Genomic DNA, 57,671 nt, shown 5'->3' on the forward strand with positions numbered 1-57,671 from the left:
GCGCCACCGGCTTCAAACAGATAATTATGCGCGGCCTGACCGACAATATACTCTTCGCCACGTTCGCAGTGACTGAGCAGAGCGACCAGGTTAGCCTGGGTGCCGGTCGGCAGAAAGATGGCGGCTTCTTTACCGGAAAGCTCTGCGGCGTAGTCCTGCAAAGCATTAACGGTAGGGTCGTCTCCGTAAACGTCGTCCCCTACCGGGGCGGCCATCATCGCTTCGAGCATGGCGCGGCTCGGTCGGGTTACGGTATCACTGCGTAAATCAATCATGGCATGTCCTTATTTATGACGGGAAATGCCACCCTTTTTACCTTAGCCAGTTCGTTTTCGCCAGTTCGATCACTTCATCACCGCGTCCGCTGATGATCGCCCGCAGCATATACAGGCTAAATCCTTTGGCCTGTTCAAGTTTGATTTGCGGCGGAATGGCTAATTCTTCTTTGGCAACCACCACATCCACCAGCACCGGGCCGTCGATGGAGAAGGCGCGTTGCAGTGCTTCATCGACTTCAGACGCTTTTTCTACGCGAATACCCGTAATGCCGCACGCTTCGGCAATGCGGGCAAAGTTGGTGTCGTGCAGTTCGGTGCCGTCTGTCAGGTAGCCTCCGGCTTTCATCTCCATCGCCACAAAGCCCAGCACGCTGTTGTTAAAGACGATAATTTTCACCGGCAGTTTCATCTGCACTACTGACAGGAAATCGCCCATCAACATGCTAAAACCGCCATCGCCGCACATGGCGACCACCTGACGTTCCGGCTCCGTCGCCTGAGCACCCAGCGCCTGTGGCATGGCATTAGCCATTGAACCGTGGTTAAACGAACCTAACAGGCGACGCTTGCCGTTCATTTTCAGATAACGCGCTGCCCATACTGTTGGCGTACCTACGTCACAGGTAAAGATGGCGTCATCGGCAGCAAAATGGCTAATTTGCTGCGCCAGATATTGTGGATGAATGGCTTTCTCGCTCGGTTTAGCTAAATCGTCCAGCCCTTTTCGGGCATCGCGGTAATCTTCCAGCGCCTTATCGAGGAACTTGCGATCGGTTTTTTCTTCCACCAGCGGCAGCAATGCACGCAGAGTCGATTTGATATCGCCGACCAGTGCCATATCCACCTTGCTGTGTGCGCCAATGCTCGCTGGGTTGATATCAATCTGAATAATTTTGGCATCGGTCGGGTAGAACGCGCGGTAGGGGAACTGGGTGCCGAGCAGCACTAACGTGTCGGCGTTCATCATGGTATGAAAACCTGACGAGAAGCCGATTAATCCCGTCATTCCGACATCATATGGATTGTCGTATTCGACATGTTCTTTACCGCGCAGGGCATGGACGATTGGCGCTTTAATTTTTCCGGCAAACTCGACTAACTCTTTATGCGCCCCCGCACAGCCGCTGCCGCACATCAGGGCGATATTGCTGGAGTAACGCAGTAGTTGCGCCAGTTTGCGTAACTCTTCTTCTTCCGGTGTAACTACCGGCTGTGGCGCATGATACCAGTGCGAGGTCGCCCCTTCTGGCGCAGGTTTTAACGCCACGTCGCCCGGTAAAACGACAACGGAAACGCCACGGTTAAGCACCGCTTTGCGCATGGCAATCGCCAGCACTTGTGGGATCTGCTCCGGGCTGGAAACCAGCTCGCAATAGTGACTACATTCGCGGAATAACTCTTGCGGGTGGGTCTCCTGGAAATAGCCGCTGCCAATTTCGCTGGAAGGGATGTGGGCGGCAATCGCCAGTACCGGAACGTGATTACGATGACAATCGAACAGGCCGTTGATTAAGTGAAGGTTGCCGGGGCCGCACGATCCGGCACAGACCGCCAGTTCTCCTGAAAGTTGCGCTTCAGCGCCAGCGGCAAACGCCGCCACTTCTTCATGGCGGGTGGACATCCACTCGATGGTGCCCATGCGATTAAGACTGTCACTAAGACCGTTCAGAGAGTCGCCTGTGACTCCCCAGATGCGTTTCACGCCTGCCGATTCGAGTGTTTTGGCGATATAAGCTGCAACCGTTTGTTTCATGGTTCTCCATCTCCTGAATGTGATAACGGTAACAAGTTTAGTAGATGCTGCCTGTTGCGCTGGCTGAATACTGATATTTCTGTTGCTTTTAATCCGGGAATCGCCAAGGCTGATGCGAATGGCATTTTTACGATAAAAGGAGTTAATTCAGATGGTTACACCAATGTTAAATGCAGTGAACCGGATGCTGACGCATGAGGATTTTGGCAAATTATTGTTACGCCTGGCGGTGGGAGGATTGATGCTTTTCCACGGGATACATAAGTTATTTGCCGGAATTGACGGTATTAGTGGAATGCTGGTTGCAAAAGGTTTTCCTGGCTTTATTGCCTACGGCGTACTGATTGGGGAAGTGGTTGCGCCGATATTGATTATATTCGGTATTTTGACGCGACCTGCCGCATTGGTTATCGCCCTGACAATGGTCGTGGCGTGGTTGATGGTGGGAATGGGAAAAACAGGGATGCTGGATAAAACCGGAGCCTGGGCGATTGAAAGCCTGGTTTATTTCTTTATTGCAGCTCTCGCCGTCGCTTTTCTTGGTGCCGGACGTTATGCCGTGGCGGGTAATTCTGCCTGGCGATAATTCCTTAAAAAATGCCCGGCTAAGTTTGCCGGGCATTAAACTTTAGGCGAGCACCATATCCCCCTGCGGATGACATGAACACGCCAGTACGTAACCTTCAGCGATTTCGGCGTCGGTCAGCGTCATGGTGCTGCTCACCGTATATTCACCGGAAACCACTTTTGTCTTACAGCAGCCGCAAACACCCGCACGGCAGGCGGCGACAACCGGAACTTTGTTGCTTTCCAGCGCCTCCAGCAGCGTGGTGCCAACCGGTGCGTAAAATTCTTGCGCCGGTTGCAGTTTGGTGAATTTCAGACCGCTGGTCGCCGCTTCCGCCACTGACGTAAAGAATTTCTCTTTAAAGAAACGTGTCACGCCAAGCGTCTTCACTTCCTGTTCCACCCAATCCATATACGGCGCCGGGCCACAGGTCATCACAGTACGCGAAGCCAGGTCAGGAACGCTTGCCAACAGTTCGCGAGTGAGACGCCCAGCGATAAAGCCCTCACTGACGTTATTTTCTGCCACCAGCGTCACCGGATAATTACGCCACTCATCGGCGAAAATGACGTCCTGCGGCGTACGCACGTTGTAGATCACCTGTACATCTGCCTGCGGACGATTTTTCGCCAGCCAGCGACGCATCGACATAATCGGCGTGACGCCGCAGCCGGCCGCCAGTAACAGGAATTTATCTTCAGATTTATCGTCGCAGGTAAATTCCCCCATCGCGTCCGAAAGCCAGAGATAGTCACCGCGTTTCACTTCGCGGGTCAGCCACTGGGAACCGACACCGTCATCAATCCGCCGCACGGTCAGGGTGATGTATTCACTCACACCAGGTGTGGAGGAGATGGTATAAGCACGCAGCGTTTCGGCTGAGTTTCGCACGCTGACCAGCGCATATTGCCCGGCGCGATACGGATAGTAATCGTGGCAAATCAGGGAAATCGTCCACACATCCGGCGTTTCTTGCTTAATGTGATGAACCTGCATCCGCCACGGGCATTGATTCGTTGGCATCGTCATCGACAAACTCCTTACGCGCTCAACAGTTGCTTCATGTCTTCTTCAACAGTGGTGATAGAACGCAGGCCGAATTTCTCATTCAGCACCGCCAGCAGGTCTGGCGTCAGGAAACCAGGTGCAGTCGGGCCGGTGACGATATTTTTCACGCCCAGAGAAAGCAGTGTCAGCAGAATGACAATCGCTTTCTGTTCAAACCAGGAGAGCACCAGCGACAACGGCAGATCGTTGACACCGCATCCCAGTTTTTCTGCCAGCGTTACCGCCAGAATAATCGCCGAGTATGCATCGTTACACTGACCGGCATCCACCAGACGCGGCAGACCTTCGATATCGCCAAACTCAAGTTTGTTAAAGCGATATTTACCACAGGCGAGGGTCAGGATCAGGCAGTCATCCGGCACGCTGGTGGCGAAATCGGTGAAGTAGTGACGTTCGCCGCGTGCGCCGTCACAGCCGCCAAGCAGGAAGATATGACGCAGTTTTTCGCGGCTGACCAGATCAATCAGCGTATCCGCCGCGCCAAGCAGCGTCTGGCGACCAAAGCCCACAGTGATCAGGTGCGGAATTTCGCTGTACGGGAAGCCCGCCATTTGTTGCGCCTGGGCGATAACCGCAGAGAAATCTTCGCCATCCAGATGACGCACACCCGGCCAGCCAACAATACTGCGGGTCCAGATACGATCGTCATAAGCGCCCACGGTTGGGTCGATGATGCAGTTAGAGGTCATCACGATGGGACCAGGGAAGCGAGCGAACTCAACTTGTTGATTCTGCCAGCCGCTGCCGTAGTTACCGACCAGATGTTTGAATTTACGCAGTTCCGGATAGCCATGCGCTGGCAGCATTTCGCCGTGGGTGTAGACGTTAACGCCCGTGCCTTCGGTCTGTTCCAGCAGGTTGTAGAGATCTTTGAGATCGTGACCGGAAATCAGGATGCATTTACCCGCCGTCGCTTTCACGTTGACCTGAGTTGGCGTCGGGTGACCATATTTACCGGTTTCGCCTGCATCCAGAATGCTCATCACTTTGAAGTTCATCTGACCGATTTCCATTGAACATTCGAGAAGTGCGTTCATATCGGAAGGCCAGGTTCCCAGCCATGCCATGATTTTATGGTACTGGGCGTAAATATCGTTGTCGTATTGACCGAGAACGTGTGCGTGTTCCATATAGGCCGCCGCACCTTTCAGGCCATACAGGCAGAGCAGACGCAGGCCGAGAATGTTTTCGCCAATCGCCGCTTTATCTTTGTTCGGAGTAAATTCTGCTGCCTGACGTTGCAGTTCGCCGAGATCGTCGCTCGCCAGTTGTAAGTCCGCCATCGGATTATCGACGTGGGCGTTGGCATCTACAGCCAGGCATTGTGCTTTCAGCGCCTCGCGCAGGGCAATCGCTTCACGAGCGTAGCCGACAATACGCGGAGAATCGAAGTTAACGTTGGTCAGGGTTGAGAAAAATGCGCGTGGCGCAAAGCTGTCTACATCGTGGTTGATGATGCCGTATTCACGCGCTTTTACCGCCCAGGCCGAAAGCCCTTGCAGCGCCGCGATGAGTAAATCCTGAAGGTCAGAGGTTTCCGCCGTTTTACCACACATCCCCTGCGCGTATGAGCAGCCGTTTCCTGCCGGAGTACGGATAGTTTGTTCACATTGCACACAAAACATGATCACACCTTTTAAAGTTATATTTAATATACATGTTTAAGGTTAAGACTCTTCAAGACGGGATAAAAGGGGTTTTTCATGCAACTTTAAGGGAGATTGATTTAGCGCAATTTTGGCGGCAGGGATCTACCGCCAGAGAGGTATTACGCAGAGAAAAGGGCGATCAGAATTGGCACTAACAGACTAAGAATAAAACCGTGAACAATCGCCGCTGGAACCATCTCCAGCCCGCCTGTCCGCTGAAGCACGGGCAGGGTGAAATCCATTGATGTGGCACCGCACAAACCCAGTGCCGTTGAGCGACTGCGACGGATAAGACCGGGGATTAACATAATGGCGATTAGCTCACGAGTCAGATCATTAAAAAACGCCGCGCTTCCGATTACCGGCCCAAAAGATTCGGTCAACAAAATACCGGAAAGAGAATACCAGCCGAAACCGGAGGCCATTGCCAGCGCGGTATTGATGGGGAGATCAAGAATAAAGGCGTTAATTAAGCCACCAATTAAAGAACTGGCAACCACCACCACAGCGACAATCATTCCCCGGCGATTAAGGACAATCTGCTTTAAGGTCATGCCATTATTGCGTAGCTGAATACCGACGAGAAAAAGTAACAGAATTAAGGTGTATTCGCTGGCTTCAGTGGCGTGTTGTAAGAAACCTAATCCGCTAAGGCCAATGGCAAAACCAATTACGACTACGCCGCACAGTTTTAGCGACTCCAGCGCCATCGCAATACGTGACGGGAGTTTTTCTTGCTGATGGTGATTACGCCACGGCAAACCGCGCTCCAGCCACATAAGGGCGGCAATATTACACAGTAAAATAACGGTAATACTGACGGCAGAATAATGCAGAATCGCCAACAGGTTACTGGCGAGGTTATCGAGAAACGCCAGACTGATACCCATAAAAAAGAGAATAAGGTAAACCATCCAGCTTAATAGCTGATTAATAACTTTTAATGCAGCTTTTTGGCGAAGCGGAATGAGGTAACCCACAATCAGGGGAACCAGAATGATTAACAGCCCAGAAAACATGAAAACCCAGTCCTTGCAAAGAAAGAAGTCGAAATGCGCGATGACACACTACTGAAAGCGGAAGGACGAGTAAAGTTGCAATTAAAAGGAAATGTTATGCACAAGAAGGGGACTGCGTTGAGCTTAAAGATCTCGTCATTCTATTTGAGAGCTTAACATTGTTGCACTCCTTTCATGTGCAATGCCATATAAAGCCACTGGTGCAAGGAGCGCGCAGGGGGCGGCCAGTCGCCGCCGCCCCCTGCACCCCCGGGCTCTGGCGAACAAAATCGCCGCTGCGCGGTGCCTTCAGCTTATCCCCTTCGGCTACCGGGTCGGGCGCGAGGTAACGTCCCTGTAAGACGCGCCCTCAGCCCACATCCATGTGGGCTGCCCCGGCCTTCGGGGAACGCTTCAGCGATTTTGACGCCACCAACACCCGTGCGGTTTGTAACGTCGAAGATAAAACAATCAGGGCAGATAAAATGCCAATGCTAATTAATCACGTTTTTCCAGCAGAGTACGGTAAATCAGACCACCGATAATACCGCCGACAATTGGCACCACCCAGAAGAACCACAGTTGTTCTAATGCCCAACCGCCCTGGAAGATAGCAACCGCAGTACTGCGCGCCGGGTTAACGGAAGTGTTAGTCACCGGAATACTGATTAAGTGAATCAGTGTTAATGCCAGACCAATGGCAATGGGTGCAAAACCCGCCGGAGCGTATTTGTCGGTTGCACCGTGGATCACCAGCAGGAAACCCGCACTCAGTACCAGTTCAACCACCAGTGCAGAAAGCATGGAATAACCGCCCGGTGAATGCTCGCCATAACCGTTAGAAGCAAAACCGCTGGCTGCCGCGTCAAATCCAGCTTTGCCGCTGGCAATTAAATACAGCAATGCCGCCGCCACAATACCGCCGACAACCTGGGCAATCACATAGCCAACGACTTCTTTTGCCGGGAAACGACCGCCAGCCCATAAACCAATAGTGACTGCCGGGTTAAAATGACCACCAGAAATATGACCGACAGCGAAGGCCATGGTCAGTACGGTCAGACCAAAAGCCAGCGCGACACCAGCAAAACCAATGCCTAATTCCGGGAACGCTGCTGCCAGCACTGCGCTACCGCAGCCACCAAATACAAGCCAGAAAGTACCAAAACATTCAGCTGCTAATTTTCTGAACATATCCACCTCAATTAAAAATTGACCCTGTGAAAAATATGGTCGTTTTATAGGGTCGTCGTAAAAAAGTGACGACAGAAATAATGCGTGGGTATTTTAAAAACGAAGGCGAGTCATTCGCCAGATAAATAAATCCAGTAATTTTGATTTAGGGCAATAGTCAGTTCCCTCATATAGTCATTTGCCTGATTGACATTGTAGTGCAAACAACTGAATTAAGCCTTTGGTGGTAACAAAAATAATTCATAAGCTAATTATTTGATTTCGTTGTTTTTTCAGGGGGATCGTTAAGAGGGTATATAACACAATTATTCGCTCATTTTTCAGTCATTTGCCATGCTTAATTGTGCTGTCATCACGTATTGTCACCGTCTTTCTCGTTATACTGCCGGAGTAGAAGATAAATAACATATTTCTGGAGGGGATATGATTCTTGAGCGCGTTGAAATTGTGGGTTTTCGCGGTATCAACCGTTTATCGTTGATGCTGGAACAAAACAATGTCCTGATTGGGGAGAACGCGTGGGGTAAATCCAGCTTGCTGGACGCTTTAACCCTGCTGTTATCGCCAGAGTCAGATCTCTACCATTTTGAGCGCGACGATTTCTGGTTTCCGACGGGAGATATCAATGGGCGGGAACATCATCTGCATATCATTTTGACCTTCCGCGAATCGCTGCCAGGCCGACATCGGGTGCGCCGCTATCGTCCGCTGGAAGCGTGCTGGACGCCGTGCGCCGATGGCTATCACCGTATTTTTTATCGCCTGGAAGGGGAGAGTGCGGAAGACGGCAGTGTGATGACACTCCGCAGTTTTCTCGATAAAGACGGACATCCGATTGATGTCGAGGATATTAACGATCAGGCACGCCATCTGGTGCGTTTAATGCCGGTGCTGCGCTTGCGTGATGCCCGTTTTATGCGCCGTATTCGTAGTGGCACGGTGCCAAATGTCCCCAATGTGGAAGTCACCGCACGCCAGCTCGATTTCCTCGCCCGTGAGTTATCCTCGCATCCACAAAATCTCTCTGATGGGCAGATTCGTCAGGGACTTTCGGCAATGGTGCAACTGCTTGAGCATTATTTCTCTGAGCAGGGAGCCGGACAGGCGAGATATCGTTTAATGCGGCGGCGAGCCAGCAATGAGCAACGAAGCTGGCGATATCTGGATATCATCAACCGGATGATTGACCGGCCTGGAGGTCGCTCGTATAGGGTTATTTTGCTCGGCCTGTTTGCCACTTTATTGCAGGCAAAAGGTACATTACGGCTGGATAAAGACGCCCGTCCATTATTGCTGATAGAAGATCCAGAAACCCGTTTACACCCCATTATGCTTTCCGTTGCCTGGCATCTGCTGAATCTTCTGCCATTGCAACGTATTGCTACAACCAACTCTGGCGAGCTGCTTTCGTTAACACCGGTAGAGCATGTTTGCCGTCTGGTGCGTGAATCTTCTCGCGTTGCCGCCTGGCGTCTGGGGCCGAGTGGCTTGAGTACTGAAGATAGCCGACGCATATCCTTTCATATTCGTTTTAATCGTCCGTCATCGCTGTTTGCTCGCTGCTGGTTGCTGGTGGAAGGGGAAACAGAAACCTGGGTTATCAATGAACTGGCGCGCCAGTGTGGACACCATTTCGATGCCGAAGGGATCAAGGTCATTGAATTTGCCCAGTCCGGGCTAAAGCCACTGGTTAAATTTGCCCGGCGAATGGGGATTGAATGGCATGTACTGGTCGATGGTGATGAAGCAGGGAAGAAATATGCCGCTACGGTACGCAGCCTGTTGAATAACGATCGGGAAGCTGAACGAGAACATTTAACGGCGTTACCGGCGCTGGATATGGAACATTTTATGTATCGCCAGGGATTTTCCGATGTGTTCCACCGCGTGGCGCAGATCCCGGAAAATGTGCCGATGAATCTGCGCAAAATTATCTCGAAGGCGATCCATCGCTCTTCCAAACCCGATCTTGCCATTGAAGTGGCAATGGAGGCCGGCCGTCGTGGTGTGGAATCCGTACCGACGCTGCTGAAAAAAATGTTCTCACGCGTGCTGTGGCTGGCGCGCGGTCGGGCAGATTAACCGCGAAACATCGTTGCCATCTGTGGCTGAATGGCGTCGAGCATCTCATAGCGCCGACGGTATTCAGCTCGTTTTTTACTGGCGATTTCGGCAACTTCTTTTCGTGCTATCAGTGCCGGAAGGCGGTAATGGCGTTCAGCATCACATACGCCGCCAACCGATTCCCAGAAAGCGTTGTAATCTGCATGGATCTTGCCTTCTTTATCGCGATAACGCAGGCTGCGGTAAATATGCGTTTCATTACTGACGGCAATGATTTGCTCTACCTGTAAACGTTGGGCAAACAGGCAGGCAGCTTCCATCACGAGGCGTTTTGGAAATAGCCCGTGGCAGGCTTTCGTCGCATTCTGAATTTCCTGATGCGGAATTTCCCATTTCGCACCTTGCAGTCCACCAATAAACATCGTTCTTTTCCCCTGATATTCACACAGGGTAAAAGTGATCTCTGCCAGAGGAATACCTTCACTGTTGCGGAACAGGATTGTGCTGTCACCTTCTTTATCCATTGAGATCATCATGGTCAGCTCAAGCGTGAACGGCTCACCATTTTTACCTTCCAGCTTCGCCAGTTGCAGGCCGGGGGTATTCAAATATAAGCTGAATTCTTCTGCCGACATACACGCACGCAGCAATGCATAATGGTAACGTAGCGCCTCGAGTAATTGCTTACGGCTAAGATTGGCGGCAAGGTAAGGGCGATGCAGACGAACAGGCAGTCGCGGCTGGCGTGTTAACAGCGTATTGAGATTAGGCCAGTGGGATAGTTCGTTCATCCATTCAACGCTTAAGCGCGGCATAATCAACGAGCGCAGCAAAAATTTCTGACGAAAGCTACGTCGGTGCCAGAATTTACCTGGTCGACACTGTCCGCGTGCCAGACTAAGAAAAAGAGACAGGCTGCTGAGAGATTCAGATGGCGTAAAGGACCGTTCAGTTAGCTGCGACATATTCATGAAATCAATGGTTGTACATGACGCCGATTTCACCATTGCGTATCTTAACCAAACATCAATAGTGTGATTACTAACGTAAATTTTAGGGTTTTGTTGATATTTCGTTGAAGTTGATGACCCGGATTGGCATATGGAGTATTCAGAATATTTATGAAAAATCGGAGAACCGTGAAGAAACGTTACGTTATTGCGCTGGTGATAGTCATCGCCGGGCTGATTGCGTTATGGAGAATTCTCAACGCGCCCGTGCCGACTTATCAGACACTGATTGTTCGCCCCGGTGATTTGCAGCAAAGCGTACTGGCGACCGGAAAGCTGGACGCGCTGCGTAAGGTTGACGTGGGCGCGCAGGTTAGCGGTCAGTTGAAAACGCTGTCGGTGGCGATTGGCGATAAAGTTAAAAAAGATCAGCTTTTAGGGGTTATTGATCCTGAGCAGGCTGAAAACCAGATCAAGGAAGTGGAAGCAACACTGATGGAGCTGCGCGCGCAGCGGCAACAGGCGGAAGCGGAGTTGAAACTGGCGCGGGTGACGTATTCACGTCAACAACGTCTGGCGCAAACGCAGGCGGTTTCACAACAGGATCTCGACACCGCCGCGACGGAGATGGCTGTGAAACAGGCGCAAATCGGCACTATTGACGCGCAAATCAAGCGCAATCAGGCCTCTCTCGACACCGCTAAAACCAATCTTGATTACACCCGCATCGTTGCCCCGATGGCTGGGGAAGTCACGCAAATCACCACTCTGCAAGGTCAGACGGTGATTGCCGCACAACAAGCACCGAACATTCTGACGCTGGCGGATATGAGCACCATGCTGGTAAAAGCGCAGGTTTCTGAAGCGGACGTCATTCACCTGAAGCCGGGGCAAAAAGCCTGGTTTACGGTGCTTGGCGATCCGCTGACGCGCTACGAAGGGCAGATTAAAGACGTGCTACCGACGCCGGAAAAGGTTAACGACGCCATTTTCTACTATGCCCGTTTTGAAGTCCCAAACCCCAATGGTTTGCTGCGACTGGATATGACCGCACAGGTTCATATTCAGCTCACCGATGTGAAAAACGTGCTGACGATCCCTCTGTCAGCGTTAGGCGATCCGGTTGGTGATAATCGTTATAAGGTTAAATTGTTGCGTAATGGTGAAACACGCGAGCGTGAAGTGACGATTGGCGCACGTAACGATACCGATGTTGAGATTGTCAAAGGGCTGGAAGCGGGCGATGAAGTGGTGATTGGTGAGGCCAAGCCAGGAGCTGCGCAATGACGCCTTTGCTCGAATTGAAGGATATTCGCCGCAGCTATCCCGCTGGGGATGAGCAGGTCGAGGTGCTGAAGGGCATCAGCCTTGATATTTATGCCGGTGAGATGGTGGCGATTGTCGGCGCTTCGGGTTCTGGTAAATCGACCCTGATGAATATTCTCGGCTGCCTGGATAAAGCCACCAGCGGCACCTATCGCGTTGCCGGCCAGGATGTTGCCACACTGGACGCCGATGCGCTGGCGCAACTGCGCCGCGAGCATTTTGGCTTTATTTTCCAGCGTTACCATTTGCTTTCGCATTTAACCGCCGAGCAGAACGTTGAAGTACCCGCCGTCTATGCCGGTCTTGAGAGGAAACAGCGACTGCTGCGCGCCCAGGAGTTACTGCAACGACTGGGGCTGGAAGACCGCACAGAATATTACCCTGCGCAGCTTTCCGGCGGTCAGCAACAGCGCGTCAGTATCGCGCGGGCATTGATGAACGGCGGGCAGGTGATCCTTGCCGATGAACCGACCGGCGCACTGGACAGCCATTCTGGCGAAGAGGTCATGGCGATCCTGCATCAGTTACGCGATCGCGGGCACACGGTGATTATTGTCACCCACGATCCGCAGGTCGCTGCTCAGGCCGAGCGGGTGATCGAAATTCGCGACGGCGAAATCGTGCGCAATCCGCCCGCTATTGAAAAGGAGAATGTTGCTGGCGGGACGGAGCCTGTAGTCAAAACGGCGTCTGGCTGGCGGCAGTTTGTCAGCGGTTTTAACGAGGCGCTGACGATGGCGTGGCGGGCGCTGGCAGCGAATAAAATGCGTACTTTACTGACCATGCTGGGGATTATTATCGGTATTGCGTCGGTGGTTTCTATTGTCGTGGTGGGCGACGCCGCCAAACAAATGGTGCTGGCGGATATTCGTTCTATTGGTACGAATACTATTGATGTCTATCCCGGGAAAGATTTTGGCGATGACGATCCGCAATATCAACAGGCGCTGAAATACGACGACTTAATCGCTATTCAAAAACAGCCGTGGGTCGCCTCTGCCACCCCCGCTGTCTCGCAAAACCTGCGCCTGCGTTATAACAATGTTGATGTAGCTGCCAGTGCCAACGGCGTGAGCGGCGATTATTTCAATGTCTATGGCATGACCTTCAGCGAAGGCAACACCTTTAATCAGGAGCAACTCAACGGTCGCGCGCAGGTCGTCGTTCTCGACAGTAATACCCGCCGTCAGCTTTTCCCGCATAAAGCGGATGTGGTTGGCGAGGTGATTCTGGTTGGTAATATGCCAGCGAGGGTCATCGGCGTAGCGGAAGAAAAACAGTCGATGTTTGGTAGCAGTAAAGTGCTGCGCGTGTGGTTGCCTTACAGCACGATGTCCGGGCGAGTTATGGGACAGTCGTGGCTTAACTCAATTACCGTAAGAGTGAAAGAAGGCTTTGACAGCGCCGAGGCGGAACAGCAACTGACGCGTTTGTTGTCGCTGCGTCACGGCAAAAAGGATTTCTTCACCTGGAACATGGACGGCGTCTTGAAAACCGTCGAAAAGACCACACGTACTTTACAACTGTTTCTGACGCTGGTGGCGGTGATTTCGCTGGTGGTCGGAGGCATTGGTGTAATGAACATTATGCTGGTGTCAGTGACCGAGCGAACGCGGGAAATTGGCATTCGCATGGCTGTGGGGGCGCGAGCCAGCGATGTACTGCAACAGTTTCTGATCGAAGCCGTGCTGGTTTGTCTGGTGGGTGGCGCGTTGGGGATCTCTCTTTCGCTGTTAATCGCTTTCACCTTGCAGCTTTTTTTACCCGGCTGGGAAATTGGCTTTTCTCCGTTGGCGCTGCTGCTGGCGTTTCTTTGCTCGACCATTACCGGGATTTTATTCGGCTGGCTGCCTGCGAGAAATGCGGCACGGCTGGATCCAGTGGATGCTCTGGCGCGAGAGTAGTATTTGAGATAAAAATGCCAGCCGATCGGGCTGGCATTTTGCCTGTAGGATGTACACAATGAGACAGAAGAGCTATGCGACTGCCGCTTCTACTTCGACGGGCACAATAACACTGGCATGATTGCCTTTTGGCCCCTGGTGGACATCAAACTGAACGGATTGCCCAGCTTTTAGCGTTCTGTAACCATCCATCTGGATGGTGGAATAATGAGCGAAAATATCTTCGCCGCCGCCTTCAGGGCAGATGAAACCAAACCCTTTGGCATTGTTGAACCACTTAACAGTACCCTTTTCCATGCTTCGACATCCTTCGCAAATCTTATACAAGTAAGATGGAATAAACCGGGGTCAGAGAGGGGGCAGTTCAAAACCTCGCCAACTCTAGAAATACAATTTAGAGAAATAGGGCGAGTCGTCAAGCGTTTGACAGGGGCCAGGGGGTAGGTATGCATCAAAAATTTGAAGCAGTTAACGCTATTGACAGTAATGTGACTGATGTCGCTGATGCCAACGATAGATGATACTTATCTATTATGTGGAGTAGATTGGTCAGGCAAATAAGCTCTTGTCAGCGGCAGAGCGTTCTGCCGATAACCGTAACCGAAGATGATAACTGACAATGGGTAAAACGAACGACTGGCTGGACTTTGATCAACTGGCGGAAGAAAAAGTGCGTGACGCGCTAAAACCGCCATCTATGTATAAAGTGATATTAGTCAATGATGATTACACTCCGATGGAGTTTGTTATTGACGTGTTACAAAAATTCTTTTCTTATGATGTAGAACGTGCAACGCAATTGATGCTCGCTGTTCACTACCAGGGGAAGGCCATTTGCGGAGTCTTTACCGCCGAGGTTGCAGAAACCAAAGTGGCGATGGTGAACAAGTACGCGAGGGAGAACGAGCATCCATTGCTGTGTACGCTGGAAAAAGCCTGAATGCAGGCATAAAAATTGGGGGAGGTGCCTATGCTCAATCAAGAACTGGAACTCAGTTTAAACATGGCTTTCGCCAGAGCGCGCGAGCACCGTCATGAGTTTATGACCGTCGAGCACTTGTTACTGGCATTGCTCAGTAATCCGTCTGCTCGGGAGGCGCTGGAAGCATGTTCCGTGGATCTGGTGGCGCTCCGTCAGGAACTGGAAGCCTTTATTGAACAAACCACACCCGTTCTGCCTGCCAGTGAAGAGGAGCGCGACACACAGCCGACGCTGAGTTTTCAGCGTGTACTGCAACGTGCGGTCTTCCATGTTCAGTCCTCCGGTCGCAGTGAGGTTACCGGTGCGAATGTTCTGGTTGCTATCTTTAGCGAACAGGAGTCACAGGCGGCGTATCTGTTGCGCAAACATGAAGTCAGCCGTCTCGATGTGGTGAACTTTATTTCTCATGGCACGCGTAAAGACGAGCCATCTCAGTCTTCTGAACCAGGAAACCAGCCGAGCAGTGAAGAACAAGCTGGTGGGGAGGACCGTATGGAGAATTTCACGACTAACCTGAACCAGCTTGCACGCGTGGGAGGAATCGACCCGCTGATTGGTCGTGAGAAGGAACTGGAGCGCGCCATTCAGGTTCTCTGTCGCCGCCGTAAAAACAACCCGCTGCTGGTCGGGGAGTCTGGCGTCGGTAAAACCGCCATTGCGGAAGGTCTTGCCTGGCGTATTGTTCAGGGCGATGTACCGGAAGTGATGGCTGACTGTACGATTTACTCCCTCGATATCGGTTCTCTGTTAGCGGGCACCAAATATCGCGGCGACTTTGAAAAACGTTTCAAAGCATTGCTTAAACAACTTGAGCAGGATACAAACAGCATCCTGTTTATTGATGAGATCCACACCATCATCGGCGCAGGTGCAGCCTCTGGCGGTCAGGTGGATGCAGCTAACCTGATCAAACCGTTGCTCTCCAGCGGTAAAATTCGCGTAATTGGTTCGACAACCTATCAGGAGTTCAGCAACATTTTCGAGAAAGACCGTGCTTTGGCGCGTCGCTTCCAGAAAATTGATATTACTGAACCGTCGATCGAAGAAACTGTTCAAATCATCAACGGCCTGAAACCGAAGTACGAAGCGCACCACGACGTGCGTTATACCGCGAAAGCGGTGCGTGCGGCGGTAGAGCTGGCGGTGAAATACATAAACGATCGTCATCTGCCGGATAAAGCGATTGACGTTATCGACGAAGCGGGCGCTCGCGCACGCCTGATGCCGGTAAGCAAGCGCAAGAAAACGGTCAATGTGGCGGATATTGAGTCCGTGGTAGCCCGTATTGCGCGTATTCCAGAGAAGAGCGTTTCTCAGAGTGACCGCGATACGCTGAGAAACCTCGGTGATCGCCTGAAAATGCTGGTCTTCGGTCAGGATAAAGCCATTGAGGCGCTGACTGAGGCTATCAAGATGGCGCGTGCGGGTTTAGGCCACGAACATAAACCGGTCGGTTCGTTCCTGTTTGCTGGTCCAACTGGGGTCGGGAAAACCGAGGTGACGGTACAGCTTTCCAAAGCCCTGGGCATTGAGCTTTTACGCTTTGATATGTCCGAGTATATGGAGCGTCATACCGTCAGCCGCCTGATTGGTGCACCTCCGGGATACGTTGGTTTTGATCAGGGTGGTCTGCTGACCGATGCGGTGATCAAACATCCGCACGCGGTGCTGCTGCTGGACGAAATCGAGAAAGCGCATCCGGACGTATTCAACATTCTGTTGCAGGTGATGGACAATGGCACGCTGACCGATAACAACGGACGCAAGGCAGATTTCCGTAACGTGGTGCTGGTGATGACCACCAACGCCGGGGTACGTGAAACCGAGCGCAAATCTATTGGCCTTATCCACCAGGATAACAGCACCGATGCGATGGAAGAGATCAAGAAGATCTTTACGCCAGAGTTCCGTAACCGTCTCGACAACATTATCTGGTTCGATCATCTGTCAACCGACGTAATCCATCAGGTGGTGGATAAATTCATCGTCGAGTTGCAGGTTCAGCTGGATCAAAAAGGTGTTTCTCTGGAAGTGAGTCAGGAAGCACGTAACTGGCTGGCCGAGAAAGGTTACGACCGGGCAATGGGTGCACGTCCGATGGCTCGCGTCATTCAGGACAACCTGAAAAAACCGCTCGCTAACGAACTGCTGTTTGGCTCGCTGGTGGACGGCGGCCAGGTCACCGTTGCACTGGATAAAGAGAAAAATGAGCTGACCTACGGGTTCCAGAGTGCGCAAAAGCACAAGGCGGAAGCAGCGCATTAATCTGATGGTGTAAAGCCTTTTAAGTAGGTTGATAAAGTCCGTAATCCTGTATGGGGTTACGGACTTTTTTGTTTGTGAGGTGAGGGCGGTTGTAACCCTAATTTTTATGGTTTCTGTAACTTATTGATAATTAACGCTGCTGGAAGGCAAGGATAAAAAAGGGTGGCAGCAGGGAAATTGGATAGTTTTACTTTATTAACAACGGGCTAAACGTGTAGTATTTGAGTTCACTGCCGTACAGGCAGCTTAGAAAATTTGTCTGCGCGGGTCATGCGGGGTTTACCCGTTCACTGCCGTACAGGCAGCTTAGAAAGCAAATCTGGCAATCGAGGCCGCGTTTATTCGGTTCACTGCCGTACAGGCAGCTTAGAAATTCAGTAACAGTAATATGCGATTCTTTATGCGGTTCACTGCCGTACAGGCAGCTTAGAAATCGAGGCGACAGAAACATTCTACACGTTAGAAGTTCACTGCCGTACAGGCAGCTTAGAAAGATTGCATCGCGGCGTATACGGCTTTCTCAATGTTCACTGCCGTACAGGCAGCTTAGAAAGCTTTGTCAGAAGCGGGTGTGTTATTTCCAAAGGTTCACTGCCGTACAGGCAGCTTAGAAAATTGAGCGTGCAACCGAGCGCCAGATTAACGTGTTCACTGCCGTACAGGCAGCTTAGAAAAGAACGGGAAGGCGTGCAACTTAGGAGAGTTCGTTCACTGCCGTACAGGCAGCTTAGAAATTGTCTGACGGTCACTGATCGGCACGGTGTTGGTTCACTGCCGTACAGGCAGCTTAGAAAGTAACAATCAACGTGGAGTATAAATAATGTTAGTTCACTGCCGTACAGGCAGCTTAGAAATTGAGGCTACAGAAACGTTCTACACGTTAGAAGTTCACTGCCGTACAGGCAGCTTTGAAAGCAACGTGGACAAATACGGCAATCCTCATATAGTTCACTGCCGTACAGGCAGCTTAGAAAACGCCGAAGTGTTGGGCATCAAGGATTCTCCAGTTCACTGCCGTACAGGCAGCTTAGAAAAGCGGCATCGACTGCGCAACGGGGTTCCTGTCCGTTCACTGCCGTACAGGCAGCTTAGAAAGCTAAGGTAGAAGAGAAAGAACCTGAAGTTGAGTTCACTGCCGTACAGGCAGCTTAGAAAGTTTTGATGTATCGAAACTTACCGCTTCTACTGTTCACTGCCGTACAGGCAGCTTAGAAACAACATCAGCTCCCCGGCGTCGAGCATCTTTTGTTCACTGCCGTACAGGCAGCTTAGAAAGCTGAGCAAAACGCATTAACACAAGACTGGTCGTTCACTGCCGTACAGGCAGCTTAGAAAAAATCTGATGGGCGGCAGAAGTAGTTTTACCTGTTCACTGCCGTACAGGCAGCTTAGAAAGTACAGCCGGTCGCAGTATCACGACGGGCAGGGTTCACTGCCGTACAGGCAGCTTAGAAATCCCAGTTCTGCAGATATGCATCCGATACCGCGTTCACTGCCGTACAGGCAGCTTAGAAAGGAGAACGGCGGGAACGCGGTAGCACCAATGATGTTCACTGCCGTACAGGCAGCTTAGAAACAGCACGGTGCGTCCATCAAATTGACCGGTGGGTTCACTGCCGTACAGGCAGCTTAGAAATCTTATTGCCTCTTATCGCCTGGACTGGTTCCGTTCACTGCCGTACAGGCAGCTTAGAAATGGAAAGGGGCGAGCTTACTGTCAACGACGATGTTCACTGCCGTACAGGCAGCTTAGAAATGCGCACGTTCATCACATGCGGTGCAAATAATGTTCACTGCCGTACAGGCAGCTTAGAAAAGACACTCTCTGGTGGTGAGAAGCGGAAGGTTGTTCACTGCCGTACAGGCAGCTTAGAAAAGACACTCTCTGGTGGTGAGAAGCGGAAGGTTGTTCACTGCCGTACAGGCAGCTTAGAAAAGACACTCTCTGGTGGAGAGAAGCGGAAGATTGTTCACTGCCGTACAGGCAGTTTCACAATACGTAATGGTAGACGTTTGGTCATATCATGATGCTCTCAACGTCAAAACATTAGCCTTAGCACACAATAACAAATGTAATAATTGCGACAGAAATCAATTTCCTGCACAGAAATCAATGTTGTACTAATCCTAACGCCTTAAAACAAAAATAATCACAGGATGTGTTTATGTCTTCAAATTACCTTACTCCTTCTGACCTCAAAACTATTCTCCACTCCAAACGCGCCAATATTTATTATCTGGAAAAATGCCGGGTGCAGGTGAATGGTGGGCGGGTGGAGTATGTTACCAGTGAAGGCAAGGAGTCGTATTACTGGAATATCCCCATTGCGAATACCACGGCGTTGATGTTGGGGATGGGAACTTCCGTTACCCAGGCGGCGATGCGTGAATTTGCCCATGCGGGGGTGATGGTAGGATTTTGTGGTACGGATGGCACACCGCTTTACTCCGCCAATGAAGTAGATGTTGATGTCTCCTGGCTCAGCCCACAAAGCGAATATCGTCCTACCGAGTACCTTCAGCAATGGGTTTCTTTCTGGTTTATTGAAGACAAACGACTTGCCGCCGCGAAACGTTTTCAGTTAATCCGCCTGACACATATTGATAAGCACTGGACCAGCGCGAAAATGCAGCGTGAACACGCATTTCAACCTGATACCAGCGCGCTCCAGACCTTGATAAATCGTACTCGCGAAGAAATAGACGCGGCAGAAAACCATACGCAGCTTATGCTCGTAGAAGCCAAAATGACCAGGGCGTTATACAAAATGGTCAGTCAAACAGTGGGCTATGGCGATTTCACCCGCGCAAAACGGGGCGGTGGGATTGATATGGCCAACCGTTTCCTCGATCAAGGGAATTATCTGGCCTATGGCCTGGCGGCAGTGGCGGCGTGGGTAACAGGTATTCCCCACGGTTTAGCGGTAATGCACGGTAAAACACGTCGCGGTGGGCTTGTTTTTGACCTTGCCGATCTGATTAAAGATGCCCTTGTTATGCCACAAGCATTTATCGCCGCAATGGCGGGAGAGAATGCTCAGGAGTTTCGTCAACGCTGCATCAATATCTTTCAACAAGCGGATGCGCTGGATGTCATGATCACCTCTCTGCAGGAAACGGCTCAGGCACTGGCTAAGGGTGACCAATGAACGTCCTGATTATTTCGCGATGCACAAAAAATGCTCGTGTTGATAGTTGCCGTATTATTGATCAGTTTGCCGAACGCACAGGTGATGCCGCATGGCAAACGGTGATTACTCAGGAAGGTGTTAACACTTTACGCCGTTTACTGCGCAAAACGGCAAGACGAAACACAGCGGTTGCTTGTCACTGGCTGAAGAAGAATGGGCAAACGGAGCTGATGTGGATTGTCGGCAATATTCGTCGCTTTAATGCTCAAGGCCGCGTTCCCACAAATCGAACAACGCAAACCAGCCTGGTGAACAAAGAAGAACATCGCTGGCAGTGCGCGGAAAGCATTGCGCTGCTGGCGGCTATTGCTGGGTTATTTCATGATTTTGGTAAAGCAGGACGCAGCTTTCAGCAAAGCCTGACCAAAAAGAGTGCACGAAGTTATCAACCTTACCGGCATGAGTGGATTTCGCTGCGGCTTTTTCAGGCTTTTGTCGGTAAGCAGTCAGATGATGTGTGGCTGGAAAAACTTGGGGAATTAACGGCAGATGATGAAACCGCCATTCTTGAGCGCCTGCAAAAGGACACGCCTCATTTTTCCAATAGTCCATTCAGTTCGCTGCAACCACTCGCCAAAACGGTAGGCTGGTTGATCCTTTCCCATCATCGAATGCCGGAGAATCTTTCGCCACAACCGGAACAATCATGCAAAGGCTGTGAAAGTTGGCTGGAGAAGCAACTCAATGCTGACTGGAATGCCGTTAACCACCGTAAGAATGACTGGTCACCTCAGGATTTCGAGCAAGTCTGGCAGTTTCCGGCAGGCACTCCGCTTCAAAGCGCGAGCTGGCGAGAAAAAGCGCGTCAGATTGCCCGTCGGGCGCGTAACGCAGTCGCTTTAAAGGAATGGGGGCTGATGGAGCAACTGTTTCCATTACATATGGCGCGTTTTTGCCTGATGCTTGCCGATCACTACTATTCATCTAACGACGCGCAGCAAAAATGGCAAGATCCGAATTATATCGTCTGGGCAAATAGCGATCGGCAGAGCGGCACGCTCAAACAACGGGTAGATGAGCATCTTGTGGGCGTCGCGCATCATGCGTATTTGCTTGGGCGGCAACTGATGCACACACGGGCATCGCTTCCGGCAATTGCCCGACATAAAGGTTTTAACCAGCGAGCTACAGATGCGAAATATCGCTGGCAGGACAAAGCCTGGGATGTGGCGCGTGCGTTACGTGAACGCAGTCGGGAAGATGGTTTTTTCGGTGTCAATATGGCCTCGACGGGGTGCGGTAAAACCTTTGCTAACGCCCGCATTATGTATGCGCTTGCTGATGAGCGTGAAGGGTGTCGTTTTACCATCGCATTGGGATTACGTACGCTGACTTTACAAACGGGTGATGCTCTGCGCAGCCGGCTTGGACTCGGTGAGGATGAGCTGGCTGTACTGATTGGTTCGGCGGCAGTCAAACAACTCTGGCAGCAGGAAAAAACAGACAATGATTGTGGAAGTGCTTCGCAAGAGTCGCTGGCAGAGGAGCAACAGTTTGTTAAATACGAAGGCAGTCTTCATACCGGGGCGCTGGAAAAATGGTTGAAGGATGACAGCAAACTTAAGGAGTTAGTAAGCGCACCGATTCTGGTAGCAACGATTGATCATCTTATTTCCGCGACCGAAGGTGTGCGTGGCGGGAAACAGCTTCCGGCGATGTTGCGTCTGTTAACCAGTGATTTAGTGCTCGACGAACCTGACGATTTTGATATTGCCGATCTCTATGCAGTATGTCGTCTGATGAACTGGGCCGGAATGTTGGGAACGCGGGTATTACTTTCTTCCGCGACGTTGCCGCCAGATTTGATTCAGGCTCTGTTCGCGGCTTATCTTGCCGGGCGCAAAATGTGGCAGGCGTCATGCGGTACGAACGGCAGACCCGTCAATATCTGCTGTGCCTGGTTTGATGAAAAAGATGCCGATGCCACACAAATTGGTGATGGCGCTACTTTTCGTGAGACGCACAAAAAGTTTGTTGCGCGACGAGCGTTAATGTTGGCTGAAAAAGAACGACTGCATTTCGGGCGTATAGCTTCGATTTCATCCCCATCAAGCGCGATTCAGGATGTTATCGAAAGCGTGGCTCAGACGGTACATGAGCAAATGCTGAAGTTGCATCAGGCGCATCGCCAGCAACACGAAAGCGGCAAAACTGTTTCGCTGGGTCTGGTGCGCTTCGCCAATATTAATTCTCTGGTCGCGGTGGCCAAAGCTCTGATTACCATTCCTTCACCAGAAGATGTCTGCATTCATTATTGCGTTTACCACTCCCGACATCCGCTGGCGGTACGTTCAAATATTGAGAAGCGGCTGGATCGCGCTTTTACTCGTCATAGAGAAGATGATTTCTGGAAAAACGAGGATATCGCTGAAGCCTTACATAAAAGTCCGGAATCGCACCATATTTTTGTAGTGTTGGGCACATCGGTTATAGAAGTGGGGCGTGACTGGGATGCGGACTGGGGAATTATTGAACCGAGTTCTATGCGTTCGATTATTCAATTTGCCGGACGTATTCAACGCCACCGCAGAAATGTGCCAACCAGTGAGAATCTGGTTATTTTGCGGAGCAATATCAAAGCATTGCAGAAAAAATGCCCCGCATTTTGTAAACCGGGTTTCGAAACAAAAGATCGCGTGCTGAATAGCCATGATATTTGCGAGCTGATACCACTCACGGACTACCGGACGATTAATGCCTTACCACGGATCTTACCTGCCAATAATGAAAATAAACTGGCGGAACTTGAGCATAGTCGTTTATTCACCGAGTTGATGAGTAGTAAAAGCAAACATGTGGTAGCTGCGCAATGGTGGCGCGCACCGCTAAGCTGGAACGGCTGGATGCAGCGCCAGACGCCTTTTCGTTATTCGTCGTTACCGGAAGCGGTGTTTTTTCTGCATATGGATGACGAAGAAAGTAAAGCGAGTTTCTATTCCCGCATGGGCGACAACGAGCGTAAAGAGCAGGGGAATTTCAAACGAGAAGACGTGATATGCGCCAGCGGCGTTGCTTGCTGGGGCATGATGGATTACCAACAAGTTTTGTTGGATCTGGCTGTTGAGCACAGTTGTGAGATTAATCGTGTCGGAGAAAGGTTTGCTGAAGTGAGAGTACCCGTCTGTGACGAAGATGCGCTCAACGGCTGGCATTATCACCCATGGTTAGGGGTGTTTCGCGCCCCGTGAAGGGGCAAGGAGGGAATCGTTTGAACAACAATTTAGTAGATTTTATAACTGACTACATCGCTTCGCGAAGGCAACCCAAAATCGATGCCTTTGAAAAAGAAGCAGCAAAGAGGCTAGAGCAGGGCGATGATGCCAGCGCCATCGCTCAGGAACGGCAGGAACTTGAAGCACGCTACCTGCCACGTAACTGGTTAACGGATGCGGCGAAGCGTGCCGGGCAAATTAAGTTAGTCACTCATGGTGCTAAATTTAGTCATGGTGATTCTAAAGCCAGCAGCTTTTATCTGGACACCTCCGCTAACGAAAGCTATTTAAACACAGCATCGTTGGCGAAAGTCGCCACTGACGCCATTGGTAACGCCGCCGCACTGGACGTTGCAAAACTGCTACAAACCGATGTCAATGGAGATTCATTGCTTGCCAGTCTTAAGCGTGGCGATTATCAGGCATTAAGCACGTTTGCAGAGGATGAAGCTCAACTGGCGCAGTGGATTGCAGGGTTTCGTCAGGCATGGACACTTGCTCAGCCTGTCAGCCATAAACTGGCAAAACAAATCTATTTCCCTGTCGATGATGGCTATCACCTTTTATGCCCTCTGTTTTCCAGTTCACTGGCGCAGGCGATGCATGAAAAACTAATTGCCGTGCGTTTTAGCGAGGAATCGAAAGCCATTCGCGATGCCCGCAAGGCGGGTAAATGGCACTCACAGCCAGATATTCGTTTCCCTAATCTTGCCGAAATGCATTTTGGCGGCACAAAACCGCAGAATATTTCTCTGCTCAACAGTGTTCGTGGTGGTCGTATCTGGTTGTTGCCATCAATGCCCCCCACCTGGACGACGCAGGAGCGCGCACCACAAAACATGCGCAGTATTTTTGCCTTACGCGGTGATTTCAATCGCTCAGCTTCGGGCACTATCGCCCGGATGACCTACTTACTGAAAGTTGACATAAACAATGTTCATATTCGTACTGCGCGCGCGAAATATATTGATGAGTTGATAGATTTGCTTTTCATGCAGGCATCCTCTTTTCAGCAAGAAAAATGGCAGGGGTGGTCAGCACAATCACCAGAATTACCTCGTCACCAGCAGCTTTGGCTGGACCCGTGGCGAAGCTTGTCAGATGAGGCTTTCAAACTGGAGCGTGAGAAAAACGACTGGCAGAGGATAGTCGCTGATGACTTCGCGCGCTGGCTGAACTATCGCCTGAAAAAAGCAAGTTTCGATGTGGGGGCTGTCGAGCAAAGAGAGTGGCGTAGTCAGTCCCTGTTCACTCAACGGATGCGTGAAATGGAAACTGTTTTGCAGGAGGCACTGAAATGAGTTATCTGCTCTTGTTACCCCATATACGCATAGAAAACGCTAACGCCGTCTCCGGGTTGACCTGGGGATTCCCGGCGATGACCCATTTTCTCGGCTATGTTCATGCGCTTTCTCGCAAAGTCGTGGATGAATTTGGCGTAAGTTTTGCCGGTTGCGGGGTAGTAAGCCATGAACAGCATATTCAGGCGTACAGTTCCGGGCGCGATTTTCAGTTCGCTCTCACCCGTAACCCATTAACCAAAGAAGGTAAAACTGCCTCGTTCAATGAAGAGGGGCGTATGCACCTGACGGTTTCTCTACTTGTTGAATGTAATGGCGAAATTACTAATGGTGAATACGGTAGAAAAGCCCTGTGTGACCATCTGAAAATGCTTTGCCAGAGCCATAAACTGGCGGGTGGCAGCATTGTCAGTATGCGCGATCCGCAGCTTTTTCATGCACCAGAAGATGAAAAGCAACTGCGTAAAATCATCTGGCGTTTAATGCCGGGTTACGCGCTTTACGATCGCAGCGAATGGCTGGCTGAACATCACCAACAACATCCTGACATATCGTTGCTTGATGCCTGGCTCGATTTCGCCGCCATTAAATATCAGGCCGAATCCCCGGCTGAAGACAATACCGCACAATGGACATACCAGCCGAAGCCAATGCCCGGTTTCCTCGTGCCATTAATGTGTGGTTACCAACGTATTTCTCCTGTGTACGCCTCTGGTGAAGTTGAAAATGCGCGCGACACCGTGACGCCATTTGCTTTTGCCGAAGCCGTTTATGGGATTGGTGAATGGCGCGGATTACATCGCATTACTGACCTGCAACCGCTGATGTGGCGCTACCGTACAACGGACACTGGATACTATTGCTCGGCAATACCACTCGTTGACGACCCTATAACTCATGAAGATGACGATTCAGAATAAGGACATAATTATGGCAAAGGCTCCTGTAGCAATAAAAACAGCATCGGTACTGGCATTTGAACGCAAACTGGCAACCTCTGATGCGGTGATGTATGCCGGTAACTGGCAAGGAAATGAATGGCAACCTATTGAGATTCAGGAGAAAGCCGTTCGCGGAACCATCTCTAATCGCCTGAAAAATACGATTGCCAGCGACCCCACCAAACTGGATGCTGAAATCCAAAAAGCCAACCTACAACGGGTGGATGTGGCTTCGCTTCCGGTAGATGCAGATACGCTAAAAGTGGTGTTTACGCTGCGAGTGCTGGGTAATTTATCTTCACCTTCAGTATGTAATGATATGGCCTATCAGGAGGCGCTTTCTGAGGTCATTGAAGGTTACATCAGCGAGCATGGCTTTAAAGAGCTGGCGTTACGCTATGCGCTGAATCTGGCAAATGGTCGTTTTTTGTGGCGCAACCGCATTGGTGCTGAGCAGATCCTGGTGAAAGTTACTGCGAATGATACTTCATGGACTTTTAACAGCCATGACTTCTCTTTACGTCAATTTGGTCAAGGCCAGAGTAGCGTCACAGAACTGGCGGCAACGATTGAACAAGGGTTAAGCGGAAAAGAGTGGGTCATGCTTACGGTTGAGACACAGGTTCGCCTCGGTGCCGGGCAAGAAGTCTTCCCATCACAGGAACTGGTGCTCGACAGTAACAGTAGCAAAAGTCGTGTGTTGTACCAGGTTGCAGGCATTGCCGGTATTCACTCCCAAAAAATTGGCAACGCTTTACGTACCATTGATACCTGGCATCCGAAGGTTGATGAGTTGGGAGCTATCGCTGTGGAACCTTATGGTTCTGTAACCAGTCGCGGTGTCGCTTGTCGTCAGCCAAAAGAAAAACTCGATTTTTATACCTTACTGGATAATTGGGTGACTAAAGGCGTCAAACCGGAAGTTGATCAGCAGCACTACGTGATGGCTGTCTTGATTCGTGGTGGTGTTTTTGGTGAGAAAGCGGAATAAGGAGCTGTCAATGGATCACTATCTTGAGATCCGTGTTCTGCCCGATCCTGAATTTTCGAGTGAAATGTTGATGGCGGCGTTATTTGCCAAATTGCACCGGACATTGGGTGCAAGAGGGCAAGGTGATATCGGCGTGAGTTTCCCGGACATAAACGTTACGCCAGGAGCGCGCTTACGCTTACATGGTAGCGCCCCGGCATTGCAGGAGCTTGAAGACTCAACGTGGCGTAAAGGGCTTACGGATTATTGCCAATGTTCGCCTGTCACTCCCATTCCAGAAATAAAGGGCTGGCGAGTGGTAAGTCGTGTGCAGGTTAAAAGTAACCCACAGCGTCTGTTAAGGCGTTCAGTGAAAAAAGGCTGGCTTACTGAAGAACAGGCGATTGAGCGACTGGCGACGCAAGCTGAACAGCGGACCGATTTACCTTTTCTTAATATGAAGAGTTTGTCGAGTCAGCAACAGTTCAAGTTGTTTATCCAGCACGGTGATTTGCGCGCAGAACCGGTTAAAGGGGAATTCAGTAGTTATGGATTAAGCGCAACAGCAACCATACCCTGGTTTTGATGTTTTGCAATTATTAAGATGCCTGGCCGTGCGGCTGGGCTTTTTTTTAGTGTGGCCTGGCCGTTGAGAAGATGTGTTGGATATTAATTGTTCATATCCGGGATGTTGTTTTCTTTGCTAAAAAAGTTTTATTGCTAAACCATTTCCTGGAGAGAGAGTTATTGAGCTGGGAGGTATACGAAGCCATCTATATGCGAAAAAAAAGCCCGTACTTTCGTACGAGCTCTTCTTAAAATATGGCGGTGAGGCGGGGATTCGAACCCCGGATACGTTGCCGTATACACACTTTCCAGGCGTGCTCCTTCAGCCACTCGGACACCTCACCAAATTTTTGTTGCCTGACCTCATGGGGGCAACGGGGCGCTACTATAGGGAGTTGGAGTAAAACGGTCAAGAAGAATTTATTTAGATTGGTTTGTTTGGTTATGCATTGTTCATGCGGTTCATCCGTCCAGGATTGTGAATGTATATGCTCTGGGCAATTATTTATCAAAAGCTACGCTGGAAATATGAGATTGAAGACATTCTAATCGACCCTTTTTTCAGGGTGAGATGTAACGCATTGATTTTATTTATTACTATTTTGATGCCTCGAAAAAGGGTATGAATTGGAGATTTTGTAAGTTTTAACAGTAAATCAATCGGATAGTTTGTTATTATTCCAGTTCACTGCCGTACAGGCAGCTTAGAAAGGACTTCATCGCAAAACACGCGGTAACGCAGCGTTCACTGCCGTACAGGCAGCTTAGAAACGTCTTTATCACCCGATCTCCGGTATCGAAATGTTCACTGCCGTACAGGCAGCTTAGAAAAGGAGGAGGAGCGTAATCGCCTGACGCTGGAAGTTCACTGCCGTACAGGCAGCTTAGAAAGCGCCTCCGCGACGCAATTAACATGGCAAAATGTTCACTGCCGTACAGGCAGCTTAGAAAGCTCACAATCCCGCGCTCATACCCCCACTTGTGTTCACTGCCGTACAGGCAGCTTAGAAAGGCATGTAAACATCAGAGAGTTGTCTTAATTTGTTCACTGCCGTACAGGCAGCTTAGAAAGTTCGGAGTCGGCCTGTTCTGGCTTAAACTGTGTTCACTGCCGTACAGGCAGCTTAGAAACACACCAAAACTGCTAACCATAGCAGCCCATTGTTCACTGCCGTACAGGCAGCTTAGAAAGGTACAGCTCCAGCATTAATCCCCACCAGCTCGTTCACTGCCGTACAGGCAGCTTAGAAAAGTTTGCTCTGAGCATATTCAAAGCGGTAATTGTTCACTGCCGTACAGGCAGCTTAGAAATGAGCATCGGAGCAAAAGGACGAGTTATGGATGTTCACTGCCGTACAGGCAGCTTAGAAAAAAGTGTCCCTTTATAGCCTTTAGCCCGTGCCGTTCACTGCCGTACAGGCAGCTTAGAAAATCCACCGGGCCTGATGACACGCTTTGCACGCGTTCACTGCCGTACAGGCAGCTTAGAAACGTGCATCATGAATCATGCTGTTCAGCACGCGGTTCACTGCCGTACAGGCAGCTTAGAAAGCCGAAGCCCGGCGTAGCCGGTACGGATCATCGTTCACTACCGCACAGGCAGTTATAAAATCCATAACCCAATATTTATTTTCTTCCTTAACTCCAGACGCAAAAAAGGCCGGTTAAACCGACCTTTTACTCGTTCTTTCTCTTCGCCCATCAGGCGGCAAAACAATCAGCGACTACGGAAGACAATGCGGCCTTTGCTCAGGTCGTACGGGGTCAGTTCAACAGTCACTTTGTCGCCCGTCAGGATGCGGATGTAGTTTTTGCGCATTTTACCGGAGATGTGTGCAGTAACCACGTGACCGTTTTCTAACTCTACGCGGAACATGGTGTTAGGCAACGTTTCAAGAACGGTGCCTTGCATTTCAATATTGTCTTCTTTGGCCATCTAATCCTCTGGGGTATCACTACCGTAATTTGAACCGGCAAGATAATGCCGAAGTTCTGTAAATAAGTAAAGATTTGCGCGCTAAATCGCAACAAACAGGTTTGGCACATAACTCCGAAAACACACGGCTAAGCCGCACCAAAAGCGCAACGTATAAGGGAGCGGTGAGATAAACGATGGGCGTTACCTGACGCGAAAAATTCCTTATCGGCAGCGGAGTAATGAGCGTAACCAACTCTGCGACCGCAATTATAACACTCTGGAGAGAAATGTGCCGAAAACATTCATTTCTGAGGCGAAAACAATTGCCGTGGCACCCAGAAGTTATTCGGCAATCGTTCCGGGCGCATTTGATTAAGATAATTGAGGTAATCCCTGCGGGGAATTTCGCAGGCGCCAAGCGAAGCTGTGTGATCATTAAGCACCTGACAGTCGATTAATTTGCCACCGTGATGGATAAATTCTTCGCAGAATACCAGGAGCGCCGTTTTGGACGCATTTTCCATGCGGCTGAACATCGACTCACCACAAAATAACGTTCCCTGCGCCACGCCATATATGCCGCCGACAAGCTCGTCTTCACGCCAGACTTCAATCGAGTGGGCATGACCCAACTCGTGCAGGCGGTAGTAGGCTTCAACCACGTCGCGCGTGATCCAGGTTCCTTCTTCGCGATCGCTGGCACAACCTTCAATAACCTGACCAAAGGCGTAATTCATTGTGACACGATAGGGCGAGCGTTTATGAAAGCGTTTCATACTGCGACTAATATGCAGTGATTCTGGCCATAATACCGCGCGAGGGTCGGGCGACCACCACAGAATAGGGTCGCCAGGAGAAAACCACGGAAAAATACCGCGTTGATAAGCCATTAACAGACGCGCAGGGCTTAGATCGCCCCCCAGCGCCAGCAAGCCGTTAGGCTCACGTAATGCGCCTTCCGGGGAAGGGAAGGCTATTGAATGGCGAGAAAGCTGAACCAGGCGCATGACCGCAAAACTCCACTACGCAAGTCGGATCGTTCAATAATAGCTCACAAACCCTGCTTAAACTGGTAATAACGCCCCTGTCTGGCAAGCAGTTCTGCGTGAGTACCTTGCTCAATAATTTGTCCGTTGTCCATCACAATTATTTGCTGGAAACGAGAGAGACCGCGAAGTCGATGGGTGACCATTAACACCGTTTTCTCACACATCATTTCTGCAAGTAATTCAAGGATCTGGCTTTCAGTTGTGGCATCTAAGCCTTCGGTTGGTTCGTCCAGCAATACCAGTGGCGCATCGTGTAATAGCGCACGGGCGATAGCCAGACGGCGCAGTTCGCCACCGGAGAGTTGGCGTCCACCTTCACCCAGCCAACTGTTGAGTCCTGCGTCTTCAAGCAGCTTCTCCAGACCGACGCGGCGCAAGATCTCCGCCAGAGCCTCATCACTGCTGCCTGGTGCTGCAAGTAACAGATTATCTCGCAGCGTTGCGCTAAACAGATGTACACGCTGTGGCACAACGCTGATGGTCTGGCGCAGAGTCGCTTCATTCAGGCTGGCTATAGAGCTACCGTTAAGCAAAATCTCGCCCTGTTGTGGGTCCCATGCGCGAGTCAGCAGTTGTAACAGTGTTGATTTACCGCATCCCGTTCGACCGAGAATCGCAATATGTTCTCCGGCGTTTGCCTGAAGGGAAATCCCTTTAAGAGCTTGCTGTGATTGCTCAGGATAAGTGAACTGAACATCACGTAACGTCACGGAAACCTGATCGGCAACATGGGTTTGGGTATCAGGGAAGGTGACTTCCGGTTTTTGATCCGTTAAGTCAGTGATCCGTACTGCAGAGGCAATGACTTGCCCCAGATGCTGAAATGCACCTGTCACCGGCGCCAGAGCCTCAAACGCAGCTAACGCACAGAAGACAAACAGGGCAATTAACGCGCCGGGTTGAGGATTGCCACCAACGCCGCCAGACGCCATCCACAGCATCAGGATCACCGCTAACGCGCCAATGAGCAGCATTATCGCTTGCGATAAAGCGGTTAGTTCAGATTGACGGCGTTGCGCTTCCAGCCACTGAATTTCAGTATTCTCTAACTGCGTACGATAACGATCGCTGGCACCAAAAATGGTCAGTTCAGCTTGCCCTTGCAGCCAGGCTGTCAGTTGCTGGCGATACTGCCCGCGAAGATGAGTCAGATTATGCCCTGTGCTTTTACCAGCACGATAAAATAGCGGAGGCATCAGGAACAACGTCAGCAACATAATGCCGCCCAGCGTGAAGGCGAGGGTGAAATCGAGGAAGCTTAACCCAATTGTCACCACCATAATCACCACAAAAGCGCCCACCAGCGGTGAGATAACGCGCAAATAAAGATGATCGAGCGTATCAACATCCGCCACGACGCGGTTGAGCAATTCGCCCTGACGATAGCGCGCCAGCCCGGCAGGGGAGAGCGGCAAAAGTTTACTGAAGGTGTAAATGCGCAGATGCTGCAATACGCGGAAAGTCGCGTCATGACTCACCAGACGTTCAAAATAACGCCCTGCGGTACGGGTGATTGCCGCGCCACGCACCCCTGCGGCGGGGAGCATATAGTTGAAGCTGTACAGTCCTGCAACGCCCGCAACCGCTGAGGCGGAGAGGAACCAGCCGGAAAGCGTCAACAGACCGATACTGGCGAGCAGAGTAATAATCGCCAGCACAATACCAAGGCTTAACATCCATTTATGACGTTTATACAGAGCCAGATAGGGTAGCAAAGCGCGCATTTAAATCTCCTCCTGACGATGAGCCAGCAATGTAGCGAAAGGACCGTTAGCCACGCTTAATTCCGTGTAACGTCCTTGCTCAATAATCTGACCATCCTGCATTACCCATATGGCGTCCCAGTCAGTAAGATCTTCTAACTGGTGGGTGACCATTAACGTAGTCTGGCGCAAAGAGGCGGCATTCAGCGCCTCCATCACTCGCTGTTCACTGTGTGCATCCAGGCTGGCAGCGGGTTCATCCAACAGTAATAGCGAACAGGGATGCAGTAATGCGCGAGCCACCGCCACGCGTTGCGCCTGCCCCACGGAAAGGCGGGCAGCCTGGTCGCCAACAGGCGTATCAACTCCTTGTGGCAGGAGCGGTAGAAACTCACTGACCCAGGCGTTATCCAGTGCTGTTTGTAACTCTTGTTCGCTGGCATCAGGTCGCGCCAGTAGCACATTGTCCCGTAGTGTTGCTGCTGGTAATTGTGGATTTTGCCCAACCCAGGAGAGATGTTTACGCCACGATTCCGGTGATAAATCACGTAATTCTATCCCGTTGACCCGTAGTGATCCCTGATATGAGAGAAAACCGGAAAGCGCATTAAGCAGTGAACTTTTACCTGAACCGCTACGACCAACCAACACCGCACGTTGACCTGCTGGCAAAGTAAAGTTCAGCGGTCCGGCCAGCGTTTTACCTTCCGGCGATGTGATAAACAGATCCTCGGCCTCAATGGTCACCGGATCGGTCGATGTTAATTCCGTCTCACCGCGCTGCGGATGGGCGAGCGGGGTTTCCATAAACGTTTTCAGACTGTCCGCCGCGCCAACAGCCTGGGCTTTAGCATGATAAAACGTACCGAGATCGCGCAATGGCTGGAAAAACTCCGGCGCAAGTATCAGCGCCAGAAAACCCGCAGCCAGCGTCACGCCAGTATCATAGTGACCAAAATCCAGCTCGCCGAGATAGGAAAAACCAAAGTACACCGCCACAAGGGCAATCGACAGCGAGGTAAAGAACTCCAGTATGCCGGAGGATAAAAATGCCAGCCGCAGCACTTCCATTGTCCGTTGACGGAAATCTTCCGAAGCAGAACGAATGCTTTCAATTTCAGCTTCACCACGACCAAAAATACGCAGCGTTTCCATGCCGCGCAGGCGATCGAGGAAATGCCCACTTAAGCGAGCAAGTGCGAGAAAGTTACGTCGGTTTGCATCGGCGGCGCCCATTCCAACTAACGCCATAAACAACGGGATTAACGGCGCAGTGCCCAGCAGAATAAGCGCCGCAGCCCAGTTAGAAGGGAATATTGCTACCACAATCAGCAGCGGCACCGACACTGCCAGCGCCATTTGTGGCAGGTAGCGAGCATAGTAATCATGCATATCGTCAATTTGCTCGAGTACCAGCGTCGCCCAACTCCCCGCTGGTTTGCCCTGAATCCACGCTGGTCCTGCTTGCTGCAAACGGTCGAGAACCTGGCGGCGGATGGCAAAACGGATATGCTGCCCGGCGTGATAACCCACCCGTTCGCGCAACCAGACCACCCATGCGCGCAACACAAAGGTCAGCACCAGTAAAGTAAAGGGCAGAAGCAGGGCTTCGCGGGGGATGTTCTCCATAATCATGTGCTGCAGAATACGCGCCATGAACCAGGCCTGGGCAATGATCAATATGCCACTCACAAAGCCCAACAGACGAGAAATATTCAGCCACCGTTGGGAGATGACGCTTTGCTGTTTTAACCAGCGGGTTAACTCTTTTTGACGGGATTTATTCATTGCACGCTTAGCAGGTGAGTTATCAGAATTTTTTGCAGGGCAATGTTACAACGGAGGAATAATAAAGGCGACCCATAGTCGCATGGTGTCGCCTTCTTTACTTTTGTTACTGATTTGTGAAATTATTTTGCGTCAGCTAAACCGTCGAGGTAGCGTTCAGCATCCAGTGCCGCCATGCAGCCTGTACCGGCGGAAGTAATGGCCTGGCGATAAATATGATCCATCACATCACCTGCGGCAAAGACGCCCGGAATGCTGGTCTGGGTGGCATTACCATGAATACCCGATTGTACTTTGATGTAGCCGTTTTCCAGTTCCAGTTGCCCTTCGAAAATGGCGGTATTCGGGCTATGACCGATAGCAACAAACAGACCGGCAACGTCGAGCGACTCGATGTTATCGCTGTTTTGTGTATCACGAAGACGAACGCCAGTGACACCCATCTGATCGCCGGTCACTTCTTCCAGCGTACGGTTGGTGTGCAGAATGATGTTGCCGTTCTCCACTTTATCCATCAGACGCTTAATCAGAATTTTTTCTGCGCGGAAAGTATCGCGGCGGTGAATCAGGTGTACTTCAGAAGCAATGTTAGAGAGATACAATGCCTCTTCAACAGCGGTATTACCGCCTCCGATAACCGCAACCTTCTGATTACGGTAGAAGAATCCATCGCAGGTCGCACAGGCAGAAACCCCACGTCCTTTAAAGGCTTCTTCAGAGGGCAGGCCGAGATAGCGAGCAGAAGCTCCGGTAGCAATAATCAGCGCATCGCAGGTGTACTCGCCGCTGTCGCCAGACAGACGGAACGGACGATTCTGCAAATCCACTTTGTTGATGTGATCAAAGATGATTTCAGTTTCAAATTTGGTGGCATGTTCATGCATGCGTTCCATTAATAACGGACCGGTCAGATCGTTTGGATCGCCTGGCCAGTTTTCCACTTCCGTGGTGGTGGTCAGTTGGCCGCCTTTTTCCATGCCGGTAATCAGCACGGGTTGCAGGTTGGCGCGCGCCGCGTAGACAGCAGCGGTATAGCCCGCCGGGCCTGAACCCAGGATAAGCAGTTTACTGTGTTTGGTCGTGCCCATGAGATCCCCATAGTTGTTGGCAGACAATGGGCAGGATTGTAGGGAATTTACAGACGTAAAAAAAGAGTATGACGATTTTGTTAACGATTTGTGCAATCGTCAGAAGCGATAAGCATGTCAAATTCTTCTGTCATTATCACGCCTGCTACTTAATTTTTCCGGTTTATAAGCCGATTAAATGATGATTAAACGCGACTGTTAATGAATAACTGGCATGTTGTACTAAAAAACGATGTTTTGCTTTGACAATCACCTGGTGTTTTGCGAAAACATTCGAGGAAGAAAAAAACAGTATTCTTATATGCGCATAATCATGCATGTAAATACCATGTTTACCGTGCTAGTGAAATCTACGCATGGCGTGGACAGACGCCATTCGTGATGTCGATAGCAGCCTCCAGGCAACGGTCTTCTCACCGTAGACCCAGGCATTGCGCGCCGTGAATCTTAATGATTTCGGTCTATCGTGACGGGTAGCGACTCTGAACAGTGATGTTTTCAGGGTCAGACAGGAGTAGGGAAGGAATACAGAGAGACAATAATAATGGTAGATAGCAAGAAGCGCCCTGGCAAAGATCTCGACCGTATCGATCGTAACATTCTTAATGAGTTGCAAAAGGATGGGCGTATTTCTAACGTCGAGCTTTCTAAACGTGTGGGACTTTCCCCAACGCCGTGCCTTGAGCGTGTGCGTCGGCTGGAAAGACAAGGGTTTATCCAGGGCTATACGGCACTGCTGAACCCGCATTATCTGGATGCATCACTTCTGGTATTCGTTGAGATTACTCTGAATCGTGGTGCTCCGGATGTGTTTGAACAATTCAATACCGCTGTACAAAAACTTGAAGAAATTCAGGAGTGTCATTTAGTATCTGGTGATTTCGACTACCTGTTGAAAACACGCGTGCCGGATATGTCAGCTTACCGTAAGCTGCTGGGGGAAACTCTGCTGCGTCTGCCTGGCGTCAATGACACACGGACATACGTTGTTATGGAAGAAGTCAAGCAGAGTAATCGTCTGGTTATTAAGACGCGCTAACACGGAACAGGTGCAAAATCGGCGTATTTTGATTACACTCCTGTTAATCCATACAGCAACAGTACTGGGGTAACCTGGTACTGTTGTCCGTTTTAGCATCGGGCAGGAAAAGCCTGTAACCTGGAGAGCCTTTCTTGAGCCAGGAATACACTGAAGACAAAGAAGTCACATTGACAAAGTTAAGCAGCGGGCGCCGACTTCTGGAGGCGTTGCTGATTCTTATTGTCCTGTTTGCCGTCTGGTTGATGGCAGCTTTATTGAGTTTTAACCCTTCGGATCCTAGCTGGTCGCAAACGGCCTGGCATGAGCCTATCCATAATTTAGGTGGGGCTCCTGGTGCGTGGCTGGCCGATACCCTGTTCTTCATTTTTGGCGTGATGGCTTACACCATCCCCGTCATCATTGTCGGTGGCTGTTGGTTTGCGTGGCGTCATCAGGCCAGCGACGAATACATTGATTATTTTGCCGTTTCGTTACGTATTATTGGCGTGCTGGCGCTCATCCTTACCTCCTGTGGTCTGGCAGCCATTAACGCCGACGATATCTGGTATTTTGCCTCTGGTGGCGTAATCGGTAGTTTATTAAGCACCACGTTGCAGCCTCTGCTACACAGCAGTGGGGGAACTATTGCGCTGCTTTGCGTCTGGGCAGCTGGCCTGACGCTGTTTACCGGTTGGTCCTGGGTGACTATTGCCGAAAAACTGGGCGGCTGGATTTTAAACATTCTCACCTTCGCCAGTAATCGCACCCGTCGCGATGATACCTGGGTCGATGAAGATGAGTATGAAGACGACGAAGAGTACGAAGATGAAAACCACGGCAAACAGCATGAATCGCGCCGTGCTCGTATTCTTCGTGGCGCGCTAGCGCGTCGTAAACGCCTGGCGGAAAAATTCATTAATCCGATGGGGCGGCAAACAGACGCTGCGTTATTCTCCGGCAAGCGGATGGATGATGAAGACGATGTTACCTACACTGCGCGCGGCGTAGCAGCCGATCCTGATGACGTCCTGTTTTCGGGCAATCGTGCAACGCAGCCAGAGTATGACGAATACGATCCTTTATTAAATGGTGCGCCGATTACCGAGCCTGTCGCTGCCGCAGCGGCTGCAACCACGGCGACGCAAAGCTGGGCCGCGCCGGTTGAACCTGTTACTCAGACGCCGCCTGTTGCCTCTGTTGATGTTCCAACTGCGCAACCTACTGTTGCCTGGCAGCCTGTACCGGAGCCGCAAACGGGCGAGCCGGTTATTGCTCCTGCAGCGGAAGGTTACCCACAGCAGCCACAATATTCGCAGCCTGCGGTGCAATATAATGAGCCGCTGCAACAGCCTGTACCGCCACAGCAGTCGTACTATACGCCTGCTGCGGAACAACCGGTTCAGCAACCTTACTACGCCCCTGAACAAGCTGTTCAGCAACCATCTTACGCGCCTGCTGCGGAACAACCTGTTCAACAGCCGTATTATGCCCCTGCACCAGAACAGCCGGTGGCTGGTAACGCCTGGCAAGCCGAAGAGCAGCAATCCGCTTTTGCTCCACAGTCTACATACCAGACTGAGCAAACTTATCAGCAGCCAGCCGTTCAGGAGCCGTTGTACCAACAGCCGCAACCTGTTGAACAGCAGCCTGTCGCGACACCTGAGCCTGTTGTAGAAGAGACAAAGCCTGCGCGTCCGCCGCTTTACTATTTTGAAGAAGTGGAAGAGAAGCGTGCCCGTGAACGTGAACAACTTGCGGCCTGGTATCAACCGATTCCTGAACCGGTTAAAGAACCAGAACCGATCAAATCTTCGCTGAAAGCAACTTCTGTTGCAGCAGTACCTCCAGTAGAAGCCGCTGCCGCTGTTTCACCGCTGGCATCGGGCGTGAAAAAAGCGACCCTGGCGACGGGAGCCGCAGCGACGGTTGCTGCGCCTGTTTTCAGCCTGGCAAATAGCGGTGCGCCGCGTCCGCAAGTGAAAGAGGGCATTGGCCCGCAGTTACCTCGACCGAAGCGTATCCGCGTACCAACACGTCGTGAACTGGCGTCATATGGCATTAAGCTGCCCTCACAGCGTGCAGCGGAAGAGAAGGCTCGTGAAGCCCAGCGCAACCAGTACGATGCTGGCGGGCAGTATAACGATGATGAAATCGATGCGATGCAGCAGGATGAACTGGCTCGTCAGTTCGCCCAGACGCAGCAGCAACGCTATGGCGAGCAATATCAACATGATGTGCCAGTGAACGCGGAAGATGCAGATGCTGCGGCAGAGGCTGAGCTGGCTCGTCAGTTTGCCCAGACTCAGCAGCAGCGTTATTCCGGTGAACAACCGGCTGGGGCGAATCCGTTCTCGCTGGATGATTTCGAATTTTCACCGATGAAAGCGTTAGTGGATGATGGTCCACACGAACCGCTGTTTACGCCAATTGTTGAACCTGTTCAGCAGCCGCAGCAACCGGTAGCGCCACAGCAGCAATATCAGCAGCCGCAGCAACCGGTAGCGCCGCAGCCGCAGTATCAGCAGCCGCAGCAACCGGTAGCGCCACAGTCGCAGGATACCCTGCTTCATCCGCTGTTAATGCGCAATGGCGACAGTCGTCCACTACACAAACCGACGACGCCGCTGCCTTCTCTGGATTTGCTGACGCCGCCGCCGAGCGAAGTGGAACCCGTAGATACCTTTGCGCTTGAGCAAATGGCGCGTCTGGTAGAGGCGCGTCTGGCTGATTTCCGCATTAAAGCCGATGTCGTCAATTATTCTCCGGGGCCAGTTATCACCCGCTTTGAGCTGAATCTGGCACCGGGCGTAAAAGCGGCGCGTATTTCTAATTTATCACGTGACCTCGCTCGTTCGCTATCAACCGTGGCGGTTCGTGTCGTTGAAGTTATTCCGGGTAAACCTTACGTAGGTCTGGAGTTACCCAACAAAAAACGCCAAACCGTTTACCTGCGTGAAGTGCTGGACAATGCTAAGTTCCGCGATAACCCATCGCCATTAACGATAGTGCTGGGTAAAGATATCGCTGGCGATCCGGTCGTTGCCGATCTGGCAAAAATGCCGCATTTGTTGGTTGCGGGCACTACCGGCTCCGGTAAGTCAGTCGGTGTGAACGCCATGATCTTGAGTATGCTCTATAAAGCGCAGCCGGAAGATGTGCGTTTCATCATGATCGACCCGAAAATGCTGGAGCTTTCGGTATATGAAGGTATTCCGCATCTGCTAACGGAAGTCGTGACCGACATGAAAGATGCTGCCAACGCTTTACGCTGGTGCGTCAACGAAATGGAGCGTCGTTATAAACTGATGTCTGCGCTGGGTGTGCGTAACCTGGCGGGTTATAACGAAAAAATTGCTGAAGCTGACCGTATGATGCGCCCAATACCAGATCCGTACTGGAAACCGGGCGACAGTATGGATGCTCAGCATCCGGTGCTGAAAAAAGAGCCTTATATTGTTGTTCTGGTCGATGAATTTGCCGACCTGATGATGACGGTGGGTAAAAAAGTGGAAGAGCTGATTGCACGTCTGGCGCAAAAAGCCCGTGCCGCAGGTATCCACCTCGTACTGGCAACGCAACGTCCATCAGTTGATGTTATTACAGGTCTGATTAAAGCGAATATTCCGACCCGTATCGCCTTTACGGTATCCAGTAAAATTGACTCACGAACCATTCTCGATCAGGCTGGTGCCGAATCGTTACTGGGCATGGGGGATATGCTCTACTCCGGGCCGAACTCCACCATGCCGGTACGTGTTCATGGTGCCTTTGTTCGGGATCAGGAAGTTCATGCCGTGGTGCAGGACTGGAAAGCGCGTGGTCGCCCACAGTATGTTGATGGCATCACCTCCGACAGTGAAAGCGAAGGTGGCGCGGGCGGTTTCGATGGCGCTGAAGAACTGGATCCGTTGTTCGATCAGGCGGTGCAGTTTGTCACTGAAAAACGCAAAGCGTCAATTTCAGGCGTACAGCGTCAGTTCCGCATTGGTTATAACCGTGCGGCGCGTATTATCGAACAGATGGAAGCGCAGGGGATCGTCAGCGAACAGGGGCACAACGGTAATCGTGAAGTGCTGGCCCCACCGCCGTTTGACTAATGGATGTGTAGGCCGGATAAGACGCAATAGCGTCGCATTCGGCACTCTATCAACTGAAAATTCAGTATTTTCTTCTTTCCTCAAGCTGATTATTAGCCTGGAATAGAGTAGAGGGAACTCCCGTTTGGGAGTGACGTAATTTGAGGAACAATGATGAAAAAAATTGCCATCACCTGTGCATTACTCTCAAGTTTAGTGGCGTCCAGTGTTTGGGCTGATGCCGCAAGCGATCTGAAAAGCCGCCTGGATAAAGTCAGCAGCTTCCACGCCAGCTTCACGCAAAAAGTGACTGACGGTAGCGGTGCGGCGGTGCAGGAAGGTCAGGGCGATCTGTGGGTGAAACGTCCTAACTTATTCAACTGGCATATGACTCAACCTGATGAAAGCATCCTGGTTTCTGACGGTAAAACACTGTGGTTTTATAACCCGTTCGTTGAGCAGGCTACGGCAACCTGGCTGAAAGATGCTACTGGTAATACGCCGTTTATGCTGATTGCCCGCAACCAGTCCAGTGACTGGCAGCAGTACAATATCAAACAGAATGGTGATGACTTTATCCTCACGCCGAAATCCAGCAATGGCAACCTGAAGCAGTTCACCATCAACGTGGGGCGTGACGGCACAATCCATCAGTTTAGCGCGGTGGAGCAGGACGATCAGCGCAGCAGTTATCAACTGAAATCCCAGCAAAATGGCGTTGTGGATGCAGCGAAATTTACCTTCACCCCGCCGCAAGGCGTAACGGTAGATGACCAACGTAAGTAGAGGCACCTGAGTGAGCAATCTGTCGCTCGATTTTTCGGATAATACTTTTCAACCTCTGGCCGCGCGTATGCGGCCAGAAAATTTAGCACAGTATATCGGTCAGCAACATTTGCTGGCTGCGGGGAAGCCGTTGCCGCGCGCTATCGAAGCCGGGCACCTGCATTCAATGATCCTCTGGGGGCCGCCGGGTACGGGTAAAACGACCCTTGCTGAAGTGATCGCCCGCTACGCAAACGCTGATGTGGAACGTATTTCTGCCGTTACTTCTGGTGTGAAAGAGATTCGCGAGGCGATCGAGCGCGCGCGACAGAACCGCAACGCCGGACGCCGCACCATTCTGTTTGTTGACGAAGTGCATCGCTTCAACAAGAGCCAGCAGGATGCGTTTCTACCGCATATTGAAGATGGCACCATCACTTTCATTGGCGCGACGACTGAAAACCCCTCGTTTGAGCTTAATTCGGCGCTGCTTTCACGTGCCCGCGTCTATCTGCTGAAATCATTGACGACCGAGGATATTGAGCGAGTACTTACTCAGGCGATGGAAGACAAAACGCGCGGCTATGGCGGGCAGGATATTGTTCTGCCAGATGAAACACGCCGTGCGATTGCTGAACTGGTGAATGGTGACGCGCGTCGGGCGTTAAATACGCTGGAAATGATGGCGGATATGGCCGAAGTCGATGGCAGTGGCAAACGTGTCCTGAAGCCCGAATTACTGACGGAAATCGCCGGTGAGCGTAGCGCCCGCTTCGATAACAAAGGCGATCGCTTTTACGATCTGATTTCCGCACTGCATAAATCTGTGCGTGGCAGCGCACCTGATGCGGCGTTGTACTGGTATGCGCGAATTATTACTGCTGGTGGTGATCCGTTATATGTCGCGCGTCGCTGTCTGGCGATAGCGTCGGAAGACGTCGGCAATGCTGACCCACGTGCGATGCAGGTAGCGATTGCTGCATGGGATTGCTTTACCCGTGTTGGTCCGGCAGAAGGCGAACGCGCCATTGCCCAGGCGGTTGTTTACCTGGCCTGCGCACCGAAAAGCAACGCTGTGTATACGGCGTTTAAAGCCGCGCTGGCCGATGCTCGCGAACGTCCGGATTATGACGTGCCGGTTCATTTGCGTAATGCGCCGACGAAATTAATGAAGGAAATGGGCTACGGGCAGGAATATCGTTACGCTCATGATGAAGCAAACGCTTATGCGGCCGGAGAGGTTTACTTCCCACCGGAAATAGCACAAACACGCTATTATTTCCCGACAAACAGGGGGCTGGAAGGCAAGATTGGCGAAAAGCTCGCCTGGCTGGCTGAACAGGATCAAAATAGCCCCATAAAACGCTACCGTTAATGTTATCGTTGCGGTAATGTTGTTACTGTATCCCTGTGGTCGCAGGCTGTGGCCACATCTCCCATTTAATTCGATAAGCACAGGATAAGCATGCTCGATCCCAATCTGCTGCGTAATGAGCCAGACGCAGTCGCTGAAAAACTGGCACGCCGGGGCTTTAAGCTGGATGTAGATAAGCTGGGCGCTCTTGAAGAGCGTCGTAAAGTATTGCAGGTCAAAACGGAAAACCTGCAAGCGGAGCGTAACTCCCGATCGAAATCCATTGGCCAGGCGAAAGCGCGCGGGGAAGATATCGAGCCTTTACGTCTGGAAGTGAACAAACTGGGCGAAGAGCTGGATGCAGCAAAAGCCGAGCTGGATGCTTTACAGGCTGAAATTCGCGATATCGCGCTGACAATCCCTAACCTGCCTGCAGATGAAGTGCCGGTGGGTAAAGACGAAAATGACAACGTTGAAGTCAGCCGCTGGGGCACCCCGCGTGAGTTTGACTTTGAAGTTCGTGACCACGTGACGCTGGGTGAAATGCACTCTGGCCTCGACTTTGCAGCAGCGGTTAAGCTGACCGGTTCGCGCTTTGTGGTGATGAAAGGGCAGATCGCACGTATGCACCGCGCATTGTCGCAGTTTATGCTGGATCTGCATACCGAGCAGCATGGCTATAGTGAAAACTATGTCCCGTATCTGGTTAACCAGGATACGCTTTACGGTACAGGTCAGTTGCCGAAATTTGCTGGCGACCTGTTCCATACCCGTCCGCTGGAAGAAGAAGCAGACACCAGTAACTACGCGCTGATCCCAACGGCAGAAGTTCCGCTGACCAACCTGGTTCGCGGTGAAATCATTGATGAAGATGACCTGCCGATTAAGATGACCGCCCATACGCCATGCTTCCGTTCTGAAGCCGGTTCTTATGGTCGTGATACCCGTGGTCTGATCCGTATGCACCAGTTCGACAAAGTTGAAATGGTTCAGATCGTGCGCCCGGAAGACTCTATGGCGGCGCTGGAAGAGATGACCGGTCATGCAGAAAAAGTCCTGCAACTGCTGGGTCTGCCGTACCGTAAAATCATCCTTTGCACTGGTGACATGGGCTTTGGCGCGTGCAAAACTTACGACCTGGAAGTATGGATCCCGGCGCAGAACACCTACCGCGAAATTTCTTCCTGCTCTAACGTCTGGGATTTCCAGGCGCGTCGTATGCAGGCACGCTGCCGCAGCAAGTCTGACAAGAAAACCCGTCTGGTTCATACCCTGAACGGTTCCGGGCTGGCTGTTGGTCGCACGCTGGTTGCGGTAATGGAAAACTATCAGCAGGCCGATGGTCGTATTGAAGTACCAGAAGTTTTGCGTCCATATATGAACGGACTGGAATATATTGGCTAATACCCAATTTTTCTGAATCTAAAAAGCGCCTGTGGGCGCTTTTTTTGTCTCCCTTTGATACCAAACAATAATTACTCGTTACTTAAGCGCAATACTACTTACGAGTGAAAATCTACCTATCCTGTTGATTTTCAAATCATTCGATGTATACAAACCTATATAGCGCCAGCTATAAAAATAATTACACAATACGGTTTGTTACTGGAATTAATCGTGAGCAAGCTTGAGTGAGCCATTATGAAAACGAAAATCCCTGATGCGGTATTGGCTGCTGAGGTGAGTCGCCGTGGTTTGGTTAAAACGACAGCGATCGGTGGCCTGGCGATGGCCAGCAGTGCATTAACATTACCTTTTAGTCGAATAGCGCACGCTGTCGATAACGCCATTGCGGCAAATTCTGACGAGAAGGTTATCTGGAGCGCCTGTACAGTTAACTGCGGTAGCCGCTGCCCACTGCGAATGCATGTTGTGGACGGTGAAATCAAATACGTCGAAACAGATAATACCGGTGATGACAATTACGACGGCCTGCATCAGGTACGCGCCTGTTTGCGTGGACGTTCCATGCGTCGCCGCGTTTATAACCCAGACCGCCTGAAATATCCGATGAAACGCGTCGGGGCGCGCGGTGAAGGCAAATTCGAGCGTATTAGCTGGGAAGAAGCCTACGACATTATCGCGACCAATATGCAGCGCCTGATTAAAGAGTACGGTAATGAATCCATCTATCTGAACTATGGTACAGGTACGCTGGGCGGCACCATGACCCGTTCCTGGCCACCGGGAAATACCCTGGTCGCACGCCTGATGAACTGCTGCGGCGGTTATCTGAACCATTATGGTGATTATTCCTCCGCGCAAATTGCAGAAGGTCTGAACTATACCTATGGCGGCTGGGCGGATGGTAACAGCCCGTCAGATATCGAAAACAGTAAGCTGGTGGTGCTGTTTGGTAATAACCCGGGCGAAACGCGAATGAGCGGCGGCGGGGTAACTTATTACCTTGAACAGGCACGTCAGAAATCAAATGCTCGCATGATCATCATCGATCCGCGCTATACCGACACCGGTGCCGGCCGTGAAGATGAGTGGATCCCAATTCGTCCGGGAACAGATGCCGCACTGGTTAACGGTCTGGCGTACGTCATGATCACCGAAAATCTGGTTGATCAGGAATTCCTCGATAAATATTGCGTTGGCTACGACGAGAAAACCCTGCCAGCCAGTGCGCCGAAAAATGGCCACTACAAAGCCTATATTCTGGGTGAAGGGGCAGACGGCGTTGCCAAAACGCCGGAATGGGCATCGCAAATCACCGGTGTTCCGGCAGATAAAATCATCAAACTGGCTCGTGAAATCGGCAGTACCAAACCGGCGTTTATCAGCCAGGGGTGGGGGCCGCAGCGTCACGCTAATGGTGAAATCGCAACCCGTGCTATCTCGATGCTGGCGATTCTGACCGGTAACGTTGGTATCAATGGAGGGAACAGCGGCGCGCGTGAAGGTTCATACAGCTTACCGTTTGTCCGTATGCCGACTCTCGAAAATCCGATCCAGACCAGCATATCCATGTTTATGTGGACCGATGCCATTGAACGAGGCCCGGAAATGACGGCGCTGCGTGATGGGGTTCGCGGGAAAGATAAGCTGGATGTGCCGATCAAGATGATCTGGAACTATGCCGGTAACTGCCTGATTAACCAGCATTCAGAAATTAACCGCACCCATGAAATCCTTCAGGATGATAAGAAGTGCGAGCTGATTGTGGTTATCGACTGCCACATGACATCATCCGCGAAATACGCTGATATCCTGCTGCCGGACTGCACCGCTTCCGAACAGATGGACTTTGCGCTGGATGCATCCTGCGGGAATATGTCTTATGTGATTTTCAACGACCAGGTGATTAAACCGCGCTTTGAATGTAAGACCATCTATGAGATGACCAGCGAACTGGCAAAACGTCTTGGCGTTGAGCAACAGTTTACTGAAGGTCGTACTCAGGAAGAGTGGATGCGCCATCTGTATGCCCAGTCGCGGGAAGCGATTCCTGAACTGCCTACTTTTGAAGAGTTCCGCCAGCAGGGGATCTTTAAAAAGCGCGACCCACAAGGGCATCACGTTGCTTATAAAGCCTTCCGTGAAGATCCGCAGGCTAATCCACTGACCACGCCATCAGGCAAAATTGAGATCTATTCGCAGGCGCTGGCTGACATTGCCGCTACCTGGGAATTGCCAGAAGGCGACGTGATCGATCCACTGCCGATCTACACGCCGGGCTTTGAAAGTTATCAGGATCCGCTGAACAAACAGTATCCGCTGCAGCTTACGGGTTTCCACTATAAATCTCGCGTTCACTCCACCTACGGCAACGTAGACGTGCTGAAAGCGGCTTGCCGTCAGGAGATGTGGATCAACCCGCTTGATGCGCAAAAACGCGGTATCAACAACGGCGATAAAGTCAGGATCTTTAACGATCGTGGTGAGGTTCATATTGAGGCGAAAGTGACGCCACGAATGATGCCGGGCGTGGTCGCACTGGGTGAAGGTGCCTGGTATGACCCGGATGCAAAACGTGTCGATAAGGGCGGTTGTATCAACGTACTGACCACTCAACGTCCGTCTCCTCTCGCCAAGGGGAATCCGTCGCATACAAACCTTGTTCAGGTTGAAAAGGTGTAAGGAGTAACCGATGACAACCCAGTATGGATTTTTTATTGATTCCAGCCGTTGCACCGGTTGCAAAACCTGCGAACTGGCTTGTAAAGACTACAAAGATTTGACGCCTGAAGTCAGCTTCCGCCGCATTTATGAATATGCTGGTGGCGACTGGCAGGAGGATAACGGTGTCTGGCATCAGAACGTATTTGCCTACTATCTCTCGATTTCATGCAATCACTGCGAAGATCCGGCGTGTACCAAAGTCTGCCCGAGCGGTGCGATGCATAAACGTGAAGATGGTTTTGTCGTTGTTGATGAAGATGTGTGCATCGGCTGTCGTTACTGCCATATGGCTTGCCCGTATGGCGCACCGCAGTATAACGAAACCAAAGGGCATATGACCAAATGCGATGGTTGCTATGACCGTGTCGCGGAAGGTAAAAAGCCGATCTGCGTTGAATCTTGTCCGCTGCGGGCGCTGGATTTTGGCCCTATCGACGAGCTGCGTAAAAAACATGGTGATCTGGCGGCTGTTGCGCCATTGCCGCGAGCGCACTTTACCAAACCGAATATTGTGATCAAACCTAACGCCAACAGCCGCCCAACCGGGGATACCACTGGCTATCTGGCAAATCCGAAGGAGGTGTGAGATGGGAAGTGGATGGCATGAATGGCCGTTGATGATCTTCACGGTCTTCGGGCAGTGCGTCGTGGGCGGTTTTATCGTTCTGGCATTTGCCTTGTTGAAAGGCGAACTTAGGGCTGATACCCAACAGCGGGTGATTACCTGTATGTTTGGCTTGTGGGTACTGATGGGCATTGGCTTTATCGCCTCAATGCTTCACCTTGGCTCACCTATGCGCGCCTTTAACTCACTCAACCGGGTTGGCTCTTCGGCATTGAGTAATGAAATCGCCAGTGGTTCGATCTTTTTTGCCGTAGGTGGCATCGGCTGGTTGTTGGCAGTGCTGAAAAAACTGTCACCGGCATTACGCACGCTGTGGCTGGTGGTGACGATGATTCTCGGCGTGGTGTTTGTCTGGATGATGGTGCGAGTTTATAACAGCATCGATACCGTACCGACCTGGTACAGCATCTGGACACCGATGGGCTTCTTCCTGACTATGTTTATGGGAGGCCCGCTGCTGGGATATTTGTTACTGCGTCTGGCGGGGGTTAATGGTTGGGTGATGCGTTTACTTCCGGCCATTTCAGTGCTGGCGCTGGTGGTGAGCGGCGTAATGTCTGTGATGCAGGGGGCTGAACTCGCTACGATTCACTCTTCTGTACAACAGGCAGCGGCGTTGGTGCCGGATTATGGTGCGCTGATGGCCTGGCGGATTGTGCTTATCGCCGTGGCACTGTGCTTGTGGATTGTACCTCAGTTAAAAGGTTCTCAGCCTGCGGTATCGCTGCTTTCCGTGTCATTCATCCTGCTTTTGGCTGGTGAATTAATCGGGCGTGGCGTGTTCTACGGGTTGCATATGACTGTGGGGATGGCCGTTGCCAGCTAAGATGTTTATAACCGGGGTCTCGGCCCCGGTTTTCTTTTATTTCTGTTTCGTTAAGGTGTCATAACTGGTCATCAAATTACGATAATCAGGAATGTGGTTAGAGAACAGCGTCGCCAGACCTTCGATATCGTTGCGCCAGTCACGGTGCAGTTCGCAGGCGACACCAAACCACGTCATCAATTGTGCCCCTGCTTGTGACATACGATCCCATGCCGAATGCCGGGTAATTTCGTTAAAGGTTCCTGACGCGTCAGTCACCACAAAGACATCGAAACCTTCTTCAATCGCCGAAAGCGCCGGGAATGCTACGCAAACTTCGGTGACCACTCCGGCGATAATCAACTGCTTTTTACCTGTCGCCTTGACCGCTTTAACAAAATCTTCGTTATCCCAGGCGTTAATATTTCCCGGACGGGCAATATACGGTGCATCCGGGAACTGTGCTTTCAGTTCAGGGACTAATGGGCCGTTAGGACCGGTTTCAAAACTGGTAGTAAGAATGGTGGGTAGATTGAAATATTTGGCTAAGTCACCCAGCGCCAGCACGTTATTTTTAAATTTGTCAGGTTCAATATCCCGCACGAGGGAAAGTAAACCGGCCTGGTGATCAACTAACAAAACAGCAGCATCATTTTTATCGAGACGAACATACGGTTTGGTCATTCTCTTCTCCTTTCGAGAGTCAGTGGTACGCCTGAAATCGTTCAGACGCGATGCGTTGCCCTGAAAGCATAGACGGGAAATTCAGGTTTGCAGTGACCATGAAATTTTTCGACTGAACTAAACATATGAACGTTATGTTAGATCAATAAAAACAATTAGATGAGACTGATTATCTTTTCGTTATTAGTGTTATGAATGAGTAATATAAATCGATAACACAGCCGCTGCGTTATGTACGTATTTTCACCCATTGACAATGTTTTTGGCGGTGGCATGATGCGCATGAAATTTGAACTTCCTCACGGTTTTCATTCATGTCCACGTATACCCGGCCTGTCATGCTTTTGCTGTCTGGCCTACTTTTGTTGACTCTGGCGATCGCGGTGTTAAATACACTCGTGCCGCTATGGCTCGCCCAGGTACACTTGCCCACATGGCAGGTCGGCGTCGTCAGTTCGTCTTATTTTACCGGCAACCTGGTTGGTACTTTACTGACAGGGTATGTCATTAAACGCTTTGGGTTTAATCGCAGCTATTACCTTGCTTCCTTTATTTTTGCTGCGGGTTGTGCCGGGCTTGGCTTGATGATTGGTTTCTGGAGCTGGTTAGCCTGGCGTTTCGTCGCAGGCGTTGGTTGCGCCATGATTTGGGTGGTGGTAGAAAGCGCGCTGATGTGCAGCGGTACGTCACGTAACCGTGGGCGGTTACTTGCCGCCTATATGATGGTTTATTATGTGGGGACGTTTTTAGGCCAGTTACTGCTCAGTAAAGTTTCAACCGAGTTGATGAGCGTATTGCCGTGGGCTACAGGGTTGACCCTGGCAGGGATCTTGCCGCTGCTGTTTACTCGTATCGTGAATCAGCAGGCTGAGAACCATGCTTCGACGCCAATTACGTCAATGCTAAAACTTCGTCAGGCGCGGCTTGGCGTGAACGGCTGTATTATCTCGGGAATCGTTCTGGGTTCTTTGTATGGCCTGATGCCGCTGTACCTCAATCATAAAGGGATTAGCAACGCCAGCATTGGCTTCTGGATGGCGGTTCTGGTTAGTGCTGGTATCCTTGGGCAATGGCCAATTGGTCGTCTGGCAGATAAATTTGGTCGCCTGCTGGTACTGCGCGTTCAGGTATTTGTTGTCATTCTCGGTAGTATTGCGATGTTAAGTCAGGCGGCAATGGCTCCTGCGTTGTTCATCCTCGGTGCAGCCGGTTTTACGCTCTATCCGGTGGCGATGGCCTGGGCTTGCGAGAAAGTTGAACATCATCAGCTGGTGGCAATGAATCAGGCGTTATTGTTAAGTTATACCGTCGGTAGTCTGCTTGGCCCGTCTTTTACTGCCATGTTAATGCAGAATTTCTCTGATAATCTGCTGTTTATCATGATCGCCAGTGTGTCGTTTATTTATTTACTCATGCTGCTTCGCAACGCCGGTCATACACCAAAACCCGTTGCTCACGTGTAAATGAATGAGTGCAGAGTGTGAACTGGCTGTTTCGCACTCTGTTTTTTGTTTCCTCTGTACAACTATCTTTTAGCAAATTTTATTCGTAAAAAAATAAAGTGTGCAGCAGGTTATAATTTTGCATTCCGCTATTTCCGCACGTCTTGTTTGCCGCGCATAATTCCTCGTTTTCTAAATATCCATTAAATATTGGCGAAGGATCGAACTATGGCTGGGAACGTTCAGGAAAAACAGTTGCGATGGTACAACATTGCTTTGATGTCATTTATTACCGTTTGGGGCTTTGGCAACGTTGTAAATAACTATGCCAACCAGGGACTGGTGGTTGTTTTTTCATGGGTATTTATTTTTGCGCTCTATTTCACACCTTATGCCCTGATTGTCGGCCAGTTAGGTTCGACCTTTAAAGACGGGAGAGGGGGCGTTAGTACCTGGATTAAACATACCATGGGGCCAGGGCTGGCTTACCTTGCAGCATGGACCTACTGGGTGGTGCATATTCCTTATTTGGCACAAAAACCACAGGCAATACTGATCGCGCTCGGTTGGGCGATGAAAGGCGATGGTTCGTTAATCAAAGAATATTCGGTCGTAGCGTTACAGGGGTTAACGCTGGTGCTGTTTATCTTCTTTATGTGGGTTGCCTCCCGAGGCATGAAGTCACTGAAAATTGTTGGTTCAGTGGCAGGGATTGCGATGTTTGTCATGTCGCTCCTCTATGTGGCGATGGCGGTAACCGCGCCTGCGATTACTGAAGTGCATATTGCGACTACTAATATTACCTGGGAAACATTCATACCACATATCGATTTCACCTACATTACCACCATTTCAATGCTGGTTTTTGCGGTTGGTGGTGCTGAGAAGATTTCTCCTTACGTTAACCAAACACGCAACCCAGGAAAAGAATTTCCAAAAGGGATGTTGTGTCTGGCGGGCATGGTAGCAGTATGTGCGATTCTCGGCTCACTGGCGATGGGGATGATGTTTGACTCGCGCAATATTCCCGATGATTTGATGACTAACGGTCAGTATTACGCCTTCCAGAAGCTGGGGGAGTATTACAATATGGGTAATACCTTAATGGTGATTTATGCCATTGCGAACACTCTGGGGCAAGTTGCCGCACTGGTATTTTCGATTGATGCACCGCTTAAAGTGTTATTAGGCGATGCTGACAGCAAATATATTCCTGCCAGTTTATGTCGTACCAACGCTTCTGGTACGCCGGTTAATGGTTATTTTCTGACTCTGGTGCTGGTGGCGATCCTGATTATGCTACCGACTCTCGGCATCGGTGATATGAACAATCTCTATAAATGGCTGTTGAATCTTAACTCGGTAGTGATGCCGCTGCGTTATTTGTGGGTATTTGTTGCGTTTATTGCTGTCGTTCGCCTGGCGCAGAAATATAAACCAGAGTATGTCTTTATTCGTAATAAGCCGATGGCAATGACCGTCGGGATATGGTGTTTTGCCTTTACCGCTTTTGCCTGCCTGACAGGAATTTTCCCTAAAATGGAAGCCTTCACTGCAGAGTGGACATTCCAATTGGCACTGAACATTACTACGCCATTTGTCCTCGTTGGACTGGGGCTAATATTCCCGCTGCTTGCACGTAAAGCGAATACAAAATAGTCATCATGCCCCGGTTCGCCGGGGCTGTGATATCAAATAGACTAAAATTAGATCAGGCCTGATAAGGCAAAAGTTAAGTTTTTCTTAAGAGATGAAAGAAAATCAACGCTACCGTGATAATACGAATTTTAGTTATCGGAGACCATTATTTTTAGATATGGTGATAGTTTTAATTATTGGTTATTTTGCAAGTTATTATTTTGGGCTCTGGAGTAAACTCTTGCGCATAGTAATAACATGATTTTTACGGCTAAATTTTCAACAAAGATTGGTAATGTAAACTCGGATTTTTTGATCTGCATCAATGAATTCGCACGTTGCTAATTATGGTTAAATTTGCTGAGAATGATTGCGGTTATTGTTTGGATATGCAGATGGTATATTGATTTATCGGTGTAATATTCTGACAAAATGAAATTTTATAGTGTTTTAATCTGACAAAAATCATCTCCCGACAGAATCCGCTCATACCTGGTGTAGTTCACAGTCTTTTTTTTATAAATAAAATAGTGCTCTAATGTTGCATCTATTGTTTTATCAAACGCGTATTCCTGAAAATATTTATCTGTTAGGGTGATGGACAAATTACAGTCACTGGCAGTGAAATTTTGATGCCCACTTTCTGACTGAACCTTACCTTAAGGTTATTAATTAATATATTTTTGGCTCAGAGAGCTGTATTACACATGTCTCAAAAAAGATAAATAAACAGAAAGGATTACTCACAATAGATACTAATAACACTTTTGGATAGTTATAGAGTAGAAGCCACGACTCAGCAGGATGTAGTAGCTGTGTTGTTATAAGTTAATTTTTTCATGGCTAAATTATTTCGTTGAAAAATTAACGAAAGGCGGTAGCGTGGGTGAAAGATACAAAATGAGTGTTACATATAACAATATTACCTTGGTTAAAATAGAATGAATGATAATCACTTGTGGAAATTAAGAAAAAATTAATCTTCTCATCATGACATATTTGTTATATGGAATAGTGAAATTAATAAAATCATAAAGAGGAGGGCAACATCGTCTAATATACAGAACGTTATACGATATGATATGAAGCTATTAATAACATTTTAGTCAGAATACCAGTATGTATAGCATTACCGAAAAATTAAACTCAAGATTTAACACTGCGGTTATATTAGCTGTTACTGTCTATATTGTCTTGTCATTTATTACCGCAATTGATTTCCATAAAAAAATAGCAGAAAACTCTGCACAGATTAACCTTATACTCATCAATAACAATTTGAATAATTTTTTTTCTAAAGTTGAAAAAGAGGCTGATGCATTAAAAGATGCAATCTATCTGTTACATGATGAAGATGAAATAAAGCGAGCAGTCCTTCATCGCATGAAAAAAATAGACGCGGTTAATTTAGTAGGGATAATGCTCAATAATGGAAAATATCTTAGCTTTATTCGAACTGAGAATGGGGAGGTAAAATTTCTGGGGCAATCAGAACCCGGTAAACCTTTTATTGGTGACGATGGTGATATCAGCGATAACTACTTTAATCCGGAATCACGACCATGGAATAAATTACCGAGGGGGACTTATTCAAAATGGTCACCATGGTATAATTGTTATGGTATTGCCGGAAAAAAATGTTTTTCGTTTTCACTACGACCATCCGAAGAAGAAAAAAAATCATTTGCTTTGAAACTAATACATCTGGATCTTGATGAAAAATATTTCAGTAATTTTTTAAATAAACTGGCTGGTGATTCTGATATTTTATTCATGGAACAAAACAAAAGGATTATGGTGGGTAATGAAAAATCAATGTTACATCTTATTGTCCGTGATTTATCGGGAAGTTATAACATAAGCAATAATAGTGGCAACTATACAGATAATGTTATCTCACTCCCCAGGCTTCCTGATGTCAGATTCCATTATTTCCACTATCAAAAATCAGAAGATACAAACATCAATAAATATTTTACACTGATGTTTTTATGTGGCTTGGTTTGTTTCTGTTTATTATGGTATATCGTTGAAAAAATAACAATAAAAATCAAAGGTGAATCCAGCAAACTGATAGAACATCTGAAAAAATTAGCTAATTCAGTATATCGCAACGACACAATTGATATTGTGCAAAATGACAGTGGTGAGATTGTTGAACTCAAAAAAATCATTAATAATATCAGCAGTAAATACAAGGAGCGTATGGACCGATTACTTAATCTTGTGTCCTATGAACAAGGAAGTTGCTTTTATATTAATAAGGCTATTATTGAAACTAATAATAAAACCTATTTGGCAATTGGTATGCTTTGCATCTATGGATTAGAGTTTGTTGAAGCGGTATATGGAAGTCAGAAATTTCATGAAATTTTTAATGATATAAAATCTAAGATATCACAAAAATATTCAAAATATTGTGATATCGTAAAAATCTCAACTGAAACATACTTGTTGCTATGTCACACTGATTGCGAAGAGTTCATCGAAAAATTATCGGTTTTAAACTTTCCTGAACATATATTTTGCATAAGAAATATATATATCCACAAGATTGCCATTTGCGAAAATTTTTCAGGGGAAAATGTATCGATTTATGAAAGGAAACTGAAACTGGCATTAACAGCTATGCGGGAAAATAAAGAATCTGAATTTATTTTTTATGATGACATCAAAGTCCATGAACTTGATCAAAAGATCTGGGTGGCAGGAAATATAAAAAAAGCGATTGCGAGTAATGAGCTTTATTTAGTATATCAACCGATTGTTGATATGGATAATAATAGGGTTGTAGGCGCGGAGGCGTTATGTCGCTGGTTGTCCTGCGAAAATGGGGTAATACCGCCATCAATTTTTGTACCTGTTGCTGAAGAAATAGGATTAATTAAAGAACTGGGTGATTTTGTTCTCGAAACAGCTATTAGCGAATTTGGGGTGTTTAGTTGTGAATATGAGGTTGCTAACGATTTTCTCCTGCATATCAATGTTTCTCCCTGGCAATTAAATGAATTTGACTTCCACACTCGTGTTCTTACTTTAATTAATGCATTTGGTGTAAATGCTGAACAAATCTGCCTGGAGATCACCGAATCAGCAGTAAAAGATATAAATGATAGCTTTTACAATAATATAAATATTTTAAAAGAAAATGGTATCAAGATTTCCCTTGATGATTTCGGAAGTGGATTAGCTGACCTGAAAAAACTTTATAAAGTGAGACCTGATAGCATTAAAATTGATTCAGAGTTTACCTCTGGTATTTTCGATGAAACTAACAAGATTGTATATTTTATATCCAGTCTTGCTCGTGAAGAAAATATGCCGGTAATAGCTGAAGGTGTTGAAACTGAAAATCAGGCTAGAGAGTTGCAAAAATTAGGATTTTCTCATGTTCAGGGATACTTATACCAGAAACCGTTACCGTTTTCAGAATGGCATATAGACAACAAACCGAAAAAAAGAAAATAAAGCAATGTTCAAATATAAAAAAAAGGCGGCAGTGATCTGTTTTTTGTATTTTTTGTGCGTCGCTGTAGTAACTTGTTATTTATACACCATTTATGTTAAAGGCCGCATTAATTCGGTGAAGGTATCTATTGTAGATAGTGGGCTTACAATAGCTAATGTTTCTGAGTATCGCCGCTCAGTATCTAATAATATATTTTATGAACTTGAGGTTTCGCCAGAAGAGTTGTTAAAAAAAATACGCAATAGCTTTGCTGGCTATGAAAACCCTGGATATTTGTATGATCTCGGTCCTTATATGATTAGCGATGGTAAATGTATCAAAGTTACAACGAAAGGGGATAATTTTTGTGACGACATAGTTTCCTCTATTCGGGTAATTAATGAATTTGAAAGAGGCATTATTAGCTTAAAAAATAAGTGCTATGTTTATTATGCTCATCCCATTGCAAAACGTACAAGTTTGATATCAGTGGTAGATCCTGAACGTTATTTATCTTTGATAAGAAATCAATCAGGGGAACGAGAAGATATCTATGTATCATTTTATGATATTAATGATAATGAAAAGAAAATCGCAGGTGATGATTTTTTGATAAATGATGCAGTATTTGAGATGTCAGCTATCACTCTGTCGTATTCTTATCTTCCAGAAATGATGTTTATTGTTGCCTATAAAAAAAGTAAATATCTATATATATGTGCGTTTTTCGTTTTTGCATCGGCAATATCTGCAGTCATAATGTATGTTTATTATGTTAAATTATTGCGTGATATTATAAATAAGGGTAGATTGGAAAAAGAATCTATATTGTCGAATCATCAATATGATTTACGTGGAGAAAATCTATTCTTTAATACGGAAGAGATTAATGCAATTCGAGAGATATATGACTTTGGCACTTGTGATGCATTAACCAGGGCTTCTGGTCGCCGGAGTTTTGATAAAGAAATCAAGATACTGAGAAAAAGTTTTGGCTACCTGTGTCTATTTGATGTGGATAAATTTAAAACCATTAATGATAAGTTTGGTCATTTATTTGGTGATGAAGTACTCATCAAACTTGTTAATATCATTAAAGAAGAGTTACCCCGTCGTGAAGGGGAAATATACCGGTTTGGCGGTGATGAGTTTGCTATTATTTATTATGAGAAAGATAAAAATAAGCTATCAAGAATTTTGCACAGAGTTGTTCATTTCGCCATTGGTGGGTTAAATTGTAGTTGCAGTATAGGTGTTGCCAGCACAGATGAGTGCATGAATAACATTGAACGGTTGAAATTGCTGGCAGATGAACGGTTATATAAAAGTAAGCAAAATGGCCGAGCACAGATAACGTGGTGTTGATATTTTAATTTGCATGGCATTGGTCATCGATGTTTATAAAAATCACACAGTTCAAGTTATATTATTAATGAATCGTTAAGTGCAATGCTCATAAAAAATAAAGTAATATTAAACAAAATCCTTTTGGTTGTTGCTATACTGCTATGTTTTGTTTTTTTATCAATTGTTGAACAGCCCCTTGGATTTTATCAACAAACATTATTTTCAATTATTATTTGTATCGCTGCTATCTTCCTTAATTTTCTCAAAGGAAGGATGATTACTCTGATTCTAATGGGTGTTGGAATACTCATATCATCCCGATATCTATGGTGGCGTTACTCTTCTTCAGTAATCCTGGATGAATTTCCAGACTGTTTATTTTCAGTCACGCTATTAGTTGCTGAGACGTATGCATGGTTTGTTTTATTACTTGGTTACTTTCAGGTTTGCTTCCCGCTGAACCGAGAAAGTATACCCTTACCAGAGAATAAAGAAGAATGGCCCGTTGTTGATATATTAATCCCCACATATAACGAACCCTTTACAGTCGTGAAGAATACAGTTTATGGTGCGTTGGCCTTAGACTGGCCAACGGATAAATTAAATATCTGGCTCCTTGATGATGGCGCCAGGGACGAGTTCAGGAAATTCGCGAACGAGTCAGGTATTTACTATGTCGCAAGAGAAACACATGAACATGCTAAGGCCGGAAATATAAATAATGCGCTTAAAATAGCTAATGGCGAATTTGTTGCTATTTTCGATTGCGATCATATACCCTCGGTTTCTTTTTTAAAGAAAACGATGGGCTGGTTTATCGCCGATAAAAAATTATCTATGTTGCAAACACCACATCATTTTTTTTCCCCCGATCCTTTTGAGCGAAATTTGGGACAGTTCCGGCAAAAGCCAAATGAAGGACACCTTTTTTATGGATTAATCCAGAATGGTACGGATACATGGAATGCTTCATTTTTTTGTGGTTCATGTGCAATCATCCGTAGATCTGCTCTGGATGAGGTTGGAGGCATTGCAGTCGAAACAGTAACAGAAGATGCGCATACGTCGTTACGCTTGCATCGTGCAGGTTATAGCTCTGCGTATCTTCGCTATCCTCTGGCTGCCGGGCTAGCCACCGAAACATTGTCTGCTCATATTGGACAACGGATTCGGTGGGCTCGAGGCATGATTCAAATCTTGCGTATTGACAATCCATTATTGGGCAAGGGGCTGACATTATCACAGCGCCTTTGCTATCTCAGCAGCATGATGCATTTTTTATCAGGTGTGCCACGACTGATTTTCTTGTTCGCACCGTTATGTCCTATTTTCTTTTCGGTCAATCTGATCGATGCATCAGTTGCAGATATTATGTCTTATGTTTTACCTTATCTATTTGTTATTATTTTAACTAATTCAAGAGTACAAGGTAAATACAGACATTCATTCTGGAATGAGATTTATGAAATGGTTCTGGCCTGGTATATTACGCTACCAACGCTTGTAGCTTTACTTGCGCCAGCAAAAGGTCGTTTTAACGTTACGGCCAAAGGGGGACTGATAAAAAATAAGTTTGTTGACTGGCGAATTTCCTATCCCTATCTTATTTTT

At 49.0% G+C, this 57,671-nt stretch carries 40 protein-coding genes, 1 tRNA gene and 2 CRISPR repeat arrays (2 of these 43 cut by a window edge); of the genes, 26 read left to right on the top strand and 15 right to left on the bottom strand.

Annotated elements, in window-relative coordinates:
• Both ltaE and poxB read right to left on the bottom strand, forming a co-directional pair.
• Positions 1 to 275, bottom strand: the start of a protein-coding gene (gene ltaE / locus A7Z06_RS16060; RefSeq protein ID WP_000566396.1) for a low-specificity L-threonine aldolase. It extends 727 nt beyond the left edge of the window; 275 of the gene's 1,002 nt are visible here — the first part of the coding sequence; it begins with the start codon at positions 273 to 275; its stop codon lies off the left edge, out of view.
• 37 nt (positions 276 to 312) lie between these two features.
• The gene (gene poxB / locus A7Z06_RS16065; RefSeq protein WP_000815342.1) at positions 313 to 2,031 is read right to left on the bottom strand and encodes a ubiquinone-dependent pyruvate dehydrogenase; all 1,719 of its coding nucleotides are present in this window, start codon (positions 2,029 to 2,031) and stop codon (positions 313 to 315) included.
• A gap of 151 nt (positions 2,032 to 2,182) precedes the next feature.
• On the opposite strand from poxB, the gene A7Z06_RS16070 reads away from it, so the two are divergent.
• Positions 2,183 to 2,617 carry a DoxX family protein gene (locus A7Z06_RS16070; RefSeq protein WP_000258529.1) on the top strand — a complete coding sequence of 145 codons (435 nt, stop codon included), beginning with the start codon at positions 2,183 to 2,185 and terminating at the stop codon, positions 2,615 to 2,617.
• Between the two features lie 42 nt (positions 2,618 to 2,659).
• Here the strand turns inward: A7Z06_RS16070 and hcr are convergent, their stop codons facing one another.
• From hcr to aqpZ, 4 genes are all read right to left on the bottom strand, one after another.
• Positions 2,660 to 3,628, bottom strand: coding sequence for an NADH oxidoreductase (gene hcr / locus A7Z06_RS16075; protein WP_000178650.1), 969 nt, complete (start codon positions 3,626 to 3,628; stop codon positions 2,660 to 2,662).
• A gap of 11 nt (positions 3,629 to 3,639) precedes the next feature.
• Positions 3,640 to 5,292 (bottom strand): hydroxylamine reductase, encoded by a 1,653-nt coding sequence (gene hcp, locus A7Z06_RS16080; RefSeq protein WP_000458798.1) that lies wholly within the window; start codon positions 5,290 to 5,292, stop codon positions 3,640 to 3,642.
• A 143-nt stretch (positions 5,293 to 5,435) separates the two neighbouring features.
• Complete coding sequence (lysO, locus tag A7Z06_RS16085; protein ID WP_105279492.1) at positions 5,436 to 6,335, bottom strand: L-lysine exporter LysO; 900 nt, start codon at positions 6,333 to 6,335, stop codon at positions 5,436 to 5,438.
• 477 nt (positions 6,336 to 6,812) lie between these two features.
• Positions 6,813 to 7,508 (bottom strand): aquaporin Z, encoded by a 696-nt coding sequence (gene aqpZ, locus A7Z06_RS16095; protein ID WP_010347562.1) that lies wholly within the window; start codon positions 7,506 to 7,508, stop codon positions 6,813 to 6,815.
• A 423-nt stretch (positions 7,509 to 7,931) separates the two neighbouring features.
• Between aqpZ and A7Z06_RS16100 the strand changes: the two genes are divergently transcribed.
• A complete protein-coding gene (locus tag A7Z06_RS16100) occupies positions 7,932 to 9,590 on the top strand; it encodes an ATP-dependent endonuclease (protein WP_000599824.1) in 1,659 nt (552 codons plus the stop codon).
• Here A7Z06_RS16100 and A7Z06_RS16105 read toward each other — a convergent pair.
• The gene (locus tag A7Z06_RS16105) at positions 9,587 to 10,543 is read right to left on the bottom strand and encodes a VirK/YbjX family protein (protein WP_137598424.1); all 957 of its coding nucleotides are present in this window, start codon (positions 10,541 to 10,543) and stop codon (positions 9,587 to 9,589) included. The genes A7Z06_RS16100 and A7Z06_RS16105 overlap by 4 nt on opposite strands.
• A gap of 150 nt (positions 10,544 to 10,693) precedes the next feature.
• On the opposite strand from A7Z06_RS16105, the gene macA reads away from it, so the two are divergent.
• Entirely contained in the window at positions 10,694 to 11,809 is a 1,116-nt protein-coding gene (gene macA, locus A7Z06_RS16110) for a macrolide transporter subunit MacA (protein WP_000797455.1), read from the top strand.
• Positions 11,806 to 13,752, top strand: coding sequence for a macrolide ABC transporter ATP-binding protein/permease MacB (macB, locus tag A7Z06_RS16115; protein WP_000188131.1), 1,947 nt, complete (start codon positions 11,806 to 11,808; stop codon positions 13,750 to 13,752). Before macA ends, macB begins: the two co-directional genes overlap by 4 nt.
• 72 nt (positions 13,753 to 13,824) lie before the next feature.
• Here macB and cspD read toward each other — a convergent pair whose 3' ends face one another.
• Positions 13,825 to 14,049: a cold shock-like protein CspD gene (cspD, locus tag A7Z06_RS16120; protein WP_000410785.1), complete on the bottom strand. Its 225-nt coding sequence runs from the start codon at positions 14,047 to 14,049 to the stop codon at positions 13,825 to 13,827.
• A 149-nt stretch (positions 14,050 to 14,198) separates the two neighbouring features.
• On the opposite strand from cspD, the gene A7Z06_RS22080 reads away from it, so the two are divergent.
• From A7Z06_RS22080 to cas6f, 9 genes are all read left to right on the top strand, one after another.
• Entirely contained in the window at positions 14,199 to 14,273 is a 75-nt protein-coding gene (locus A7Z06_RS22080) for a hypothetical protein (protein ID WP_212741843.1), read from the top strand.
• Positions 14,274 to 14,371: 98 nt separating this feature from the next.
• On the top strand, positions 14,372 to 14,692 hold the full coding sequence (clpS, locus tag A7Z06_RS16125; RefSeq protein ID WP_000520781.1) for an ATP-dependent Clp protease adapter ClpS: 321 nt from the start codon (positions 14,372 to 14,374) through the stop codon (positions 14,690 to 14,692).
• Positions 14,693 to 14,722: 30 nt separating this feature from the next.
• Positions 14,723 to 16,999, top strand: a complete 2,277-nt coding sequence (gene clpA, locus A7Z06_RS16130; RefSeq protein WP_000934072.1) for an ATP-dependent Clp protease ATP-binding subunit ClpA — start codon at positions 14,723 to 14,725, stop codon at positions 16,997 to 16,999.
• 225 nt (positions 17,000 to 17,224) lie between these two features.
• Positions 17,225 to 18,995: a CRISPR direct-repeat array (repeat unit 28 nt; unit sequence GTTCACTGCCGTACAGGCAGCTTAGAAA).
• A 169-nt stretch (positions 18,996 to 19,164) separates the two neighbouring features.
• Positions 19,165 to 20,148 (top strand): type I-F CRISPR-associated endonuclease Cas1f, encoded by a 984-nt coding sequence (cas1f, locus tag A7Z06_RS16135; RefSeq protein WP_000097882.1) that lies wholly within the window; start codon positions 19,165 to 19,167, stop codon positions 20,146 to 20,148.
• On the top strand, positions 20,145 to 23,378 hold the full coding sequence (gene cas3f, locus A7Z06_RS16140) for a type I-F CRISPR-associated helicase Cas3f (protein WP_001101557.1): 3,234 nt from the start codon (positions 20,145 to 20,147) through the stop codon (positions 23,376 to 23,378). The genes cas1f and cas3f overlap by 4 nt, the downstream gene beginning before the upstream one ends.
• Entirely contained in the window at positions 23,351 to 24,703 is a 1,353-nt protein-coding gene (gene csy1 / locus A7Z06_RS16145; protein ID WP_094184957.1) for a type I-F CRISPR-associated protein Csy1, read from the top strand. The genes cas3f and csy1 overlap by 28 nt, the downstream gene beginning before the upstream one ends.
• Positions 24,700 to 25,623 (top strand): type I-F CRISPR-associated protein Csy2, encoded by a 924-nt coding sequence (gene csy2, locus A7Z06_RS16150; RefSeq protein ID WP_000120897.1) that lies wholly within the window; start codon positions 24,700 to 24,702, stop codon positions 25,621 to 25,623. Before csy1 ends, csy2 begins: the two co-directional genes overlap by 4 nt.
• A gap of 10 nt (positions 25,624 to 25,633) precedes the next feature.
• On the top strand, positions 25,634 to 26,635 hold the full coding sequence (gene csy3 / locus A7Z06_RS16155) for a type I-F CRISPR-associated protein Csy3 (RefSeq protein ID WP_001029751.1): 1,002 nt from the start codon (positions 25,634 to 25,636) through the stop codon (positions 26,633 to 26,635).
• A gap of 10 nt (positions 26,636 to 26,645) precedes the next feature.
• Positions 26,646 to 27,200: a type I-F CRISPR-associated endoribonuclease Cas6/Csy4 gene (gene cas6f, locus A7Z06_RS16160; protein ID WP_000350180.1), complete on the top strand. Its 555-nt coding sequence runs from the start codon at positions 26,646 to 26,648 to the stop codon at positions 27,198 to 27,200.
• 237 nt (positions 27,201 to 27,437) lie between these two features.
• Here cas6f and A7Z06_RS16165 read toward each other — a convergent pair.
• From A7Z06_RS16165 to trxB, 6 genes are all read right to left on the bottom strand, one after another.
• Positions 27,438 to 27,525: transfer RNA gene (locus tag A7Z06_RS16165), tRNA-Ser, on the bottom strand.
• A 339-nt stretch (positions 27,526 to 27,864) separates the two neighbouring features.
• Positions 27,865 to 28,732: direct repeats of the CRISPR family, unit length 28 nt; unit sequence GTTCACTGCCGTACAGGCAGCTTAGAAA.
• Positions 28,733 to 28,898: 166 nt separating this feature from the next.
• Complete coding sequence (gene infA, locus A7Z06_RS16170; protein ID WP_001040187.1) at positions 28,899 to 29,117, bottom strand: translation initiation factor IF-1; 219 nt, start codon at positions 29,115 to 29,117, stop codon at positions 28,899 to 28,901.
• A 284-nt stretch (positions 29,118 to 29,401) separates the two neighbouring features.
• A complete protein-coding gene (aat, locus tag A7Z06_RS16175) occupies positions 29,402 to 30,106 on the bottom strand; it encodes a leucyl/phenylalanyl-tRNA--protein transferase (RefSeq protein ID WP_001241665.1) in 705 nt (234 codons plus the stop codon).
• Between the two features lie 44 nt (positions 30,107 to 30,150).
• Positions 30,151 to 31,872, bottom strand: a complete 1,722-nt coding sequence (gene cydC, locus A7Z06_RS16180) for a heme ABC transporter ATP-binding protein/permease CydC (protein WP_001202148.1) — start codon at positions 31,870 to 31,872, stop codon at positions 30,151 to 30,153.
• Entirely contained in the window at positions 31,873 to 33,639 is a 1,767-nt protein-coding gene (cydD, locus tag A7Z06_RS16185; protein WP_001043609.1) for a heme ABC transporter permease/ATP-binding protein CydD, read from the bottom strand. It abuts the gene before it with no gap.
• 122 nt (positions 33,640 to 33,761) lie between these two features.
• Positions 33,762 to 34,727, bottom strand: coding sequence for a thioredoxin-disulfide reductase (gene trxB / locus A7Z06_RS16190; RefSeq protein ID WP_000537426.1), 966 nt, complete (start codon positions 34,725 to 34,727; stop codon positions 33,762 to 33,764).
• Between the two features lie 544 nt (positions 34,728 to 35,271).
• On the opposite strand from trxB, the gene lrp reads away from it, so the two are divergent.
• From lrp to A7Z06_RS16235, 8 genes are all read left to right on the top strand, one after another.
• Positions 35,272 to 35,766 carry a leucine-responsive transcriptional regulator Lrp gene (gene lrp / locus A7Z06_RS16200; RefSeq protein ID WP_000228473.1) on the top strand — a complete coding sequence of 165 codons (495 nt, stop codon included), beginning with the start codon at positions 35,272 to 35,274 and terminating at the stop codon, positions 35,764 to 35,766.
• A gap of 134 nt (positions 35,767 to 35,900) precedes the next feature.
• Positions 35,901 to 39,845: a DNA translocase FtsK gene (gene ftsK, locus A7Z06_RS16205; protein WP_105279493.1), complete on the top strand. Its 3,945-nt coding sequence runs from the start codon at positions 35,901 to 35,903 to the stop codon at positions 39,843 to 39,845.
• A gap of 153 nt (positions 39,846 to 39,998) precedes the next feature.
• Positions 39,999 to 40,610 (top strand): outer membrane lipoprotein chaperone LolA, encoded by a 612-nt coding sequence (gene lolA, locus A7Z06_RS16210; protein ID WP_105279494.1) that lies wholly within the window; start codon positions 39,999 to 40,001, stop codon positions 40,608 to 40,610.
• 10 nt (positions 40,611 to 40,620) lie between these two features.
• The gene (gene rarA / locus A7Z06_RS16215) at positions 40,621 to 41,964 is read left to right on the top strand and encodes a replication-associated recombination protein RarA (protein ID WP_000067773.1); all 1,344 of its coding nucleotides are present in this window, start codon (positions 40,621 to 40,623) and stop codon (positions 41,962 to 41,964) included.
• Between the two features lie 90 nt (positions 41,965 to 42,054).
• Complete coding sequence (serS, locus tag A7Z06_RS16220) at positions 42,055 to 43,347, top strand: serine--tRNA ligase (protein ID WP_000886683.1); 1,293 nt, start codon at positions 42,055 to 42,057, stop codon at positions 43,345 to 43,347.
• A gap of 237 nt (positions 43,348 to 43,584) precedes the next feature.
• Complete coding sequence (gene dmsA, locus A7Z06_RS16225; protein ID WP_000850274.1) at positions 43,585 to 46,029, top strand: dimethylsulfoxide reductase subunit A; 2,445 nt, start codon at positions 43,585 to 43,587, stop codon at positions 46,027 to 46,029.
• A gap of 10 nt (positions 46,030 to 46,039) precedes the next feature.
• Positions 46,040 to 46,657 carry a dimethylsulfoxide reductase iron-sulfur subunit DmsB gene (gene dmsB, locus A7Z06_RS16230; RefSeq protein WP_000213098.1) on the top strand — a complete coding sequence of 206 codons (618 nt, stop codon included), beginning with the start codon at positions 46,040 to 46,042 and terminating at the stop codon, positions 46,655 to 46,657.
• Position 46,658: 1 nt separating this feature from the next.
• Positions 46,659 to 47,522, top strand: a complete 864-nt coding sequence (locus A7Z06_RS16235) for a dimethyl sulfoxide reductase anchor subunit family protein (protein WP_000534710.1) — start codon at positions 46,659 to 46,661, stop codon at positions 47,520 to 47,522.
• A 36-nt stretch (positions 47,523 to 47,558) separates the two neighbouring features.
• Here A7Z06_RS16235 and ycaC read toward each other — a convergent pair whose 3' ends face one another.
• Positions 47,559 to 48,185, bottom strand: coding sequence for an isochorismate family cysteine hydrolase YcaC (gene ycaC / locus A7Z06_RS16240; RefSeq protein WP_000165876.1), 627 nt, complete (start codon positions 48,183 to 48,185; stop codon positions 47,559 to 47,561).
• A gap of 314 nt (positions 48,186 to 48,499) precedes the next feature.
• Here ycaC and A7Z06_RS16245 point away from each other — a divergent pair, with 314 nt between their 5' ends.
• From A7Z06_RS16245 to bcsA, 5 genes are all read left to right on the top strand, one after another.
• Complete coding sequence (locus tag A7Z06_RS16245; RefSeq protein ID WP_000109306.1) at positions 48,500 to 49,648, top strand: MFS transporter; 1,149 nt, start codon at positions 48,500 to 48,502, stop codon at positions 49,646 to 49,648.
• 207 nt (positions 49,649 to 49,855) lie between these two features.
• Entirely contained in the window at positions 49,856 to 51,286 is a 1,431-nt protein-coding gene (locus tag A7Z06_RS16250) for an APC family permease (RefSeq protein WP_000918532.1), read from the top strand.
• A gap of 1,098 nt (positions 51,287 to 52,384) precedes the next feature.
• Positions 52,385 to 54,733 carry a sensor domain-containing phosphodiesterase gene (locus A7Z06_RS16255; RefSeq protein WP_000286958.1) on the top strand — a complete coding sequence of 783 codons (2,349 nt, stop codon included), beginning with the start codon at positions 52,385 to 52,387 and terminating at the stop codon, positions 54,731 to 54,733.
• Between the two features lie 4 nt (positions 54,734 to 54,737).
• Complete coding sequence (locus A7Z06_RS16260; protein WP_000477638.1) at positions 54,738 to 56,078, top strand: GGDEF domain-containing protein; 1,341 nt, start codon at positions 54,738 to 54,740, stop codon at positions 56,076 to 56,078.
• Positions 56,079 to 56,162: 84 nt separating this feature from the next.
• Positions 56,163 to 57,671 carry the 5' portion of a UDP-forming cellulose synthase catalytic subunit gene (gene bcsA / locus A7Z06_RS16265; protein WP_105279495.1) on the top strand. The gene runs 606 nt beyond the window's last position, so 1,509 of the gene's 2,115 nt are visible here — the first part of the coding sequence; the start codon lies at positions 56,163 to 56,165; its stop codon lies off the right edge, out of view.

It is taken from the genome of Escherichia sp. MOD1-EC6819, assembly GCF_002965765.1.
Lineage (GTDB): Bacteria > Pseudomonadota > Gammaproteobacteria > Enterobacterales > Enterobacteriaceae > Escherichia > Escherichia ruysiae.

What these genes read in the sequence shown, in the direction of transcription:
- poxB (WP_000815342.1), bottom strand. Translation starts at nt 2,031, where the DNA reads ATGAAACAAACGGTTGCAGCTTATATCGCCAAAACACTCGAATCGGCA.
- A7Z06_RS16070 (WP_000258529.1), top strand. Translation starts at nt 2,183, where the DNA reads ATGGTTACACCAATGTTAAATGCAGTGAACCGGATGCTGACGCATGAG.
- hcr (WP_000178650.1), bottom strand. Translation starts at nt 3,628, where the DNA reads ATGACGATGCCAACGAATCAATGCCCGTGGCGGATGCAGGTTCATCAC.
- hcp (WP_000458798.1), bottom strand. Translation starts at nt 5,292, where the DNA reads ATGTTTTGTGTGCAATGTGAACAAACTATCCGTACTCCGGCAGGAAAC.
- lysO (WP_105279492.1), bottom strand. Translation starts at nt 6,335, where the DNA reads ATGTTTTCTGGGCTGTTAATCATTCTGGTTCCCCTGATTGTGGGTTAC.
- aqpZ (WP_010347562.1), bottom strand. Translation starts at nt 7,508, where the DNA reads ATGTTCAGAAAATTAGCAGCTGAATGTTTTGGTACTTTCTGGCTTGTA.
- A7Z06_RS16100 (WP_000599824.1), top strand. Translation starts at nt 7,932, where the DNA reads ATGATTCTTGAGCGCGTTGAAATTGTGGGTTTTCGCGGTATCAACCGT.
- A7Z06_RS16105 (WP_137598424.1), bottom strand. Translation starts at nt 10,543, where the DNA reads ATGAATATGTCGCAGCTAACTGAACGGTCCTTTACGCCATCTGAATCT.
- macA (WP_000797455.1), top strand. Translation starts at nt 10,694, where the DNA reads ATGAAAAATCGGAGAACCGTGAAGAAACGTTACGTTATTGCGCTGGTG.
- macB (WP_000188131.1), top strand. Translation starts at nt 11,806, where the DNA reads ATGACGCCTTTGCTCGAATTGAAGGATATTCGCCGCAGCTATCCCGCT.
- cspD (WP_000410785.1), bottom strand. Translation starts at nt 14,049, where the DNA reads ATGGAAAAGGGTACTGTTAAGTGGTTCAACAATGCCAAAGGGTTTGGT.
- clpS (WP_000520781.1), top strand. Translation starts at nt 14,372, where the DNA reads ATGGGTAAAACGAACGACTGGCTGGACTTTGATCAACTGGCGGAAGAA.
- clpA (WP_000934072.1), top strand. Translation starts at nt 14,723, where the DNA reads ATGCTCAATCAAGAACTGGAACTCAGTTTAAACATGGCTTTCGCCAGA.
- cas1f (WP_000097882.1), top strand. Translation starts at nt 19,165, where the DNA reads ATGTCTTCAAATTACCTTACTCCTTCTGACCTCAAAACTATTCTCCAC.
- cas3f (WP_001101557.1), top strand. Translation starts at nt 20,145, where the DNA reads ATGAACGTCCTGATTATTTCGCGATGCACAAAAAATGCTCGTGTTGAT.
- csy1 (WP_094184957.1), top strand. Translation starts at nt 23,351, where the DNA reads ATGGTTAGGGGTGTTTCGCGCCCCGTGAAGGGGCAAGGAGGGAATCGT.
- csy2 (WP_000120897.1), top strand. Translation starts at nt 24,700, where the DNA reads ATGAGTTATCTGCTCTTGTTACCCCATATACGCATAGAAAACGCTAAC.
- csy3 (WP_001029751.1), top strand. Translation starts at nt 25,634, where the DNA reads ATGGCAAAGGCTCCTGTAGCAATAAAAACAGCATCGGTACTGGCATTT.
- cas6f (WP_000350180.1), top strand. Translation starts at nt 26,646, where the DNA reads ATGGATCACTATCTTGAGATCCGTGTTCTGCCCGATCCTGAATTTTCG.
- infA (WP_001040187.1), bottom strand. Translation starts at nt 29,117, where the DNA reads ATGGCCAAAGAAGACAATATTGAAATGCAAGGCACCGTTCTTGAAACG.
- aat (WP_001241665.1), bottom strand. Translation starts at nt 30,106, where the DNA reads ATGCGCCTGGTTCAGCTTTCTCGCCATTCAATAGCCTTCCCTTCCCCG.
- cydC (WP_001202148.1), bottom strand. Translation starts at nt 31,872, where the DNA reads ATGCGCGCTTTGCTACCCTATCTGGCTCTGTATAAACGTCATAAATGG.
- cydD (WP_001043609.1), bottom strand. Translation starts at nt 33,639, where the DNA reads ATGAATAAATCCCGTCAAAAAGAGTTAACCCGCTGGTTAAAACAGCAA.
- trxB (WP_000537426.1), bottom strand. Translation starts at nt 34,727, where the DNA reads ATGGGCACGACCAAACACAGTAAACTGCTTATCCTGGGTTCAGGCCCG.
- lrp (WP_000228473.1), top strand. Translation starts at nt 35,272, where the DNA reads ATGGTAGATAGCAAGAAGCGCCCTGGCAAAGATCTCGACCGTATCGAT.
- lolA (WP_105279494.1), top strand. Translation starts at nt 39,999, where the DNA reads ATGAAAAAAATTGCCATCACCTGTGCATTACTCTCAAGTTTAGTGGCG.
- serS (WP_000886683.1), top strand. Translation starts at nt 42,055, where the DNA reads ATGCTCGATCCCAATCTGCTGCGTAATGAGCCAGACGCAGTCGCTGAA.
- dmsA (WP_000850274.1), top strand. Translation starts at nt 43,585, where the DNA reads ATGAAAACGAAAATCCCTGATGCGGTATTGGCTGCTGAGGTGAGTCGC.
- dmsB (WP_000213098.1), top strand. Translation starts at nt 46,040, where the DNA reads ATGACAACCCAGTATGGATTTTTTATTGATTCCAGCCGTTGCACCGGT.
- A7Z06_RS16235 (WP_000534710.1), top strand. Translation starts at nt 46,659, where the DNA reads ATGGGAAGTGGATGGCATGAATGGCCGTTGATGATCTTCACGGTCTTC.
- ycaC (WP_000165876.1), bottom strand. Translation starts at nt 48,185, where the DNA reads ATGACCAAACCGTATGTTCGTCTCGATAAAAATGATGCTGCTGTTTTG.
- A7Z06_RS16245 (WP_000109306.1), top strand. Translation starts at nt 48,500, where the DNA reads ATGTCCACGTATACCCGGCCTGTCATGCTTTTGCTGTCTGGCCTACTT.
- A7Z06_RS16250 (WP_000918532.1), top strand. Translation starts at nt 49,856, where the DNA reads ATGGCTGGGAACGTTCAGGAAAAACAGTTGCGATGGTACAACATTGCT.
- A7Z06_RS16255 (WP_000286958.1), top strand. Translation starts at nt 52,385, where the DNA reads ATGTATAGCATTACCGAAAAATTAAACTCAAGATTTAACACTGCGGTT.
- A7Z06_RS16260 (WP_000477638.1), top strand. Translation starts at nt 54,738, where the DNA reads ATGTTCAAATATAAAAAAAAGGCGGCAGTGATCTGTTTTTTGTATTTT.